41 protein-coding genes, 1 pseudogene and 2 riboswitches (1 of these 44 only partly in view) are annotated in these 57,671 nt (G+C 46.1%); of the genes and pseudogenes, 21 read left to right on the top strand and 21 right to left on the bottom strand.

The window, feature by feature from the left end:
- Together ASD40_RS18815 and gcvH are read right to left on the bottom strand one after the other, a co-directional pair.
- On the bottom strand, positions 1–170 hold the beginning of the coding sequence (locus ASD40_RS18815; RefSeq protein WP_057304703.1) for a sulfite oxidase-like oxidoreductase. It extends 424 nt beyond the left edge of the window; the window shows 170 of its 594 coding nt (coding positions 1–170); the start codon lies at positions 168–170; its stop codon lies off the left edge, out of view.
- Between the two features lie 25 nt (positions 171–195).
- Entirely contained in the window at positions 196–585 is a 390-nt protein-coding gene (gene gcvH / locus ASD40_RS18810) for a glycine cleavage system protein GcvH (RefSeq protein WP_057304702.1), read from the bottom strand.
- A gap of 195 nt (positions 586–780) precedes the next feature.
- Positions 781–878, top strand: a riboswitch (glycine riboswitch).
- 3 nt (positions 879–881) lie between these two features.
- Positions 882–989: riboswitch (glycine riboswitch) on the top strand.
- Positions 990–1,093: 104 nt separating this feature from the next.
- Here gcvH and gcvT point away from each other — a divergent pair.
- The 8 genes from gcvT (at position 1,094) to ASD40_RS18770 (ending at position 17,447) form a co-directional block, all read left to right on the top strand.
- Entirely contained in the window at positions 1,094–2,188 is a 1,095-nt protein-coding gene (gene gcvT, locus ASD40_RS18805) for a glycine cleavage system aminomethyltransferase GcvT (RefSeq protein WP_082562323.1), read from the top strand.
- A gap of 34 nt (positions 2,189–2,222) precedes the next feature.
- Positions 2,223–3,578: an aminomethyl-transferring glycine dehydrogenase subunit GcvPA gene (gcvPA, locus tag ASD40_RS18800; protein ID WP_057304701.1), complete on the top strand. Its 1,356-nt coding sequence runs from the start codon at positions 2,223–2,225 to the stop codon at positions 3,576–3,578.
- A complete protein-coding gene (gcvPB, locus tag ASD40_RS18795) occupies positions 3,575–5,056 on the top strand; it encodes an aminomethyl-transferring glycine dehydrogenase subunit GcvPB (RefSeq protein WP_057304700.1) in 1,482 nt (493 codons plus the stop codon). The genes gcvPA and gcvPB overlap by 4 nt, the downstream gene beginning before the upstream one ends.
- 1,155 nt (positions 5,057–6,211) lie before the next feature.
- On the top strand, positions 6,212–8,449 hold the full coding sequence (locus ASD40_RS18790; RefSeq protein ID WP_057304699.1) for a helix-turn-helix domain-containing protein: 2,238 nt from the start codon (positions 6,212–6,214) through the stop codon (positions 8,447–8,449).
- Between the two features lie 253 nt (positions 8,450–8,702).
- On the top strand, positions 8,703–9,644 hold the full coding sequence (locus ASD40_RS18785; protein ID WP_057305089.1) for an ABC transporter permease: 942 nt from the start codon (positions 8,703–8,705) through the stop codon (positions 9,642–9,644).
- A gap of 18 nt (positions 9,645–9,662) precedes the next feature.
- Complete coding sequence (locus tag ASD40_RS18780) at positions 9,663–10,538, top strand: carbohydrate ABC transporter permease (protein ID WP_057304698.1); 876 nt, start codon at positions 9,663–9,665, stop codon at positions 10,536–10,538.
- A gap of 67 nt (positions 10,539–10,605) precedes the next feature.
- Positions 10,606–12,279, top strand: coding sequence for an extracellular solute-binding protein (locus ASD40_RS18775; protein WP_057304697.1), 1,674 nt, complete (start codon positions 10,606–10,608; stop codon positions 12,277–12,279).
- Positions 12,280–12,395: 116 nt separating this feature from the next.
- Positions 12,396–17,447 carry an OmpL47-type beta-barrel domain-containing protein gene (locus ASD40_RS18770; protein ID WP_057304696.1) on the top strand — a complete coding sequence of 1,684 codons (5,052 nt, stop codon included), beginning with the start codon at positions 12,396–12,398 and terminating at the stop codon, positions 17,445–17,447.
- Positions 17,448–18,068: 621 nt separating this feature from the next.
- Here ASD40_RS18770 and ASD40_RS18765 read toward each other — a convergent pair.
- Positions 18,069–18,992 (bottom strand): Gfo/Idh/MocA family protein, encoded by a 924-nt coding sequence (locus ASD40_RS18765; RefSeq protein WP_057304695.1) that lies wholly within the window; start codon positions 18,990–18,992, stop codon positions 18,069–18,071.
- Positions 18,992–20,272, bottom strand: coding sequence for an MFS transporter (locus ASD40_RS18760; RefSeq protein ID WP_156390101.1), 1,281 nt, complete (start codon positions 20,270–20,272; stop codon positions 18,992–18,994). Before ASD40_RS18760 ends, ASD40_RS18765 begins: the two co-directional genes overlap by 1 nt.
- A gap of 125 nt (positions 20,273–20,397) precedes the next feature.
- Between ASD40_RS18760 and ASD40_RS18755 the strand changes: the two genes are divergently transcribed.
- Positions 20,398–20,955: a hypothetical protein gene (locus ASD40_RS18755; RefSeq protein WP_057304694.1), complete on the top strand. Its 558-nt coding sequence runs from the start codon at positions 20,398–20,400 to the stop codon at positions 20,953–20,955.
- Between the two features lie 347 nt (positions 20,956–21,302).
- Here the strand turns inward: ASD40_RS18755 and ASD40_RS18750 are convergent, their stop codons facing one another.
- Both ASD40_RS18750 and ASD40_RS18745 read right to left on the bottom strand, forming a co-directional pair.
- On the bottom strand, positions 21,303–22,811 hold the full coding sequence (locus tag ASD40_RS18750) for a leucyl aminopeptidase (protein WP_063860377.1): 1,509 nt from the start codon (positions 22,809–22,811) through the stop codon (positions 21,303–21,305).
- Between the two features lie 148 nt (positions 22,812–22,959).
- Positions 22,960–23,973, bottom strand: a complete 1,014-nt coding sequence (locus tag ASD40_RS18745) for an aldo/keto reductase (protein ID WP_057304693.1) — start codon at positions 23,971–23,973, stop codon at positions 22,960–22,962.
- Between the two features lie 235 nt (positions 23,974–24,208).
- Here ASD40_RS18745 and ASD40_RS18740 point away from each other — a divergent pair, with 235 nt between their 5' ends.
- Positions 24,209–25,366, top strand: coding sequence for a PepSY-associated TM helix domain-containing protein (locus ASD40_RS18740; RefSeq protein WP_057304692.1), 1,158 nt, complete (start codon positions 24,209–24,211; stop codon positions 25,364–25,366).
- A gap of 93 nt (positions 25,367–25,459) precedes the next feature.
- On the opposite strand, the gene ASD40_RS18735 is transcribed toward ASD40_RS18740, so the two are convergent.
- Positions 25,460–26,797 (bottom strand): anti-sigma factor domain-containing protein, encoded by a 1,338-nt coding sequence (locus ASD40_RS18735; protein WP_057304691.1) that lies wholly within the window; start codon positions 26,795–26,797, stop codon positions 25,460–25,462.
- A 29-nt stretch (positions 26,798–26,826) separates the two neighbouring features.
- The gene (gene sigI, locus ASD40_RS18730; protein WP_057304690.1) at positions 26,827–27,606 is read right to left on the bottom strand and encodes an RNA polymerase sigma factor SigI; all 780 of its coding nucleotides are present in this window, start codon (positions 27,604–27,606) and stop codon (positions 26,827–26,829) included.
- A gap of 197 nt (positions 27,607–27,803) precedes the next feature.
- Between sigI and ASD40_RS18725 the strand changes: the two genes are divergently transcribed.
- A complete protein-coding gene (locus ASD40_RS18725) occupies positions 27,804–28,445 on the top strand; it encodes a helix-turn-helix domain-containing protein (protein ID WP_057304689.1) in 642 nt (213 codons plus the stop codon).
- On the opposite strand, the gene ASD40_RS18720 is transcribed toward ASD40_RS18725, so the two are convergent.
- Positions 28,416–29,051 (bottom strand): hypothetical protein, encoded by a 636-nt coding sequence (locus ASD40_RS18720; protein ID WP_156390100.1) that lies wholly within the window; start codon positions 29,049–29,051, stop codon positions 28,416–28,418. The genes ASD40_RS18725 and ASD40_RS18720 overlap by 30 nt on opposite strands.
- 173 nt (positions 29,052–29,224) lie before the next feature.
- Between ASD40_RS18720 and ASD40_RS18715 the strand changes: the two genes are divergently transcribed.
- Positions 29,225–29,998, top strand: coding sequence for a LytR/AlgR family response regulator transcription factor (locus ASD40_RS18715; protein WP_057304687.1), 774 nt, complete (start codon positions 29,225–29,227; stop codon positions 29,996–29,998).
- A gap of 102 nt (positions 29,999–30,100) precedes the next feature.
- Here ASD40_RS18715 and ASD40_RS18710 read toward each other — a convergent pair whose 3' ends face one another.
- Positions 30,101–30,523, bottom strand: coding sequence for a hypothetical protein (locus ASD40_RS18710; protein WP_047680975.1), 423 nt, complete (start codon positions 30,521–30,523; stop codon positions 30,101–30,103).
- Between the two features lie 215 nt (positions 30,524–30,738).
- Here ASD40_RS18710 and ASD40_RS18705 point away from each other — a divergent pair, with 215 nt between their 5' ends.
- From ASD40_RS18705 to ASD40_RS18665, 9 genes are all read left to right on the top strand, one after another.
- Positions 30,739–31,245, top strand: coding sequence for a DUF4912 domain-containing protein (locus ASD40_RS18705; RefSeq protein ID WP_057304686.1), 507 nt, complete (start codon positions 30,739–30,741; stop codon positions 31,243–31,245).
- A 9-nt stretch (positions 31,246–31,254) separates the two neighbouring features.
- On the top strand, positions 31,255–34,086 hold the full coding sequence (locus ASD40_RS18700; RefSeq protein ID WP_057304685.1) for a 1,4-alpha-glucan branching protein domain-containing protein: 2,832 nt from the start codon (positions 31,255–31,257) through the stop codon (positions 34,084–34,086).
- A 525-nt stretch (positions 34,087–34,611) separates the two neighbouring features.
- Positions 34,612–37,020 carry a sugar phosphate nucleotidyltransferase gene (locus ASD40_RS18695; RefSeq protein WP_057304684.1) on the top strand — a complete coding sequence of 803 codons (2,409 nt, stop codon included), beginning with the start codon at positions 34,612–34,614 and terminating at the stop codon, positions 37,018–37,020.
- 72 nt (positions 37,021–37,092) lie between these two features.
- Positions 37,093–37,305 carry a hypothetical protein gene (locus ASD40_RS18690; RefSeq protein WP_052228876.1) on the top strand — a complete coding sequence of 71 codons (213 nt, stop codon included), beginning with the start codon at positions 37,093–37,095 and terminating at the stop codon, positions 37,303–37,305.
- 122 nt (positions 37,306–37,427) lie between these two features.
- On the top strand, positions 37,428–37,985 hold the full coding sequence (locus ASD40_RS18685) for a DUF4912 domain-containing protein (protein ID WP_082562289.1): 558 nt from the start codon (positions 37,428–37,430) through the stop codon (positions 37,983–37,985).
- The gene (locus ASD40_RS18680) at positions 37,982–41,065 is read left to right on the top strand and encodes a 1,4-alpha-glucan branching protein domain-containing protein (protein WP_057304682.1); all 3,084 of its coding nucleotides are present in this window, start codon (positions 37,982–37,984) and stop codon (positions 41,063–41,065) included. Before ASD40_RS18685 ends, ASD40_RS18680 begins: the two co-directional genes overlap by 4 nt.
- A gap of 222 nt (positions 41,066–41,287) precedes the next feature.
- Complete coding sequence (locus ASD40_RS18675) at positions 41,288–43,249, top strand: glycoside hydrolase family 15 protein (protein WP_057304681.1); 1,962 nt, start codon at positions 41,288–41,290, stop codon at positions 43,247–43,249.
- A 182-nt stretch (positions 43,250–43,431) separates the two neighbouring features.
- The gene (locus tag ASD40_RS18670; RefSeq protein ID WP_057304680.1) at positions 43,432–44,010 is read left to right on the top strand and encodes a TetR/AcrR family transcriptional regulator; all 579 of its coding nucleotides are present in this window, start codon (positions 43,432–43,434) and stop codon (positions 44,008–44,010) included.
- 59 nt (positions 44,011–44,069) lie between these two features.
- A complete protein-coding gene (locus tag ASD40_RS18665) occupies positions 44,070–45,209 on the top strand; it encodes a cytochrome P450 (RefSeq protein ID WP_057305086.1) in 1,140 nt (379 codons plus the stop codon).
- 495 nt (positions 45,210–45,704) lie between these two features.
- Here ASD40_RS18665 and ASD40_RS18660 read toward each other — a convergent pair whose 3' ends face one another.
- The 11 genes and pseudogenes from ASD40_RS18660 to ASD40_RS18615 form a co-directional block, all read right to left on the bottom strand.
- Complete coding sequence (locus ASD40_RS18660) at positions 45,705–46,685, bottom strand: metallophosphoesterase family protein (protein ID WP_057304679.1); 981 nt, start codon at positions 46,683–46,685, stop codon at positions 45,705–45,707.
- An 11-nt stretch (positions 46,686–46,696) separates the two neighbouring features.
- Positions 46,697–47,956 (bottom strand): Gfo/Idh/MocA family protein, encoded by a 1,260-nt coding sequence (locus tag ASD40_RS18655; RefSeq protein ID WP_057304678.1) that lies wholly within the window; start codon positions 47,954–47,956, stop codon positions 46,697–46,699.
- Positions 47,957–47,975: 19 nt separating this feature from the next.
- Positions 47,976–48,866: a carbohydrate ABC transporter permease gene (locus tag ASD40_RS18650; protein WP_057304677.1), complete on the bottom strand. Its 891-nt coding sequence runs from the start codon at positions 48,864–48,866 to the stop codon at positions 47,976–47,978.
- Between the two features lie 18 nt (positions 48,867–48,884).
- Positions 48,885–49,754: an ABC transporter permease gene (locus ASD40_RS18645; protein WP_057305085.1), complete on the bottom strand. Its 870-nt coding sequence runs from the start codon at positions 49,752–49,754 to the stop codon at positions 48,885–48,887.
- Between the two features lie 117 nt (positions 49,755–49,871).
- Positions 49,872–51,575, bottom strand: a complete 1,704-nt coding sequence (locus tag ASD40_RS18640; RefSeq protein ID WP_057304676.1) for an extracellular solute-binding protein — start codon at positions 51,573–51,575, stop codon at positions 49,872–49,874.
- Between the two features lie 140 nt (positions 51,576–51,715).
- Entirely contained in the window at positions 51,716–53,401 is a 1,686-nt protein-coding gene (locus tag ASD40_RS18635; RefSeq protein WP_057304675.1) for a response regulator, read from the bottom strand.
- Positions 53,394–55,139, bottom strand: a complete 1,746-nt coding sequence (locus tag ASD40_RS18630; protein WP_057304674.1) for a sensor histidine kinase — start codon at positions 55,137–55,139, stop codon at positions 53,394–53,396. The genes ASD40_RS18635 and ASD40_RS18630 overlap by 8 nt, the downstream gene beginning before the upstream one ends.
- A gap of 105 nt (positions 55,140–55,244) precedes the next feature.
- Positions 55,245–55,403 (bottom strand): hypothetical protein, encoded by a 159-nt coding sequence (locus ASD40_RS37285; protein WP_156390098.1) that lies wholly within the window; start codon positions 55,401–55,403, stop codon positions 55,245–55,247.
- 424 nt (positions 55,404–55,827) lie between these two features.
- A complete protein-coding gene (locus ASD40_RS18625) occupies positions 55,828–56,217 on the bottom strand; it encodes a glycine cleavage system protein H (RefSeq protein ID WP_057304673.1) in 390 nt (129 codons plus the stop codon).
- 82 nt (positions 56,218–56,299) lie between these two features.
- Positions 56,300–56,848: a peroxiredoxin gene (locus ASD40_RS18620; protein WP_057304672.1), complete on the bottom strand. Its 549-nt coding sequence runs from the start codon at positions 56,846–56,848 to the stop codon at positions 56,300–56,302.
- Positions 56,849–57,099: 251 nt separating this feature from the next.
- A pseudogene (locus ASD40_RS18615) lies at positions 57,100–57,462 on the bottom strand (ATP-binding cassette domain-containing protein); the annotation flags it as partial.
- Between the last annotated feature and the right edge of the window lie 209 nt (positions 57,463–57,671).

Genomic DNA, 57,671 nt, shown 5'->3' with positions numbered 1-57,671 from the left:
TATGAGATCTGAAACTCCTCCTCAACCAAGCCAAAGACACGCAGATTCCATTTGCTCATATCATTATAATAAGGCACAGACCCGTAATGAAGCACAGGCCAGCCTTGTGTCAGCGTTTGGCCAGGGGGAACACGGTCATTCGGCTCCTGTGGCTTTTGCCCAAATAACATGAGAAAACCTCCATCCTAAAAACTACTAGTCATTACCAATGTAAGATGCATATTCAGCTGGCGTAAGTAAGCCTTCCAAAGCTTCAGCACCTGTAACTTCGACTTCAACCATCCAACCCTCACTGAATGGCGCACTGTTTACCAACTCAGGTGAACCTTCCAGTGAACTATTTACTGCAGTTACTTTGCCCGAAACAGGTGAGAAAATATCCGAAACCGTTTTAACCGATTCCACACTGCCAATGCTTTCATTCGCGGTAACGGATGTTCCGACTTTAGGAAGCTCCACAAACACAATATCCCCCAATTGATCTTGGGCAAAATCAGTAATGCCTACGCGAACCACTGTATCCGACAGCTTCTCTACCCACTCGTGCTCTTTGGTGTATAACAAATTGGCTTGTACTTCACTCATCGTTTAACGCCTCGCTTACCAGCAAATTTTGCTTTTAGCTTAATCTAATGGGAACATCAAAGTCAAGGTGGTCGCAGTAAATTTTGCCAACACAGCCGGACTAAGGCGGCTAGTCTCACTTTTCAAAAGTTGCAGTTGACAATTCACACCAATTTGGGCACATAATAATACTATAAACTAATTAAATATTGGCGAATGATGGTATAGGGAGAGACCGCAAGGAAAGCTCGCGGCGCCGAAGGAGTAAGCCCTAGTGTGGTGAATCTCTCAGGCAAAAGGACCTGTATCGGACGCATCTCTGGAGAGCTTCGGATTTCCGCAAACAGCGGCAAAACGGACACCCAAGGGGAAACTTGACGGACATGAAGTTCGCGCAAGGTAACTCTCAGGTAAAAAGGACAGGGCAAAAGGTATGTTTGTGTTGCATACTTTTTGCTCTTTTTTGCATTTTCTGGCTTATATTTCGGGCAAAATAGTAATGTCAACAATCGAAGGTGAGGTTACGAGCATGCTAAAACGAACACCGCTCTTCCCGATTTATGCGGAGCATGGAGCGCGAGTCATTGATTTTGGAGGCTGGGAGCTGCCCGTGCAGTTCGCAGGTATTCAAAAAGAGCACGACGCCGTCAGACAGCAGGCCGGGCTTTTTGACGTGTCCCACATGGGGGAAGTCCGAGTAAGTGGAGAGGACGCCCTCCCTTTTCTGCAAAAAATAACAACAAATGATGTGTCCAAGCTGGAAGCAGGTCAATGCCAATATAGCCTTATGTGTTATCCGACTGGTGGCGTTGTAGACGATCTGCTCGTTTACAAACTTGGTGATAACAACTACATGCTGGTCATCAATGCATCCAATATCGATAAAGATGTGGAATGGATGCAGATGAACCTCACGGGTCGTGTGGAATTGACCAATGTCTCTGACGAAACGGCTATGCTAGCCCTCCAAGGTCCCCATGCGGAACAAATCCTTGCTAAAGTTACAGAAGCACCGATTCAATCCTTAAAATCGTTCCGCTTCCTTCAAGATGTGGAAGTATCGGGAATTCAGGCACTCGTTTCGCGCACAGGCTACACGGGGGAAGATGGATTTGAGCTGTATGTTGACAAAGATGATGCGATAAAGCTCTGGAATCTGCTGCTGAGTGCTGATCAAAATCTCAGTCTTGTACCAGTTGGCTTAGGCGCTCGCGATACGCTCCGTTTCGAAGCTCGTCTCCCCCTTTATGGGCAAGAGCTTTCCAAGGATATTACACCACTAGAGGCTGGACTTTCGTTTTTTGTGAAGCTGGATAAGGGAGATTTCATAGGCCGCGACGTGATCGCTGGTCAAAAGGCAAACGGTATACCTCGCAAGCTCGTAGGCATTGAAATGGTCGAACGCGGCATTCCCCGTCCGCATTATGCTGTTTTCAATATGGATGGGAAACAGATCGGTGAAGTCACAACAGGGACGCAATCTCCAACTTTCAAAACGAATGTGGGCTTGGCTTTAATCGATTCCGCTTACAGTGCGCTAGGTACGGAATTGAATGTGGAAATTAGAGGGGCTCAGGTCAAAGCAAAAGTCGTTGCCACCCCTTTTTATAAAAGAAAACCGTAAGCCATTCGTCTCAAGAGAGGAGCAAGCCGTCATCATGAAGCACCGCTATTTGCCTATTACGGAGCAGGATCAGAAAGAAATGCTGGAGACCATCGGCATCTCATCCATGGAGGAGATGTTTCAAGATATACCCCAGAAGGTTCGCTTTCAAGGCGAACTGAACGTATCGAAGGCGCTGGATGAGCAAGGACTTCTGCGCTATATGCGCGGTCTGGCGAGCCGCAACGCCGACTTTGACCGGTATGCCAGCTTCCTCGGCGCTGGCATCTACGATCATCACCTTCCGGTGGTGATCAATCATGTCATCTCGCGCTCAGAGTTCTACACAGCGTATACGCCCTACCAACCGGAAATCAGCCAAGGCGAGCTGCAGGCGATTTTCGAGTTTCAGTCGTACATCTGTGAGCTCACCGGCATGGCCGTAGCGAACGCCTCGATGTACGATGGCGCAACGGCGCTGGCCGAAGCCGGCGCCCTGGCTAGCGGAGCGACGAAGCGCAGCCGTCTGCTCGTCTCTCGCGCGGTGCACCCGGAGGCGCGTGCCATCCTGCGCACGACCGCCCGCGGGCTGAACTTGGAAGTGGTCGAGATCGGGCTTACGCCAGAGGGCGTGACCGACTTCGAGGACCTCACCTCCAAGCTTAGCGATGACGCGGCTGCGGTCATCCTCCAATCGCCGAATTTCTTCGGCTGCTTGGAGGATATCGGGACCGCTGAGCCCCTCGCGCACGGCGCGGGCGCACTGCTCGTCGTGAGCGCGAATCCGCTCACGCTCGGGCTGCTTGAGGCGCCGGGCAAGCTCGGCGCTGACATCGTCGTCGGCGACTGCCAGCCGCTCGGCATCCCAGCTGCGCTGGGCGGGCCGACGTGCGGCTACTTCGCCGTCGCCGAAAGCTGGATGCGCCGCATGCCTGGGCGCATCGTGGGCCAAACCGTTGACCGCGATGGCAAACGCGGCTTCGTCCTTACGCTCCAAGCGCGGGAGCAGCACATCCGACGTGAGAAAGCCACGTCGAATATCTGCTCCAACCAAGCGCTTCTCGCGCTTTGCGCATCCGTGTACTTGTCCACGATGGGCAAGCAGGGCATCCAAGACGTTGGCAAGCTCAACGTCCAGAAAGCCCATTACGCGGCAAACCGCTTAGCCGCATCTTCTAAATTCTCGCTGCCATTCGCAGGCAGCTTCTTCAATGAATTTGCCGTCAAACTGCCCGACGGCACGAACGTGCAGGAGCTGAACAGTAAGCTCCTGCAGCATAACATCATCGGCGGCTACGACCTCGGCCGCGACTACCCCGAGCTCGCCGGCCATATACTTATTGCCGTTACAGAGCAAAGAACGCGCGAAGATATCGATGCCTTCGCAGCTGCACTGGAGGAACTCGTATGAGCGAAAATAACGTGAACGTGAAATCAGACGCCAAAGCGCTTATCTTTGAAATGAGCCACCCAGGTCGTGTCGCCTATTCACTTCCTGATTCCGATGTGCCAGAAGTCAATTTGAACAATCTCCTGCCAGCCAAGTTTAGGCGTCAGACTGAACCCGACCTGCCAGAAGTGTATGAAGTAGACGTCATCCGTCACTATACGGCCCTTTCCCGTCGCAACTTCGGCATCGACAATGGCTTCTATCCACTTGGCTCGTGTACGATGAAATACAACCCAAAAATAAACGAAGATGTAGCCCGTTTCCCCGGCTTCGCCAAAATACATCCGTACCAACCGGAAGAATCGCTGCAAGGCGCAATGGAGCTGCTCTACAATCTCCAAAATGACCTTGAAGCGCTCACCGGTATGGACCGCGTAACCTTGCAGCCGGCGGCTGGCGCTCATGGTGAATGGACCGGACTTATGATGATCCGTTCCTACCACGAAAGCCGCGGCGAGAAGCGGACCAAAGTCATCTGTCCCGATTCCGCGCACGGCACTAACCCTGCCAGTGCGACTGTTGCAGGTTTCCAAACGATAACCATTAAATCGGGCGAGCGCGGCCTCGTGAATCTCGATGAGCTTCGCAAAGCCGTTGGTCCCGATACCGCGGCGTTAATGCTTACGAATCCGAACACACTCGGCTTGTTCGAAGAACAAATCGTCGAAATCGCCGAGATCGTACATGCAGCAGGCGGACTGCTTTACTATGACGGAGCTAATGCCAACGCCATTATGGGCATCACTCGCCCCGGCGACATGGGCTTCGACGTCGTGCATCTCAATCTGCACAAAACCATGAGTACTCCGCACGGCGGAGGCGGACCTGGAGCAGGCCCCGTTGGCGTCAAAGAAAAGCTGATCCCGTTCTTACCCACTCCACTCGTTGCGAAGCGCGAAGATGGCAGCTTTTATTTCGACTACAACTATCCGCAAACGATCGGTCGTGTCAAAAGCTTTTACGGCAACTTCGGCATCCTCGTCCGCGCGTACACCTATATTCGTACACTCGGTCCAGAAGGCTTACGCAAAGTATCCGAGTATGCCGTCTTGAATGCGAACTATATGCTGGCTAGATTGACACCCTACTTTGATGTGCCTCACCCTCGTTTCTGTAAGCACGAATTCGTGCTTTCCGGCAACCGCCAGAAGAAGCTCGGTGTACGCACACTTGACATTGCCAAAAGATTGCTTGATTTCGGCTACCACCCGCCAACAATCTACTTCCCGCTCAGCGTTGAAGAATGCATCATGATCGAGCCAACAGAAACCGAAAGCAAACAAACCTTAGACGAATTCATAGACACGATGATCGCCATCTCCAAAGAAGTCGAAGAAAACCCGGAGCTCGTCAAAAACGCTCCCTATACCACCGTCGTCAGCCGTATGGACGAAGCGCTCGCCGCCCGCAAGCCTGTCCTGAACTGTTCTTGCGGATAAATTAACCAAGATACAACAAACCCGCCATTCAAGCTGTTTCAGCTGAAGTGGCGGGTTTTATTTATCTTCCTATTTGCACTATCCCTTATACTCAGAAAGGAAGAGTAATTGGTTTAGCAGTGCTATATAATTGATGTATATAATTCGTTGTCGCCGTGGCGGGGCATTATCATATCTTTCTGGAATGGTTTTGGTTTACTTCAGTTCACATCAGGATAGTTCTATGTAGTTTGGATAGTTCTACGTAGATTAGTTAGTTCTATTTAGTTTGGTTAGTTCTATTTAATTTGATTAGTTCCGCACAGATGTAGGAATATCATTTTTATCCAGTTTATGATTCCATTGATTTCAATTAACTTTTTCTTGTCTCCTTTCTTCCCATTCAATCCTTTTCAAAAACCTTTTTCTGAGCAGTCTACAAAATTACCTCTTTAGCTTCTTTCGAACTTGAACCAAAGGGATAGTGCACAGAGAAACTCTATTAAGACTAAATCCCTTCACCCAGCTTTTCCTGAACCAAAGGGATAGTGCACAGAGAAACTCTCAATTAAGACTAACTCCCTTCACCAAGCTTATCCTGAACCAAAGGGATAGTGCATATAGAAACTCTCAATTAAGACTAACTCCCTTCACCAAGCTTTTCCTGAACCAAAGGGATAGTGCTCATAGAAACTCTCAATTAAGACTAACTCCCTTCACCAAGCTTTTCCTGAACCAAAGGGACAGTGCACATAGAAACTCTCAATTAAGACTAACTCTCTTCACCGAGCATATCCTGAACCAAAGGGATAGTGCACATAGAAACTCTGAATTAAGACTAACTCCCTTCACCAAGCTTTTCCTTAACCAAAGGGACAGTGCACATAGAAACTCTCAATTAAGACTAACTCTCTTCACCGAGCATATCCTGAACCAAAGGGATAGTGCACATAGAAACACTCAATTAAGACTAACTCCCTTCACCGAGCTTGTCCTGAACCAAGGGGATAATGCCTCAAGGTTAATTTTATAGCAATGCCAGTATCATGCGTATTCACTTATACAAGCATGATACCTGAATATTTTGCATATAACGTACGACAGTGAACAGTCGCAATAGGAATGCGGCGATACTGTTATTTCATAGCATTTGGAATAAGTTAGAGGAGCGTTTTTATGACAAAACCATGGTTTTATCGGCTTCTGTTTTCCTATTTGCCTGTATTTTTCATGATCACTTCTGTGCTCATTGTGCTTATTATTCTTTCGATCAGCCAACTGTCCAAAAAAGAAGCTGAAAATGCAAATAAAACGTATGCCTTGCATATCATGCAGTCGGTTGACTATGCCTTGAAGACGATAGACGAATATGTGATTAAGGAGCTGCAAACCAATAACCGAATTGACCAGTTTTTTGATAACAAATTTGAGGGAAATCCCTATTACTCCGCTTATGAAGTCACCGAATTGATTCGGGGGATGATGAATTACAACAAGTTTATTGATTCGGTTTATTTTTACCGTGTTTCTGATCAAATGGTCATTAGCCCAAACACGATGATAACGGCAGACCGTTTCGGCGATAAAATGTTCATAGAAGAGATGATGAAGAGCCCTTCTCAGTATCAGCTGACGAATCAGCGGGTCTTTAAAGAATTTGCTGAGATGGATCAGCGTAAAGTCGTCATTTCGTTAGTACGCAAAATTCCTCTGCTATCCGGGCAAAAGGGCATCGTCGTTGTCAACATCAGTATGGAATCTATTGTAAGAATGGTCGGAGATATGTCCAATTCAAAGATCAGCTTCATCGAAGTATACGACCCCGAAGGCAAACAGCTGATGGCATCCGGAAACGAAGATGGCGCAGCAGGATTTAAGAAAAGAGGGTCCGAGCTAACCCGAATCCATTCTAGCTATACGAATTGGGAATACCGAAGCGGCCTCAACGATGACTATTTATTTACATTCACCTCTGTATTCTCTTATGTATGGATCGGATTGGGACTAGTTATGGTTGTCCTTGGCGGGGTCTGGATGACCTATGTGACCCATCGCAATTATCGGCCAATTCAGTTAATTATGTCCCGTATCCATGCCTATTCCGAACTAAAATCGATGGGAGTCGAGGGCAAGAAACAAGACGAATTCCAGTATATTGATCGAGCCATCGGCAACCTCATGGAGTTATCCAGCCGCTATGAGAAGCAGCATGAGGAAGATATCGTATTCCGGCGGCGGCACTTTTTCAAAGAATGGCTGGAGGGCAGCCGGGCGGTCGATTATGCAGACTGGAAAGCCGAGATGAATCGGCTGCAATTGCCTTCCGGCTTCGGTCAGCTTGCTGCAGCGGTCATCGAGATGGATAAGTATATGGAAGTATGCAGAATGTTCTCTCAAAAGGATCAAGAGCTGCTGAAATTTGTACTAAGCCGTGTCGTTTATGAAACGGCTGAACCGCTTGGCCTTACTGTATGGGCGGAATGGACAGCTACACATAGGCTTAGTGTTGTGATATTTGCCGATGAGAATGCCAAAAACAGCGAGAAGCTCGCGGCCAATCTGTGCGAAAATGTTCGCTCCTGGGTCGAGCAGCATCTGCATTTCCGCATTACGCTTGGTGTCGGGCATGTGGTTGGACAAGTTCAAGAGCTAGTTCATTCCTACGAGGCTGCCGTCCATGTTCTTCGCTTTAAATCGACCTTAGGAACGAATCGTGTCCTCTATCATTGGGAATCCGAAGCGTCCTCGGAGAAGGAAATGTATAAGCATTTGCCCCTGGTCAAATCACTGGCTCAGTCATTTCGCTTGGGGGACAAGGGTTGGAAGCAAGCCTTGGAGCAAATTTTCACCGAATTAAAAGTCGGGTTATTCTCCTATGATGAGATCCGCAATCTCATGAATTATTTAATTTATCATTTACACCGGGAGATGATGGAGCTATCAGCCGAGCTGCAGGAGTTATGGCAAATCGCGCTGCCCCAGCTGAACGACGCCATTGAACAGTTCGATACAATCGAAGAATTATATGCAGCGTGGTTTCACATGTTAGAAGAAGTATCGCAACGGATGGCAGCTGTTCGTGAAGACAGAAGCACACATGCGGTCATGAACCAGATCCGCACCTACGTGGAGACCCATTATGCAGATCCGGAGTTGTCGCTTACTTCGCTAAGCGAGCAGTTTCAGCTTCATGCCTCGCATGTCAGCCGTGCATTCAAAGAAGAGTTTGGTGAAAAATTCGTCGATTATCTCGTTAAGATCCGGATGGAACAAGCGAAAAAGCTGCTCCAGAGCAGCCGTGACTCCGTCCAAGACATCGGGGGCATGGTTGGATACACGCATGCTATTTCGTTTATACGCGCTTTCAAGAAGTATACCGGCGTCACGCCAGGCGATTACCGAAAGCAAGAGTAATCATACCATTTTTCAAGAAAAGTATATTGTTAATTGTTGTTTATTCACCTCTGCATCAAATCCACTAAAGCCTTGTACAGCAAGGGGTTTCAAAAGAGTTTATTCGCTAATTCATGTATATTGTGAAGGATTGCACCTCTGAGTTACATTGATTCCATCGACGGCAAGGGAGCAAAAGATGGTTCAATTTTCACACTAAAGGAGGTGACACACGATGCCACATACACCGCTAGACAACATTCAATCAGCCCCCATGATTTCTACTCGAAGAATTGCCCAAACTACCGCCAAGTCGCTGCACCCCCGTCGTCGTTTCAAGCAAAATATGCCGCTGTTGATTATGTTTGTACCGGTTATTGCTTACTTTATTATCTTTCGATATTTTCCAATATTAGGGAATGTTATTGCCTTTAAGAACTATAACTTGATGGATGGCATATGGGGAAGTCCATGGGTTGGCCTAAAGCATTTCAAGGCACTTTTCACCCAACCCCAGACGCTGACTATCATCCGCAACACGGTCACATTGAGTTTATTAAGCATTGTCGCTGGATTTCCCTTTCCGATTATCATTGCCATCCTACTGAATGAAGTTCGCGCCATGCGGTTCAAAAAGGTTGTTCAAACGCTAATCTATGTTCCTCATTTTTTCTCATGGGTCATTGTCGGAGGCATTGTCGTTACGATATTTTCCCAGCAATCCGGTATCATTAACAAGCTGTTGGAGCTATGGACGGGTCACACTACTGCCTTCTTGTATCAGGAGCATAGTTGGATAGCCATCTTCCTCGAATCTGGAATTTGGAAGGAAGCTGGATGGGGAGCGATCATTTATCTGGCTGCTCTTACCTCGATCGATACGCACCTGTATGAAGCTGCCAGCATCGACGGTGCGTCCAAATGGAAGCAGATCTGGCATGTCACGCTGCCAGGTATTCGCAGCACAATAATTCTCATGCTGATTCTGAGTATGGGTACTGTCATGGAAGTGGGGTTTGACCATGTGTACACGCTCCAAAATGCAGCCGTTTCGGATGTCTCGAATGTCATCAGCACCTATATCTTTATCGTGGGTGTTCAAGGAGGACAGTTCAGTTTAACTACGGCGGTCGGGTTGTTTGAATCTCTGGTCGGCTTCTTCTTCGTCGTCCTTGCGAATCAGCTTGCCCGTAAATTCGATCAAGGACTGTGGTAAGAAAGGAGCCTCCCCATCATGAAACCAACATGGGATGAGAAAATCTTTTACACGATCAATTATATATTCCTTAGCCTTGCAGCTCTAAGCTGCGTTCTTCCCTTGATGCATATCGTATCCCTATCCTTGAGCAGCTATCAGGCAATTGTATCGGGACATGTAACCCTATGGCCGCAAGGCTGGACTGTAGAAGCGTACAAAGCCTTATATGTTGGCACGAATATGGTCAAAGCCTTTCGCAATAGTGTCGTGATTACTGTTGTCGGCGTTGTGATAAGCATGTGGTTTACGATCATGGCGGCTTATCCGTTAGCCAAGAAATTTTTCTATGCGCGTCGCTTTTTTACACTGGCTATCGTATTTACCATGCTGTTCGGAACACCGTTAATTCCTCTGTTTCTGATCGTGAAAAGTCTCGGCTTACTGGATACTTACGGTGCCATATGGATGCCGGGACTGATCAGCGCGTTCAATATGCTTGTGCTTCGGACCTTCTTTATGAATGTGCCTGAAGAGCTTGAAGAGGCAGCACGCATGGATGGCTGTGGAGAATGGAGACTTCTCACCCGGATTATTCTTCCGTTATCCCTGCCAGTACTGGCTACGTTGACTTTATTCTATGGCGTCGGGTATTGGAATTCATTCTTACACGTACTTATGTTTATCAATGACAGCACACGAATGAATTTGGCGGTTATGATTCAACAGATGGTCGCCAGCCAATCGATTCTTCAAGAGCTTAATTCCGTGAGACCGGATGATTTGCAGCAAATGACACCAGAATCCATCAAAGCGGCCGGAGTAATCGTACTCATTGTGCCTATGCTGATCGTCTATCCTTTTTTGCAGAAGTATTTTGTTAAAGGGGTCATGATCGGCGCGATTAAAGGATAAGACGAAGGACAACACAACCTAACTTAAGCTGTTTTAGGAAACGAATGATCTAAGGGGGGGTATATCCATGTTTATATTACGTATGGGTCATAAGAAAGCTCTACTGTCTACACTAGCTTGTATCGCGGTATTGGCAGGCTGCTCCACAGCCAAAGTCAATGATCCAGGGACATCGTCAAGCCCGAATACGACCCCAGCAGTCGAACCGGCTAAAAGAGGTGCCATTAACGTTTCCGTCTATGATCGGGGCAATATTCCTCCGGAGGAAGGCAACTGGGATAAAAACCGTTGGGTGGATTGGATCAACAAGAACGGTCCTGTCGATGTTAAATATACACCCGTTCCCCGCTGGGAATCGTTCCCGAAATTTAATGCCTTGCTTGCCTCGGGAAGCGCACCGGATTTGATTCTGGAGTATGATGCCAACTACAGGAACAGCTGGTATTCGCAGAAGCTGCTGATGCCGATCGATGAGATGATTGACAAATACAGCACAAACTACAAGCAAATTCTAGAGAAATACCCGCTGCTGCGCAAGATTGGAACGAAGGAAGACGGCAAATTGTATGAAATCGGACGTTTAAATGTTGTGGCCCCGCATCATCGTCTCTTAATCCGTGAGGATTGGCTCCAGAAGCTGAACCTGCAGGTTCCGACGACAACCGATGAATTGTACAACGTAGCCAAAGCGTTCGTGAACCAGGATCCGGACGGTAATGGTAAAAAGGATACGTTCGGTATCAACCTGAGCGGTGTCGGCTTCTCCGTGATCAGCCACATCTTCGGTCGTTCGATCGATTGGGCCGAGCAAAACGGTACATTTGTACATGATTGGGAACGTCTCCAGGCATCCGTAGAATTCCAGAAGCGTTTGTTTGACGACGGTTTAGTCGATAAAGATTTTCTCACAGATAAAAACGGACAAAAGGGCATTCAAGATTTTATGAATGGAAAATTAGGGATTTTCGCGATCGACAGTGCATGGTTTACCATTTCGAACTATGAAACTTTGAAGAAGAACAACCCTACGGCTAAGGTCATTCCGATGGCTTTACCGAAAAGCCAATTCGGGCAGTTCAGCCCGATTATTAGTACACCTGTGCAAATGGTCGGTGTCGTTAATGCCAAAGCGAAGGATCCGAAAGCGATTATGCAATATATTGACTGGATGGTGGATCCCCAAAATGCAAGCCTGTTGAAAAACGGTATTGAGGGTACACATTCGCAAAAAGGTTCAAATGGCTGTTTGCAGCCTATCGACACAGAGAAAAACAAGAAAGAACTGTACACCGATGATCTGAATATGATGAGATCCGATTTGCTGCTGGGCAAATGTGCGGAAGTGTATCTGGTGAACCTGCGTCCAGAAGTGCCAACCCAGAAAGAACTGCTCGACATCAACCTCAAATCCAAAGAAATCTATATTAATAAAGATCGTCCTATTCCTTCGCTTGGTTATGACTTCTTACCGGTACTGCCTGATGATCTGCAAGCGATTGTCAAAAGCACAAGCAAATCCAACAACATCGATAAAGGCGATATTTGGTTGAAAGCTCTGGTAGGTGGCACTGGCTACACCGCACAGCAAGCTGTGAAGGATGCTAAGGATGTATGGGAAAAAGCAGGCGGCAAACAAGTCGATGATTATTACGCCAAATGGTATGAGAACAACAAATCCAAGGTATTTAGTATTGATGATCTGTACAAATTCGCTGAACAGTCTCAGAAAGAGTTGAAATAGAACGAAGGAGGAGCGGCGCTTCAATGTTAGATGGATCGGAGCGCCGTCTACACATGACGTGGACCCCGGATAGGATTAGGGAATCCTATTGATAATCTCTTAACCTGGAGGTAATTATGAGATCCCTACACAAGTCAAAACTCCTTGTTTCAATCCTTCTGTCGGCAATCATTGTTTCACTGTTTCCTCTCCTTCCAGCGCATCGTGCAGCTGCGGCTGCAGCAGGTATTACCCAAGACTATTGGAATAACGTTCCTGGGGGGAAGGTGGAACAGATTCCTGTAAAGACCCCTCCATCGGGTTCGAGGTTACTCGCTAACTTCGAGACACCGAACAATACGGGGGATCTCTATGGTTCTCGTGTTTATGGTTTTCTGACGCCGCCAGTCAGCGGAGGCTACACCTTCTGGATCGCAGCGGATGACAGCTCCGAGCTATGGTTGAGTCCGGATGGCGATCCTGCGCACAAAGAGAAGATAGCGTCTAATACCGTCTTCGCCAAGCCCAGAGAGTGGGGTAAATCTCCCACTCAGAAATCGGTGATCATTCCGCTATCCAGCGGAAAAAGATACTATATCGAGGCGCTGCACAAAGAAAACACCTCGAATGACAATCTGGCTGTCGCCTGGCAAGGGCCGGGAATAGCCCAACAGGTTATTCCTGGCACTTACCTGACACCTTATGTGCTGCCTGATGCGCCAACAAATCCGGTGCAGGACGACACAGCGAATACATTCGGATGGACGCCCGTTCCCGGTTTTCCAGATGTGGCAGCCTATGAATACACCACAGATCGCGGTTACACGTGGCAAACCGTAACAACGAACCCGCTTCAACTGGACAATGTCAACTACACGACGGGACAAATACAGGTTCGGTTGAAAGAAACGACGGCGCAACCTGCCGGAAAAATTCTGTATTCAACCGCCTTTTACACGCTAACTTCCGTAGAACAACCTGCGCCGGTTTATACAACGCTTTGGAAGATCGGGCTTGATAATCAGCAGTCGACCGAATTTGGCGATTATAAATCAACACCCGTTGAGTCCTTCAGCCTTCCTTCCGACAGGGCTACTCGCACAGATTGGAGTTCGGTGTCTAAAGGACTGAAGCTTAGCCGCAACGGTTCTATGGTTATTACTTACAACTTGCCAGAGATCCCGGAGCATGGCGTGCAGTTCAGCTTCAGAAGCTTGGACGCGTATGTATCCGTTCCGCAATTAGCTGTATTTTCCAATGATACGATGGCCGGTTTAATCCAAATTGTAGGCTTGAACGGCGGAAATACGACTCGAAAATTCAAAGAAACTTACGAGCTTTATATTCCGAAGGAAATGCTGAAGGTTGGATCTAATGAACTGAAGCTGTCTTTGGATCGAGGCTTGTATGCGGGAACTGAAGGCGATGAATATCATTGGTTTGAATGGGATTATGCCAAACTTGAGGCATTAGGAGCTCCAGCCGTGGAACCGATTCACGGGCGTTATACCCATCTTGGAACAGCACTTGTCTCTCATGTATTGAAAGACCGCGATCTGCAAACGATGGAAGTAACGAAGTGGCTGGGACTCGCCTACAGCGGGAACGTCATTCGTTCCAGTCAATTTTCGCGGGAATGGTTGACCGCTTTGCGCGATTTGAATTTGGCACCCGTGCTGCTGCCATTCGGAACCTATATCAAGGATCCAGAGCTTTCATCGGGGGTCGTCCCTGAGAAGCTCAAAGAGTATTACAACAATCTCATTGCAGAAAATGGGGATTTGTTCGAGTACTTGGAGCTTGATAATGAACCCGGCGTGTTTAACAATGCATTTGCCGCCGATTTGGCTCTTGCTAAATATGTTAGTGAGCAGAAGCCTTTGCTAAACCCTTGGTTGAAAGCGGTTTCCCCAGGCTGGGCATACTGGCCCTCCAAAGGAATTCCCGATGGCTGGGAGCGTGATCCTGCCTACCGCAGGCAGATTGAAGACTATACCGATATGACGAACGGACACAGCTATACCTTAAGCGGGATTTCGAGTGGTGATGGAGGCGCTGTCGTTGAGACGTTAAAGACCTTTCCTGAGTATCAGGGTGACGGAATGGCAAAGCCGATGATGATGAGTGAAACGGGAGCTAATGATTTTCATACCGACAATAACCGTTACGATACGTTCACGCACCGTTTTGCCTCCATCTTTGATCGAGAAACGCGCAGTACCATCGGCTATCTCGATTACATCATGCAGCATGCGGCTTACTTCCGAGAGTACAGCTTGCTCAAAGAGGACATCGAAATGAAGTCCGCAGACGATGCCGAAGCATGGATCAATACGAGCGATCCCGATGAAACGCGTTTGAAGGTTTTCCGCCGTTTAGCGCTAGCCTACAGTACGCATGGCAAACCACTCCCTTATGTGTATACAAATCAGAATGAGCTTGCCGGGAAAAAAGCTTATTTCCGCGCGGTGGATTCGTCAAGTCTTGGTGTGAGCAGCACCGGCGCGAAGTCCAATAAAATTCTGCTCAATTTTGTTAATTTTGAAACGACACCGGTTACAATGAACGTCAATGTTACGCTGCCTACTAACGCCCAGTATGCGGCAGAACGCTTTGGCGCAGGCAACACGTATGCGGCTGCACGCAGTTTTACGACCATTGACGCCGCTTTGGGCGCGCAATTATCAGAAACACTTCAACCGGGCGAAGCCGTCGAATACATTTTGACCCCGTTGGAACATTCAGCACCAAGCAAGCCTACGCTGCAAGCACGGGCCGTTTCGTACAAACAAATCAAGCTAACTTGGCAGCCTTCTACAGATAATGCGGAAGTCACCGGATATAAGCTCTATGATAACGGCGTACTGCTCGCTAAGCTGCCGAAAGCCGTAACCCGTTATTCGCACCAAGACGTTAGACCGGAAAGCGCACACTCATACACGCTCATCGCTTATGACGACTCTGGCAACGAATCCGTGCCGAGCGACCCTTTGGCCATATCCTCCTTATCGTTGCCGGCATCTCCTTTTACCACAACGTCTACGGGAGCTTTGCATGTTGAAGCGGAGCAAACAGAGCTGGAAGGAGTGACCCATCATGGTACATTCGTCGGTATGTACTTTACACAAGGACGGATGAACATGCTGAAACCTCCTGTCAAAGCAAATACCAATTACATTCTTAAGCTTAAATATAGTGCGGCCGCGAACAAAAAGGTGAATCTCGTTATCGACAATCAGCTGATACGGACGCTGGATTTGCCTGGAACGGAGCCGAACGTCTATACAACAGTCGAATATAACGTCATGATGCCTGCGGACATAAGCAACCTTGTGCTGTCCATCGTCAAGAGCAGCGATAATGTGTTCGCCTACTTTGATTGGTTCGAGTTGAAAGAAGGCATCTTGGATGAAACGCCTCAAGCACTCTGGACGAACGTCATTCATTCCAGTACAAATATGTATTATTCCGCCCCTACCTTCGCTCTTGGCGCCAATGGAGCAAATCTCCATGAAACGACAACCCCGGGCGATTACACAGCTATGGGCTTTAAGGGTACGGGAATCCGTTGGTATTCCGATATTGAGTCATCTTTAGGTGAGGCAGATGTTTATATCGATGATGTCCTGCAAGCAACTGTGGATTTGAAAACAGCAAACACACAAGGCGCGAAGAAGGTTGTTTTCGAAAAGACGGGTCTCCCTATGGCAAACCATATCATCAAAGTTGTCGCTAAGAACGGCCGGATCATCCATCAATCGTTCGAGTTTTTGAGTTTGGAACGCCAGCCCCTAACGCCAGGTCCTGATCTTATCGTAACAGATCTTGGAACGGATCCAGCAGATCCGTATGCCGGGCAAACGGGAATTCGATTCTATGTTACGGTGAAAAATGTCGGTATTCTCCCAACCCCAGACGGCAAAATAACCGGAGCCGTGTTTGGTTTGAACGGCGGTTCGTTTGGTTATACGGATACGTATAATCAATCCATCCCTGTAGGCGGCAGCGCAACACTCTACACAAACGCAGGCGGTGAGAACGGATATTGGGAAGTTCCTAATGGAGAAGCCACCTACCAGTTAAGCGTCAATATCAATGATATCGGACGATTCACTGAAATGGATCGCACGAACAACACCAACGAGATGACTTTCCAGGTGAAGAAGCGAGATGTCACCCCTCCTGTGACAACAGCGACAGCGGACGGTGCAACGGGGTCAGGCACATTCAATAAGCAAGATGTGCATGTTACGTTTACAGCCGTGCATCCGACTGTTGGCGTTGGAATCCGGCAAACGGAATACCGAATTCAGGGTGGAACATGGCATCCTGTCACAGCTCAGCCGGTCACCTTCAGTGATGAAGGGGTATATCAAATCCAATACCATTCGATTGATGTGTTTAATAATGAAGAAGTGCCTAAAGATTTGATTATAGGCATCGATAAAACAGCTCCAGCAACCACGGACACATCAATAGCGGGGTGGCAGCGAACACCGCAAACCGTCACATTAGCGGCTTATGATTCTTTGAGCGGTGTACAACAGACCTTTTACATCCTAAATGGGGGAACTGCCACTGCCGGAACTTCGGTTACGGTAAACACCTACGGTGTAAACACGATAAACTATTATAGCGTTGATTTGGCAGGTAATCAGGAAGCTAGTCACTCTGCGGAAGTACGCTTCGATCCGCAAGCACCTGAAATCAACATACCCGGTCCTTTAACTGTATTTTTGACGGATCCGATTGTATGGAATGTTGGTATCACGGATGCCTTAAGCGGAGTGGCCTCATCTGTGGTTAAACTGGATGGTGCCGTTGTTAGTCCTAACATTAACCTCCAACCTCTAAGCTTGTGGATTGGTCAGCACACGATTGAAGTAACGGCTACAGATAACGCGGGCAATACGATCGTACGTACCTTTGTATTGAAAGTGATCATGGATCTCGATCATTTGGACGATTTACTCCGTTTGTTATGGAATTTAGGATATTTCCCAAATCAAAGCACTTATAACAGCTTGCAGAACAAGGTGACTCAGCTTCAGAAGCTGCTAAACCAAAGTCAGCTTAAAGATCCGACTATCTTCGATGCTGTCATCAAAGATGGCAAGTATACGGATAGTACGACCGCCAAGCTGCTTCGGGATGCCATTCTATATCTGCAGCAAAAGTCAGGGAAGTGAATAGTAAAGAAGGGGCCTGTCATCCAAAGTCACTTTTGGATGATTGGCCCCTTATCCTTTTCTTTAACGATGCTACAGTAACCAAAATTTCCCGAATATAGAGGGAAAGTCGATCCTCTATTTGAACGAAACGCCACGAAATCATGAGGTAGAGGAACAAGTGCGATATTTCACTGTTTTTGCCTCTGAATCGCTCATTCCGCTCAAATAGCGCACTGATGGAGCCTCTCGATGAATGATCGATAGGCTCTTTCTTCGTACCTCCAAAAATAATACCTTCCTTAGAGCCTCTAAAGTACATTCTTAGGATTGAAATATATGTTCCAAAAGCGGCGCTTGAGCTTGAGCAATTAATAAGATTAAAACCATTGGAGCAAATACAATGAAATCCAACATGCTATTCGTGAATACATGATTCCATTGGACACTATGCAATGGAATTTTCCATCAAGCCTACTCACAAGCCATTTTCGGAAAAAACATTGTATTTACTCCAATGGAAATGCTTATAAACACTTTATTTCGGCAATTCCATTGGATATTGTGCAACAGAATTGCGGCGGTGCTACAACGCGCGTCCAGGATTCATGGCGCGTTGAGAAATGATGCTTGCCGTCCTGTCTATACGGACAATCGTTCCACTAATTGATGTGACGCAAGAACAAGGTCTCCACGGATGCTGCAGGCATTCGGATTGTCCAAGCTGTCGAGGAAATGCTGTACAACGCCAGCAAAGCCCCTTCTTTCAAGCACCGTGTCCCAGCTGCCGAAGGAGCGTACGCGTGGTGCGGCGCCTTTTTCATAAAAAACGGCTGACTCTAGGTTCGTTACTTCTACCGATCGGCCGCTCCCGTGCAGCTCAACTTTTTCTAAATCAACACCAGCAAGTCTAACCATACTGTAATTGCCTAACGAAGAGCCGAATGCTAGCGTCCCTGATGCGTGGAGCAGTTTGCCTGCTTCATCGACTTGTTGGTTGTATGTACTCACTTCATACGGGCCGTCTCCTAACCATAGTAAAAGGTCCAGCATGTGAATCAGGTCATCATACAATGTCTCTTTGGCGCTATGACCTTGCTGCTTGATGCGATGCTTGACTGCTGAACACCAGTCGAAGCCGCCTGCCTCCTGCAGCCATCGCTTAGCCTCCATATAAAGAGGAGCAAACCTGCGGTTAAACCCCGCTGCCAGCAAAACGCCTTTTCGCTCCGCATATGAAGCCATCTCAGCGGACTGTGCCCAATTGTAAGACAACGGTTTATCCACATAAACAGCTACACCCCGTTCTATACTTTTCATCGCAATATCGTAATGGGTAGATGTCGGACTATGGACGAAAACTGCATCCAACTCATGTGCAAGAAGCTCATCTAAGCTTGTTGTCCCGTAAGGAATGCGATACTTTGCCCTCATCCGTTCTACCGTCGCCGGGGTGGAGCTCATAATCCCTGCAATTTCCACTTGCTCGTTGACCGATAAAAGAGGCAGATACACTTTTTGTGCGATATCACCTAGACCAATTAATCCGATTCTTTTCTTCGTCATTATGCTTCACTCCTTATTTGTTTTCCCAGCACCATACGTCCAACCAACAGTCCAAGTACAAGTAAAACAGCGCCAACCACCGTAGAAACACCATATATTTGCACCCACATCGGGGCATCCGTAATCAGGGCATATACTTTTCCGCCAAAAATCGGACCCAAGAAAGCGGCAAAGCCAGTGATAGCCGAATAAGTAGCAATATACATCGGACGTTCGCTCTTCGGTGTGTCGCCAATCGTAAACGTGAACACCATCTGATTAAACCCACCCAGGCCAACGCCAAGAACGATATGAACGGCATATAGAACAACAATGGCTGGAATGAAAGCAATTGCTCCCCATAATAAACAAGCTAGCGCAATGATCGGTAAAGACCATAGCAGCAAGGTTTGAGCCGTATAACGCACATTCAGATTGCCCCATACATAGTAGCTGGCCATCATGACCACGGTATGAACGACCGTAATTAACGAGACCGTTTCATAATTAATTTTCATCAGCTTGAGCATGACATAAGAGAAGAGCGGCACGGTTACCCCTTGCACGAATAAAAACACAGCCAAAAAAAGAATCGCTTTAAGAAAAGCGCGATCCTTCAACGGCTTCCCAATCATCCCAACCGGATTCGATGCCGTAGATGGCTCGAAGGGTGGATTCGGATATAAACCGAAGGCCAGAATATTTAAGACCACACAAACACTGCATATAATAAATAAATAGTTAAAACCTTGCCCGCCTGGATACCGATCCAATATTTGTCCGCCAATGAAAAGAGCTAGTGAACTTACCCCGCCTAAAATCGTATTGCGAAGTCCAAAATATCGTCCTCGAACCGGACCCGGCACCGCATCGCTAATTAGTGAGGTCCAAACGATTCCACCCGCGGCATTTCCCAAATGAGCAGCCGTATAAAGCACAATATACATCACAACCCACAGATCTTTGGGAAATAAAAAAGGAATCAAGCCAACAGAGGTCCAAAGTAATCGGTGTGAGGAAGCAAATATAAGCAGCATTCGTTTGCGGTTTCTGAATTTTTGCATGACCACAGCCATCCCAATTTGAATAATATTGACGACGGTGGTAATGGCCAACACTAAACCAATTTCAGTTGAAGTTGCTCCTAAATAAAGCAAATAACCCGTTAGAAACGGACCGCCAAGGAGCTGGAAAATAATAACCGCCGGAAACCCCTCCAACGTTGCGATGAGCAAGCTTCTTCGGTAGGAGGATACTTTTTTTCTGGGTTTTCGTACATAATCCGCAATTTTCATTGCCATACTCGCCTCCTGATGTAATTCTTATGATGAATGACTGATCTTAAAGTTTACAAACTATAGGGCGCTTATGGTAAAATAGGACTGACTACCTAATCTATCATGTCAGGCGGGATCACCCAAATACTATGAAACCAAACCATTTTGGTCTTATCACAAGCTCATTACTCTTTTTGATTTTCATTGTACTCTCTCTCATGTTCCAGTCAACCATTTATTTGTATATCGCCAGCGTATGTCCGCTGCTCATTGTTCCTTTTCTTCCCGATATTCGATCCAATCAATTCATTAAGCCGAATCAAGCTAAAGGTGCTGTAAGATTGATTACCATGGAGAACAAGGACAAGGCTGATTCCGATTTTCTTGTTATCTTGTTTGAACCAGGGTATGTAAGATGGAAGCGTGGGAAACTTTTTTTCAAAATGGAAGATATCATGAAAGATGTCTACATCAAGCCAGATCCCCTCGCCGCCACAATGACGGTGTTAAAATATGATCTATTTCTACATCGACGCAAGAAAAATTGGATCGGCATTTCCTTAACGCAGCTTGAACAGCGCACCGAGCATCTCTCTTATACGACAAATGAAATCAACCGTCTGGTCATTCGGATGTCCGATGTGAATGAATTGCTTCAAAGGCCGGTAAATCAGCCAGCTGCAGCTGGGCAAAGTATTGGCGCCTAGGAAGATTAAAAAAATCACCCTGCCTTCAGTTAAAGACCTGCCGATCATTTGGCTGGCGATAACTCGATGACGGGTGATTTTTTTGTGTTCATGTTGGATAAACCCAAAGATGAAGTCTTTTGAGACTTCTATTTGCTGCATGCAAGCTTTTTTTGGGCAAATAAGAGCTCTTAAAGGCTGCTATTTATAGAAAAGTGCTTACAAACCGCCAAATAAGAGGCCTTTGAGACTTCTATTTTCATCAAATGATGCCGATTTCTGCAATTCTTCTGTATATTAGAGCCTTTAGGGACTTCTATTTTCTGCTTGCAAGCTTTTTTTTGGCAAATAAGAGCTCTTAAAGGCTGCTATTTAAGTTCGTCCCCACACAAATAAGCCGCTAAAGTACGAACCATGACACCTGTTGCACCTTTAGGCTCGATGCCTTTGGCCGACCATAACCAAGCCGTGCCGCCGGTATCCAGATGGATCCAAGGTGTTTCTTCGGCGAAGAAGCCGATGAACAGGCCTGCTGTAATGGCTCCTGCCCAGCGATCAGATGAAGTCGCATTCTTAACATCGGCGACATCACTCTTTAGCATAGCGCGATACTCCGGATAGTTTGGCAGCTGCCATACTTTTTCACCGGCTGCTGAGGCTGCCTGAAGCAGCGGCTTCAGAAACTCGTCATCATTCGTAACTGCGCCAGTCGCGACATCGGCGAAGCAGATTAATATGGCCCCTGTTAATGTTGCAACATCAATCAGGCGATTCGCTCCCAACTGCTTGGCGTAGGTCAAGCCATCGGCCAAGATAATACGACCTTCCGCATCCGTATTCAACACTTCCACCGAATGTCCACTGAGCATTGTCACGATATCGCCAGGGCGATAGGCAGAACCAGACGTCATGTTCTCCGCCGCCGGGATAACCACAACCAAGTTCACCTTCGGCTTCAGTTGACCGACGACGTGCAGGGCACCGAGCAGTGTAGCGGCTCCGCCCATATCACTGATCATTTCTTCCATGCCGTCGGGTTTCTTCATCGAGATCCCGCCGGTATCGAAGGTCACGCCCTTGCCGACGAGGCCCAGCACATCGGCGGAATCTGGATCACCCTTATACTGAAGGGTGATCATGCGCGGCGGGTTGACGCTGCCCGCGCCAACCGCGGTAAGCCCGCCCATCCCGCGGGCGGCTATCTCGTGCTCGTCCAGCACTTCGCAGGCGAAGCCGTAGTGCTGGGCGAGCCTAACGGCTTCCTCTGCGATGGAAGCCGGAATGAGCTTATTGCCCGGGAGGTTCGTGAGATCCCGGGCATAGTTCGTGCCCTCCGCAACCGCCTCAGCGGCTGCGATCGCCCCCTCCAGAAGCGCTGCATCCGCAGCCGCTTCTGTGAGGAGCACCGCCTGGCGCAGCTCCGCGCGCGCAGGCTCGTTCTTACGGTACGCCGCGATGCGGTACGTACCGAGGAGCAGCCCTTCGGTCAGCGCCGAGGCGGCTGACCGGCTGTCGAACCCGCTTGGCAGCTTCAGCGCCAAGCGTTCGAACTGCAGCGCGAGTGCCTTGCGCGCTGCAAACACCGCGGCTGCGCGCAGCGTATCGCGTGATGCTGCGGGGCCGAGCCCCGCAACGAATACGTACGCGTACGGCAGCAGCCCGTGGGTCGGCAGCGCCTCGAGCTCGCCTGAGGCGCCAGTGAATAGGCCCTTTGCGCGCATGCGCTCAAGGACCTGATCGAGCTGCGGCAGTCCGAGGACATCGTCCTGGCGCAGCTCAGCTTCACTTAGGCAGACGAGGATTGCGTCTGCCCCGGCTTCATTATCCATCAACGACGTAAATACACCCGTCGTTACATCCGTAATTTTATCAAACATAAGTACTTCTCCTTAGGTTCAAGTAGTTTCTGTGTTTCTGTAATTTTTGTAATTTCTGCAGTTTCTGTAGTTTCTGTGTTTCTTTGTTTCTTTGTTTCTGTGCTTCTGCAATTTCTTGCAGTTTCAGTAGTTTCTATAGTCTTTCAAATTAATAAAAAGATGCGGCCTTCTGCACCACTGACTGCATGGGCAGCTGGTAAGGGCACTTCTCTTCGCAAAGCGGTTTCTCTTTGCATGGATCATGGTCTGCACAGCCTACTATTCTATCCTTTTGTCTTTGGAAAAATCCGTCACCCTTCGGCAGCAATCCGAATTTCTCTCTAAATCTACTCGCAATCATCACATCCGGAATGGAGATTTCGAGCGGACATGAACAATAATTGCAGCGTCTGCAATCGTGTTGACCCAGCTCTATAGCCAATTGCTCCAGCTCCTGGCGCTCCTCCGCTCCTACTTCCTGCTCCTGCGCAGCCAAGTTTTCTTGCACTTCCTTGATGCTCACCATCCCAGAAATCGTTACGTGCACGTCTTGACTATAAGGATAGCGGATCGCACGGTCAACCGGTTGAATGAACCCGCCGGACAAAGGCTTCATCGCCACTTTCATTAAATCCATCTCTGTCGCTTTTGGGATCAGCTCATCAAGTGCAAACGGCTGTGCCAAATTGAGATGAAACAAAATCTGCGAAAATTGCCCTTTGGCGATCCATTTCGCAAGTAAATCTGGACGGTGGCCGGAAATGCCGATAAATCGCACTTTCCCTTCCCGCTGAGCCTCAAGAGCAGCTTCATAGGCGCCGCCGATATCCATCGCTTTCTTAAACTCGCTAACATAGTTCACATAATGAATTTGCAATAAATCTACATGGTCTGTTTTCATACGAACTAAGCTTCGCTCAATCTCCGCTTTCGCCGTCTCGTAATCACGTGCTCCTGTCTTCGTCGCTAAGAAATACTCACTTCTGCGATGGGAGATGCACTCGCCGATAATTTCCTCGCTGTTCCGGTATGCTGCTGCCGTATCGATATAATTAATGCCGTGATCCAAGGCGTAGTTTAATGCTTCTCTTGCTTGTTCTAAAGGTACACCTGGAAGATTCATAGCCCCAAATCCAAGTGATGAAACGTTGTAGCCGGATTTACCGAAAGTCGAATACCTCAAGCTAAAATCTCCCTTCCAACTTAGAAAAATCAATCATAATTGCGCTTGCAACTATTGTAATACAACTCAGTCCTACTTTCCATGAAGTAGGCGATTGTAAACGCTATCATCTCGTTCGATGACTGTAATCGCAAATGATTAGCCATAAATGTATTGACAATGAAAGTGATAATCATTATCATTCTAAACAGATTCATGATTTTGATAATCATTCTCAGTTATGGAAGGGGCCATTATGCGTAAATTAATGTTACAAATTCATCTTTGGGTAAGTTTACTTCTAGGCTTATTCATTGTTTCCATCTGTACAACAGGCAGTCTGCTTGTTATTGAAAATGATGTAGAGAAATGGATACATCCACAGTTTTATCAGCCTACGCCAGGTTATGCCTCACTACTCGACGTTCAGCAAGGTGCGGAGCAAGCTTTTCCAGGGTTCAAAATGGATCGAATCGAGCTTTCGACAGAAGATGGTCTTTATCAGGTAAGACTATCCAAGGACGTGAATGGCAAAGCTTCGACTCAAAATGTTTACATTGATCCAGGCTCCGCCCATGTGCTTGGGCCTGTTGGACCTAATCGAAATGTTTTCTTTACGAAGGTTCTGCAATTACACCGTTATTTACTTGCCCAGGATGTACTTGGTAAAGCAAATGCTTCCATTGTCGTTGGCTTTATGGGTATCGGTCTCATCATCATTCTAATCACAGGTGCTTATCTATGGTGGCCCGGCCTTCGCAAATTTGCTCGTGGCTTCCGAATTATTCGAAACAAAGGTAAGCTTGCCCTAAATTTAGGTCTACATAAAACGGTAGGTATAGTAACCATTCCTTTTCTTCTCGTATTCGCCCTCACAGGAACAGCTTATCAACTTGATAAATATGTGTTTGGATGGTTCGGACTGTCGACCAAAACGGAAGCAGCTGCCTCTTGGAGCAAAGCAACAAACATGAACGGTTCACCGCTTTCTCTTGACACCATCGTTCAAAATGCGCAAGAACGATTTCCCAACCATAAACTGGTCCGAGTCCAACTACCCACGAAGCCTGATCAAACTTATCAGTTAGCTATGAAAGAAGGTTACAGTCCGGCTGGTTCCAGCAATGTTACCGTCTTTGAAGACCCCTATACGGGTGAAATTTTAGGTAAAACAAACCCAAATGCTCCAATGGCGTTTTACAGTGCTTGGAAAAAAGGTTTGCATTTCGCAACTTGGGGTGGTGAACCTGTAAAAATCGCGAGCTTTCTCATGGGGATGATGCCCCTTTTCCTGATGATTACAGGTCTAGTTATTTGGCAATTCAAAGCTAGAGCGCGTCGCAGAAGTAAAAGCTCTTCCCGCATCAAAGAATCTCCTCCAACAATGGTTCCTTCGATGAGCTCTGCCGAATAAAACATACAGAAACACCCCAGGCAAAGCTTCACATAAAAGTGAAGTATGCCAAGGGTGTTTCTTTATGTATATATTCTATTCTTTTAACTCTTACTAATCTCTATTATCATCGTGGTTTTTTGAATCTTTGTTCCGATCGCTCCAGCTCCAAGGAAAAATGGTGCTTCTATCATTTTCTGATTTTGATTTTTGCGTTGGCTTGTCAGATGGCTTATCCGTCGGTTTGCTTGAGCTTGTAGGCTTACTCGAAGGTTTTACAGTAGGCTTAGGCGTTGAAGTCGCTCTAGGTTTTGAGGATGATTCTTTCTTAGAATCATCCTCATTGCCATCACCCGAGCGGTTCGACTTCGGCGTTGATTGGCTGTCATTATCATTATTACGATCATTGCTGTTTCTATCGTTTTTGTTGTCGTTCTTGTTGTCATTCTTATTATTATTGTCGTTCCTGTCGTTCTTGCCATTTTTCGAAGATGGTGTCGGTGTTGGTTTCACCGTAGCCTTGCCGTTCTTACTATTGTTATTTTTATCGTTCTTATCATTTTTATCGTTGTTCTTGTCTTTGTTCGATTTCTCGTCCTGAATTTGTTGAATTTTCTCGCTGAGCTTTCCGGATTTTTCATCTGCGATAAGCTTCTGCAGAGACGATTTATCGATCGGCTTATCCGGCTTTACCAATTTGTCAATCCCGCCGTTATCCTTCGCGAGCTGATGAATCGACACCGTTTTGATGTCGTCGAGAGATACTTTCGCACCATTGTCTACCGCATTCAAATATATCGCGTACTTCCCGGCCGATACACCGCTTGCCTTCGCCTCTTGTCTTACTTCTTGCGGGGCAGCGAACGCGGTCACTTCATAATTTTTCACTTGATCCGGATGGGCTTGCTCTATATGCTTACTGACCTGAGCTTTCAACTTCGTTGCAATTGCCTGATCATCCACATCCGTTTTTTGTTCTACAATCGTAGAACTGATGATGATATCTCCTTCACCTCTAGCAAGTGCTCCCTGTTCGGCTTTGTCTAAAATATCAGATGTGACAGCTTCTAACGACTTACCCTTATAGACTAACGTTTGAATTAGGTCAACTCCATCTGAATTTAACCCAATTAGATCCTGTACAACTTCATCATTATCAATTCCTATTTCTACACTAGGATTGATATCTATGGTTACATAGGCAACCACTTGGCCCCCAGGAATGGTTCCTGTCAACGTTGATACTAAGACAAAGCATAGGACGATTGCGGCCGCCAGTCCCGATGCAATAGCCATTTGCGGTACACGCATACGCCGCTTCGCAGGTGTGTACAGTATCTCTTCCCCAACTTCACAATTCCGCGTTCCCCTCGGAAGCTTATCAAACCGACCCTCTGGATTCATGACAATAATGGAGCTGTCGCTTAATTCCATTACGATTCCCTTGTTCATGCGCTGTTCTTCCTTTCTTTATGCTTTCCTCATTCTCGAATATGTAAATAATCTCGCAAGTAAGGGTAGGGTCCGTTAAAGATGAGAGCTATCGCAATCAAATACTTACGGTTTCGCTCCAATGTTTTTCTCGAAACCTGTACTTGTTCCAGCAGCTCTTTAATCGGCAGCTGCCGTTTCGTCAGAAGAGTACGCATAAGCTCTGCATCCTGTGCTAGCGTGCGGCCGATACCGAATAGCATTTGCCTGGAATCGTCGTGTTTAGGGGATGCTTCTGTCAGTTCAGAGAAATCGATATCAAAATCACTTAAACATCGGCTAAAATCCATAATTTCACTTCGCCGTTCTTCAAGTCCCTTTTGCTTTTCATAAGCTTCGATAGCTTGATGAACCTCAATTGGATTGAGTAGGTTATCTTCATCATCTTCTTGATCGAACGAGCTGTAAGGAATCTGTCCTTTGAAACGTTGTTCTTTGCGTAAGAAATCAATTAATCTCCTCCGCATGACCGTTTCTGCAAAGCCTAGGAAAGACCTTCCCATAACGGAAGAATATTGATTAATAGCTTCATTAAACGCTGCTAAAGCGATACTGAATTCGTCATCTCGTGCCGGGTCGATATATCGCTTGCAGAACCTACTTGTAACTTTAGCCACATAAGGCTGGTAGTCAGCAATAAATTGATTCCTAAGTCGTAGGTCTCCTGCTTGAATTTGATGTATGGTTACCTCAAGGGAAGAGGCATGCGGTTCACTTTGTCCCTGGGATTCCTTCTTTCCAAGGAATTTTTTGAATAGTACCAGTAGCACCGTTCCACCTCACAGTATAGTAGTTTCGTCCCTATGTATAACAATTCGGGGGGTACAATTATATGGAATCAGAAATAAAAAGTAAATTTATTATACCATAGATGTTCAATCGGGCACCTAATGGCAAATAAAACCTAACGTACGGTTTCATTTTAACCTTGAATCCTTTACAATTAAAGGCATGGGAGGTGTTTCATTTGGAACCCGGCAATCACTTTGGTAAGTTTCTCGAGACGTTACGAGGTAAATTGTCCTTGCGTAAAGTTGCAAGTAAAAGCGGCTTGTCTCATGCCTATATTAGGGATCTAGAGCTCGGACGTAATCGTACCACGAATGATGTCATCAAGCCATCCCCTGACACCTTGAGAAAGCTATCACAAGCATACCAATACCCTTACACAGATTTACTAATAAAAGCAGGATATTTAGAAGAAGCCTCATCTTCGCAAACTTCTTCTCAAGTCCATTTAGATAACGTCTGGTATGTTGAGTTTGGTATCAAAACCATACAATATGTTTCGTCTGACGGCATCATGGAAGAGAACGTAGAATCTCTTGTGGCGTTCACGAGTTTCATAGAAGCATTAACTGATCACCATTTTGTGAAATTGGACATGCATCTTTTCGTCAATCTGAACAAAATAAAAAAGTATGCCCCCGCAGAAGGCAAACTTTATTTTAATGATTATGAAGAAGGTCCTAGTGTAACCATCGCCGCTATGCCGCAAAAGAAATATCACCAGATTCTTCTCGAGTATGAAGCTCGCAATAAAGGATTTGTTGTGGAAGCTGATTCTAGCTCCCGGCATTCATCTTTGAAAGCCAAGTTCCTTACCTAGCATGACATAGATGAAGAGAACCGTTGCCATACCTAGCATTTGGATCGGCATTAGCGCGCTTAGCACGCTATCCGGATAGGAATGACGGTATGCAATTCCAATAATTACAACAATAATGAAGAGATAAAAGCCTGCATTTTCTCTAGTCAGCGGTATTCTCGTATAATTCGAGAGAAAAGTAAAGCCGAGCCGAAGCTTATGAATAGTAAGAAGAACACCGCACTTAGCCATAATGGTCAAAAGTAATATCAAATTAGTCGTTAAGGAATCATCCTTGATATCTGTATATGCAGCGAGATCGGTTAAATCACAACATAAGAGAACAATCGTAGATACGATGACCGACAGAATATACCCTGATAATGCTATGATTAATGTAGGTACAAAGCTAAATTTCCAAACCATCATAAGCAGTGTACAAATGATACAAACGTATAATAAAGGCCAATTGTCGAAATAAGCGACCATCGTTCCTGCGAGTGCAGCGAGCGTTATTTGTATCCAATACGGTTTCACTCTTTGTCTGAATAGTAGTAATGCGAATAAAATCATAGGTACAAAATCAATACAGGTTAGGATAAATTTCACCCATGTAAACAACTGCACGTTCCCTCATTTCTATGCTTGCTCTTAAGCAGCCTACCTATTTGAATCCACACCTAGAACTATACAAGATAACCGTACTTTTGCCTTCAAAGTGGACTAAGTTGGCTGTTTCTGAGCATAAGTTGACAGGATGCAAGGGCCCATGGGTGAGAGGATTGGAGTGCGATGAACATATGGGACACCGTTTCACAGTGGCCATCGTGGAAGATAACTATTGGGCAGGCAAATTACTCGAAAGTTATTGCCAACAATGCGGGTTAAGAGTCATATCTATCGTTTCTGAAGGTGAACAATTTATACAATTATACGATCAGCTTCAGCCTGACATTATGCTAGTGGACATAGGACTGGAAGGAAATTTAGATGGCATCACGATGGTTCAATCCTTGAGAAGAGCTGGATATCAACAGAAAGTCATTATGGTTAGCGGAACCACGAATATTGACCATGTTTTGACGAGCTTTCATGATCTAGGTTCCCTCTACTTTCTGTCCAAGCCAGTGATGCTGCCAAAGTTTCAAGCGGCTATTCGGAAGGCCATTGCGGAGATTCAACTAGAACGCAGTCAGCAGGTACAAGCCCCAAAGCCTAGATCTACAACATGGATTACTGTCAAAAATCAAAAATCAGAGCTGCCTATCTCCGAAGACTCCATCCTCTTCATTGAGAAAGAAGATAAACGTTTGACCAGAATCCATCTCATGAATGGAGCACATATGGAATCCAGCACGAATTTAACGGATATACTGGCGCAGAGCTCTCCTCATATGTTCAGTCCATTTAAAGGTTTTCTGGTCAATTTGCGCCATGTGGTATCGTATGTGAAAGAAAGTGGATTTCCCACTTCGAGAAGATTTCTAATTCATTTGAACCATACGCCTGTGAAAGTTCCACTAAGCAGAAATCTACAAAAGGATTTTGCGAAGCTTCTGCAGGAACTTCAATAAGCACCAAGTACTTACCATATACATGAGTTAGGGATGTGTGTAACAAAAAAAGAAGACGTTATGGGCAAAATAGACCCGAACCGTCTTCTTTTCAACAAACCTCTACGTGTGCTTGGAGGTTTTTTTGTTTTTTAGTTTATCTCGGCGTACACTCAGCATTTTCAATCGTTTCTTAAGCTGATCTTCCCATTCATTATCGCCAATAGATTTCGCGACCCCAAGCAAATCAAGAGCCATATCAATTTGACAGCGTACTATATCTAAAGGCTCTTCACCCTCATGGTTGACACAATTATCATGCAATAGATGATCCTTACCATCTACATATTCCGTAAAATCAACCTCAGGAGCACCGTCTCCGTGAGCATACTCCGCTAATATCTCGTATTCGTTCTCCACCAGATAGTGAACTTCAATGCGATGACATACCGGGCAAAAAAGAATGGGCACATTGTGAATTTGTGTACGAATGTGCTTCAAGGTACCTTTCGTTCCAATCATACTGGCTCCACAACAAAAACTCATGAAAAACCCTCCCTTAGAGCTTTCCGTTAGGAAAGCTTGCATCGTAAGCATAAACTTCTTAACCCGGATTAGTCCAATATATTCGCCAGAAAAGTTTGAAATTCCTTTTTTTTAGGACAGTTAGATTTTAGCAATCTACGCATATTTTTCTTTGGAAAAGCGAATGCTTTTACAGTGAAAAGGTAGTCATTAGTATTAGAAAAGAGGAATTCACCTTGAAGGCATTACCTACCGCAGGGTTTGAGGTTCCCGATCGGTATAACAAGGACATACTCCATCTTATGATCGTGGATGCACATTCGCTCTATGTTTATTGGGAAATTAGTGATAGGCGGAGATGGCTTGTTTCTCAGCATTTTGAATGCGACTATGCGTTAATGCCCAAAGTGATACGTTTGTACGATGTAACCAGCCTATATTTCAATGGCAGTAATGCACATGGATTCTGGGATGTAACAACGACGTCTGAAGCTAACAATTGGTATCTTCACCATCTAGGTGCAGCCCGTACCTATCTTGTAGATATTGGTACTTACACTTGGGAGCGCGAGTTCGTTCCTCTTCTTCGTTCCAATTGTGTCGCAACACCTAAAGATACCGAAACTAAATGGGGAGAACCGATACAAACGGTTGTTCCAGAAGCCCAAGCCGAACGTGTCTATAATCGAATCAAGCCATCTTTTTTTGAAAATATACAAGCCTACTCTCCCTATGTGAGGTGACGTTATCTCTTGATCAATCGCATCAAACCGAAGCCAGAGCTCAAGGGATATTTCGTTCTCATGCTGCATGCTCATCTTCCCTATATTCGTCATCAGGATCAGAACGACAATTTGGAAGAACAATGGTTCTATGAAGCCATGACTGAAACGTATTTACCCCTAATTGAAGTCATGAATCGTCTAACAAGTGATAAGATAGATTTCCGCTTGACCTTCTCCATAACTCCGACTATCTTGTCCCTGTTCAGCAATCCATACTTCCAAGACAACTATCACGCTTACCTAAGTAAGCTTATTGAGCACGCAGTTAAGGAACAAGTCCGGTTACAAAAAAAGCCTTCTCTTCTTCCTCTGGCCAAACGTTATGCCAAACGATTCCGTGAGCTTCTTACACTATTTGAGAGCTGCAAAGGAAATGTTATTGCGACATTCAAACACTATCAAGATTTAGGCTGTATTGAAATTGTTACATCAGCCGCTACGCATGGATTTCTTCCACTAATGAAAACAGAAGAGGCAATAAAAGCACAGATTATGACGTCTGTTCGGGATTATGAACGTTATTTCGATCAAAAGCCACGCGGCATCTGGTTGCCTGAATGTGGCTATACGCCGGGTATTGACCGCATTTTGAAGCAGGCTGGGATCCAATATTTCTTCACTGATTCCACAGCAGTCGCTTTCGCTTCACCGCAGCCGGCTCGAGAATTGGCTTCTCCGCTAATGACCCCCTATGGGGTAACTGCCTTTCCTCTGGATCCGGAATCCACCAGTCAAGTAAGTGCCGAGAACGGCTACACAGGAGACTTCAACTATCGAGAATACTACAGTGATATCGACTCGGCAACAGGGTTTAAATATTACCGCAACACAAGCAAAGGCAGCCACAAGGAGCCTTATCAACCAGAGCAGGCCCTAGAAAAAGCAGCTGAACATGCCGATCATTTCTTGGCAAATTGCCAGAAGCAGGCCGCTCATTGGGAATGCTGGCTGGATCGCAAACCCCTCATCGTTTCGCCCTATGATGCGGAGCTATTTGGACATTGGTGGTATGAAGGCCCGCACTTTCTTGAGCTGCTCTGCCGTAAAATGTTTCTCGATCAGCAAACGATTAAAATGATTACACCTAGTGAATATCTAGAGGAATATCCAATAGCTGCTGTCGGAAATTTAAACGAATCTAGTTGGGGCCGTAACCATTCCGCCGAAATATGGCTGCAGGGACGTAACGACTGGATTTATCGTCATCTGCATCAAGCCGAAGAACGAATGATCGAGCTTGCAACGAAACATAAGCATCTCTCTGGCCATGGTAAATTAAGCGCCAGCGTCCTGAAACGGGCTTTGAATCAAGCTGCAAGGGAACTTATGCTAGCTCAAAGCAGTGATTGGGCGTTCATGATGGAGGCACAGAGCGACGTCGACCATGCCGTTCGCCGTACGAAGGATCATCTAGGCTGCTTCTACCATCTCTGCGATCAGGTGGATCGGGAACAGGTTGACGAGGTACTCCTTACCGATTTAGAGGAGAAAGACAACTGCTTTCCAGCTATCCAATTTCATGATTACGTAAGCTTAGAGCAGCTTTCCCCTATCCCGATCATTCCAAACTTGAAGGAATGGGAAACATTGCTGGAGGAAACCAAACACCGTCCGAACGTATTCATGCTAGCTTGGGAATACCCGCCCAAACATGTCGGCGGCTTATCGAGAGCAGTCCATGAACTATCGGAAGCTCTTGTCGCTCGCGAAGAAATTGTGCACATCATCACAACCTCCTACGATGGTGCGCCAAGTTTTGAGAACATGAATGGCGTTTACGTACATAGGCTCCCTGTTAACCATTCCGGTGATACTCACTTTTACCACTGGACGTTCGAAATGAATCTTGCCATGACTGATCATCTTGTCAGATGGAAAGAAAATGGCGGACGAATCGACCTTTTACATGCGCATGATTGGATGGTTGCTCATGCGGCAAGAGAAATAAAAACCAGCTACGGCATCCCTTTAGTAGCCACGATTCACGCAACGGAATGGGGACGAAATCAAGGAAATCTATATTCCGACCTGCAGCGAAAGATTCATCATTTGGAGTGGCAGCTGACATATGAGGCTGATCGTGTCTTTGTGTGCAGCTCCTATATGAAAGAGGAAGTAGGACGTATCTTTAATCTTCCTTTCGATAAAGTGAGTGTACATCCGAATGGAATTCGGACTCAAAAACCAAACACAAAGACAATAAATCGACCCGATTTCGTGGCAAAACAAGATAAGGTCATTTTCTTCATTGGAAGACTTGTTTATGAAAAAGGCATTCAAATTCTGCTGGCAGCTTTGCCGAAAATCATTTCACAAGTCCCGCAAGCTAAGCTCATTATCGCCGGTTCTGGGCCTATGGAAGGTGAGCTTCGCTCCCAGGCTGCTTTTTTGGGAGATCGCGTCTTGTTTACTGGCTTTGTTGATGATGCTTATCGCACACAGCTTTATCAATCTACGGATGTTTGTGTGATTCCGAGCTTGTACGAGCCTTTCGGTATCGTAGCGCTGGAAGCCATGGCCCACCGGAAGCCTCTGGTCCTCTCCGATACAGGCGGTTTAGCTGAAATCATTAGGCATGGTGTGGACGGCTATAAGGCTCTCCCAGGTCATGTCGATTCATTAGCTTGGCACATTACGGATATGCTGCTGCAGCCAAAGCAAGCCGCCAAGATGGCTGATAGCGCCTACCAGCTGCTGCAACAGCACTACCAATGGAGCCATATCGCTCAAAATATCCAGAATGAGTACCAGAAGCTTACCCACTTTCAACCTGCCATTCAGGTCAAAGCAACATTTTAGCCTTAGCTGCTTTTAACCAGCCATTCAGGTCAAAGCAACAAGCTGAGCCTTTGCCACTCATTAATGAGAGGGAACTAGAGGACGCTATTTCTTTAAAAATGCCCATTTTTCTTTCGTTAAGGGAACTACGATTCGCTATTTAGCCCAAATTGGAGAAAATTAGCTCTATTTATAAGGAATAGCGGAACGACGTTCCTCAAGGTGCAGCATTTGGGGGGAAATCACACAAATAGCTGATTGACGTTCCCTTTGCCTACACAATTACGGGAAAACGATCTTACTATGCCAGTTTGCTCAAGCAAAACTCTAAAGTTAATGCTTACGATGCTAGTTTTCTACGAAAACTCTAAAGTTAATGCTTACGATGCTAGTTTTCTACGAAAACTCTAAGGTTAATGCTCACGATGCTAGTTTTCTACGAAAACTCTAAGGTTAATGCTTACGATTCAAGTTTTCTATGAAAACTCTAAGGTTAATGCTTACGATGCTAGTTTTGCTAAAGCAAAACTCTAAGGAGGTACCACAATGAAGGCTGTTATTATGGCCGGAGGCAAAGGAACTCGACTTCGTCCCCTTACTTGTCATCTCCCCAAGCCCATGGTGCCTCTTCTCGGTAGGCCCTGCATGGCCTATATCATTGAATTGCTCCAAAATCACGGCATTCAGGACATAGCAATTACTATGCAATATAAACCTGAAGTGATACGCAACTTTTTTGGCAGCGGACAAGCTTTTGGCGTCAATCTCCATTATTTTGAAGAAACAAGTCCCCTAGGTACAGCTGGGAGTGTCAAGCATGCGCACGAGTTTCTTGACGATACTTTTATTGTCATAAGCGGGGATGCATTAACTGATTTCGATTTGAAGCAAGCACTCGCTTTTCATAAAGAAAAGCAAGCCAAAGCTACGTTAATCCTGACTCGTGTCAGCCATCCTTTGGAATATGGTGTTGTTATCACGAATGAAGAAGGACAAATTACTCGTTTTCTGGAAAAACCAAGCTGGGGTGAAGTTTTCAGTGACACGGTAAATACAGGTATTTATATTTTGGAGCCCGAGCTGCTAGAACGCATACCGCTGGGGCAAGAATTTGATTTCAGCCAGCAGCTTTTCCCTGCCTTGCTCGAAGAAAACAAAGGGCTCTATGGTTATATCAGCTCTGGATATTGGACGGATATCGGCAACCTGCAGCAGTATCGTCAAACCCAGTTTGACATGCTCGATGGGAAAGTGAAGCTCGACATTCACGGAACACAGATCCGCCCCGGTGTCTACATCGCAGATGATGTTGAAACCAGCGCTACCGCACGTGTGATCGGACCAGCTTTCATTGGGAAAGGGAGCAGGCTGGAAGATGAAGTAGAGATCGGTGAATACTGCATCATCGGGCAAAATAATCGACTCTCCAAAGGGAGCAAATTAACGCGAAGCGTGCTGTGGGATCATAACCATATTGCTGAGCACAACGAATTGGCCGGTTCCACACTGACTAGTCGGATTATTTGTAAAGAAGCCTCCTATTTGGGGGATGGTTCTGTTGTTGGCAACCATGTGGTCATCGGCGCGAAAAGCCGCATTGAACCCAACGTGAAAATTTGGCCCCATAAACAAATTCGTGATAAGACCCTACTTCATACCTCCTATATTTGGGGAGATCATGCAACCAAAACGCTATTCAAGACAAGCGGTGTAAGTGGTATTCCTAATCTAGATTTAACACCGGAATTAGTCGCTAAATTCGCCACAGCCTATGGAGCAACCTTAGCCCCCGGCAAAACGCTCATGGTAAGCTGTGCTCCCCATACGTTCACTCGTTTATTAAAGCGTACACTTACAGCGAGCCTACAATCTGTAGGTACGCATGTTATTGATTTAGGGGATTGCTTTGCACCTGCGTCTACCTTTGCTATTCGTCATTTAGGTGCTGCTGGGGGAATTCACCTCGAGTGGTCCGGCAAAGAAAACGATGTATGCAGCCTACTCTGTTTGGACGCTGAAGGAATGCCTATTCCGAAATCAGCAGAGCGTAAAGTGGAAAACAGCTTTTGGCAAGAAGATTATGGACGGGCCACTATGAAGCAGATTGGCAGTTACAAAGAAGAAGTGCACTGGTTACAAACTTATATAAATGCTTTGGCCCAAGAAATCGCATATGAACGCGATCATCCGTTTGTATCCCCTCTTCGCATCGTCATTGAAGCGAGTTCTTGGCTGCAGCCTTTCATGGTTCCATTTTTCGAAAAACTGGGGCTTGAAGCTATCCATGTTACTTCTACAAGTATGCAGGATCCGCTTCACGTCTTTATTCCGCTATCTGGCGCAAGTCTCGGTTTACGTGTTCACGATGATGGACGAACCATACAGTTAATAACAGAAAAAGGTGAGCTTGTAGACAGCGATTTACAAACCGTTTTCCTCTATCTTTGTTACCTGCACAGCCGTCCAGGAGCAACCATTGGTGCTCCCGTCAGTGCCCCCCAGCTTCTAGAAAGCATGGCGGAGGGACTTGGCGGGAAGATCGTTCGTACGAAGGAATGGTCACGGGCCATCATGGAAGCTACACAAGAAGCGAGGATACATCCCTTGTTCGATTCTCTCTTTGCCATTGGACTGGTGATTCTCCATTTGGAAAGAACCGGCATTCCGCTCTCGGATCTGCTCTCCTTGTTTCCTAGCTTTCATCTTCTACGTGAACGTGTCGATTGTCCTTGGGATTCCAAAGGAGAGGTTATGCGGAGCATGATGGAGCGGACGAAAGATGTACCCGTTGATCTAATCGATGGCATTAAGTTTTACCATGAGAATGGGTCTGTCCTGCTGCTGCCTGATGCCGATGATCCTGTCTTTCAGCTCGTAGCCCAATCGGCGGATCCTGAGCTTGCTGAGCAACTTGTCCATTCCTACCGTGGACACATTCTAAACGCACTTGTGTAAGCATAATTATAGTATAGATATATCCGATACGTGGTTCCGAAGTCTTATGATGAAGGGGAGAGCGGCGTGAATATGATTCCAAGCGTTTCTAGACAGATCGCTTTTGTGCAGTATGACGATCAATCCTCAAGTATGACCGTGCAATATCATACCGGTTTCAAAGCATCGTATACCAATGTCAAACAGGATGAATACCTTTTGATATTTTCTTCGGTGAATCGGTACGATTCCTTAATGAGACTTACGGAAAACCGGTACATGGAAGGGCAAAATCCAACCAAGTAAAGGATATACATGTGATCTCCCCCTTTTACATAAGGGTGGAGATTTTTCGTTTGTATAGTGCATATGCTACAATGTTGCTCAAGATCTTTGCAGCTTATTTTCACTAACTACCCTGAGAAAAGGTGAGTCCGATACCTACCCAAGCTCTCTCTGTTGATCCTATAGATCGGGATACCTTTCACTTACTAATCCAGTCTCCGACTGTTCTTTTTGCCTACTGGCAGCTCTCTGTCCGAAAAAAGAACATGGTACAGGAACATTTCGATAAAGACTGGAAAGAGCTTCAGCCTACTTTGCGATTTTATCATGCAACCAATCTACCTATAGATAGCTACCAAGCTGACAGCGTCTCAGAACTTCATCTCCCCTCAGGAGAATCATGCTTTCTGAGCGGGTTCCACCCAGGCCAAATTTACTTTGCGGATCTTGGCATTGTGAATGAACAGGGGCAGTTTCTCCCGCTTCTGCGTTCCAATACGATTCAGACTCCCCCTATAGAAACGAATCAAGATATTCCTTATCACCAAATAACGAATGATCAACTAGATACGTACCGGCCTATTGCCGTTTCCTTTCAGCTACTGACGCCTGAAGCTAATGAGCATTTCTCTGCCTATTCGGTGTATTCACCGAAGACCGCATACTCAGCAGATACGGAATCTGGAGGCGATACTGATTGAGCACAAACCTAAATGCCAACGTGAGCACCAGCTCTAATGTACAAGGTTTCGTTGCCTTGCTTTTACATGCCCACATCCCCTATGTTCGACATGAAGAGGAGAGCATCACCCTAGAAGAGCGATGGTTCTTCGAAGCCGTTGTCGATAGCTATCTTCCTTTGATCGAAATGATGGACCGGCTTCTTGAAGATGAAGTGCCTTTCCATCTCACTTTGTCTTTGTCCCCTACGCTGCTTGCCATGCTCGAGGATTCACGTTTAAAGATGAGGCTTCGCAAGCATCTGACCTCGTTGTGCGAACTGGCTCAGCGTGAAGTTATTCGTCTATGGGGCCATCCCGACTTCGGTCCTACGGCAAAGCTCTATGCCGACCAGTATCATCGGCTTATGGCTTTGTACGATCGCCTTCGGGGCGATCTGATTGGTAAGTTCCGCAGCCTAAGAAGCACTGGCTGCTTAGAATTAATCACGTGCGCCGCGACGCATGCGTTCTTGCCGCTAGTCAAGAACGACGCCGCGTTGCGCGCGCAGCTCGAAGCCGCCGTAACGGAATTCCGGCGGCATTTTGGGTCCGCTCCGGCTGGTATCTGGCTGCCGGAGTGCGGCTATACGCCTGCGTTGGAGCCCCACCTGCAGGCACTTGGTCTTCGCTACTTCGTAGCGGACGCCCATGCGCATGCGCAGGCTGTGATAACGCCGCAGGAGGACGTGACCATAACGAGGGGCCCGGTAGTTGAGGGCACCACGAAAGCGAAGGACGCGGCGGGGACACCGCTGCGCACGCAGAGCGGCGCCTGCGCCTTTGCTCGGGACCTCGAAGCCGGCGCCCAGGTATGGAGCGCCGAAGTCGGGTACCCGAGCGATGCCAATTATCGCGAGTATTATCGCGATATCGGCTACGACCTCGGCCAAGACGGCGGGGCCGAGTGGGAGTACTTGAAGCCCTATGTGCTGCCGGACGGCGCACGCATACACACGGGCTTCAAGTACTACAGCGTCACCGGCGCAGCCTCAGGTGACGCCAAAGCGCCCTACCACCCGGCGCGGGCCGCTCAGAAAGCTCAGCAGGATGCTGAGCATTTCGTCGCCAGCCGGGTGGCGCAGCTTCGCCGCCTCGCTGAGGAGCGCGAGGCGTTAGCTTTGGCCGCCGGCGACCGCGAAGCGCGGCCGGCGGAACCGCCGGTCATCGTATGTCCATACGATGCCGAGCTGTTCGGGCACTGGTGGTACGAAGGCCACCAGTGGCTTGAGGCTGTGCTGCGCGGGCTCGCTGCCGCGCGCAGCCTAGAGGGCGTAGTCGTGGACACGACTACGTTAGGCGGCTACGCCGCCGCCCATGCGCCGACCACGGAAGCTGTGCTTCCCGTGTCGAGCTGGGGCCGAGGCGGCTACGCCGAGGTCTGGCTGCAGCCGCGCAGCCAGTGGGTACATCCGCTGCTGCACGCGGCGGAGGATCGTATGGTGCTTGCTGCGCAAAAGCACCCGAACCCCGAGCTGCTCACGAAGATGCAGCAGCGCGCACTGGATCAAGCCGCGAGAGAGCTTATGCTCGCGCAAAGCAGCGACTGGACATTCATCCTAGATGCGGAAACGGTAACCACCTATGCGGCTAACCGCATAGAAACGCATTTATCCCATTTCCATAAATTACTTAACGGGCTAGAAACAGCAGCCTCAGACAAAGAGCTATCCGAATTTGTGATTCCCTTAGAACGGAGGTCCCCTTTTCTGCCGGAGCTCCATTACCATCTTTTCCAAACTAGCACTTCCATAAGTTTGAATAGCTCTTTGAACAGCTCTTTGAATAGTACTTCATTAAAACTCTCATCCAATGCCAAGTCCACACCTCTGCGTATTCTTATGCTCGCATGGGAATATCCGCCGCGTGTCATCGGTGGTCTCGCGAGAGCTGTTTGCGACTTATCTAAGCATCTTGCTGCCTTCGGCCATGAAGTTCATGTCATTACGTGCCTTGCACCCGATTGTCTTCCCTATGAGCGGTCTGATGGGGTGCATATTCATCGTGTAGAAGTTCTCCAGTCCACTGGAGCCATTCACTTTCTGGATTGGGTATTTCAAATGAATATGGCTTTCACCGATGCTATCCACCGCTTAACTTTGCAAGGCATGCAATTTGATCTCATTCATGCTCACGATTGGCTTGTCTTTTACGCTGCCAAAGAATCCAAAAATGCGCTTCATCTCCCGCTCCTTGCAACGATCCATGCCACCGAGTATGGCCGAAATGAAGGGAAGCTGGATACCCCGGTGCAGCAACGGATCCATGCCTTAGAAAATAAGTTAGCCGACGAAGCCGATCAGCTCGTTGTCTGCAGCCTATATATGCAGGAAGAAGTCATTCGCCTATTTCATGTACCTATCCATAAAACGACTCATATACCTAATGGTGTTATTCCTTTTCGCGCAACTCCTGTTTCCCTTGAGACTGTTAATCCGCTTCTTTCTAATGCTCTTTTTAGCGGTGAAGAGCAGAATCGAATTATCGCTTTCCTTGGGAGGCTTGTTTATGAAAAAGGCGTGCATATCCTCATATCTGCCATGCGGCTTGTACTCAAACGTTACCCTGAAGCTAAGCTGATTATCGCGGGTACAGGACCTGAGCTTGAAGGATTAGAGAGACTGGCCGCTCCGTTAAGTGACCGGGTCAGCTTTACAGGATTTCTAGATGAGGCCGACAAAAGTCAGCTTTTGTTATCCGCGGAGCTTTGTGTAATTCCAAGCCTCTATGAGCCATTTGGTCTTGTAGCCTTGGAAGCAATGGCAAGCGGTACGCCACTCATCGCATCGGATACGGGAGGTCTTGCTGAGATTGTCGATCATGGCATTAACGGCTGCAAAGTGCCCCCGGGGGATGCAAATGCACTAGCTTTTCAGATTGCCCAATTTTTAGAAAAGCCTGATGACGCAAACGAACTCGCTGCGGCTGCTTTGAGCAAAGTCAGCGAGACCTTTCACTGGGAGCAAATCAGCGCGTTGACAACAGAAACTTACGAAAAATTGATTCTCCTTCACCCACAGCGGTCAGGTATATTCCCCAACCAGAAGGAAATAATGAAATAATATGGATAACTATGCCAGTTTGTAAGCGTGACCAGTGGGAATTTTCAGAATTTTTTCAAACAATCATTGATTCCTTGGTAATAATTAGGTAACCTATTGGCAAGCCCTGTGCTAACTATGTCCTAGTCACTATCGAAACGAGGACGCGATATCCCAAGCTGGATACCTCAAGGACGGGTTCTGAATCGCGCGATCAAACAAACGAGTGGGGAAGTGATTTTATTGCCTAGACATCTGGTCATCGGAAACGGAAAATTTCTTATTAACCTCGATCAGCATTCCTACATGCGAGATCTGTATTATCCTTTCGTAGGCCAGCTTAACCATATTGGCGGTTATCAATGCCGTGTTGGTATATGGGTGGATGGTTCCTTCGCCTGGCTGAATGCCCCTGAATGGCAATTTAAACTTGCCTATGTCGAGGATTCACTCGTCACCGAAGTGACAGCTACGCATCCCGGTCTTGGTGTCACTCTGCTTATGAATGACGGGGTTCATCAGCGCGAGGATATTTATCTCAAACGTATCCAAATTACGAATCACAATAGTACCGTTCGCGAAATACGTATGTTCTTCAATCAAGACTTGCTCATTAATGAGACAGAAGTTGGGGATACAGCCGCTTACTATCCAGCGAATAATACGGTATTCCATTATAAGAAAGACAGATATTTTATGTTTAACGGCAGTACAGGAACCGAGGGCATTTATCAATACTCTACAGGTGTCAAAAGATTTTATAATGCCGAGGGAACATGGCGCGACGCGGAAGATGGGCATTTGATGGGCAATGCCATTGCTCAAGGATCTGTCGATAGCACCATTTCTTTTCGACTCTTCGTACCGCCGAACGCCAACCAAACGCTCTATTATTGGATGGGTGCAGGCAAAACGTTGGAGGAAGTCAAGAAGCTCGATGCCTATGTCAAAGACAGCCACCCTGGTAAACTCCTTGACCGTGTAACCGTGTACTGGCAAAGATGGGCAAACAAAATTGAACGCGATTACGGCGATCTGCCGCTCGAAGTCCAACGGCTTTTCAAACAAAGTCTACTGCTAGTCAGGACCCAAACGGATGTAAACGGTGCGATCATCGCAGCGAACGATTCCGATATTATGCAAAGCAACCGCGATCATTACAGTTATATGTGGCCTCGAGACGGTGCTTTAATTGCTTATTCCATGTCCATGGCCGGTTACCAAGGTATGATTATTCCTTTCTTTAACTTCTGTGCGAACGTGCTGTCACCCGAAGGTTACTTGCATCATAAATACAATCCGGACGGCACCGTAGGCTCCAGTTGGCATCCATACATTCATTCCGGACGGGTACAGCTCCCTATTCAAGAAGATGAGACTGCCCTTGTGCTATATGCCCTTTGGCAGGATTTCCAGAAAAATGGAAGTCTTGAATTCGCCCAATCCCTCTATCGCAATCTCATTCGCAGAGCGGCCAGATTCATGTCCACTTACATTGATCAGGAATTGAACTTGCCGAAGCCAAGTTATGATCTGTGGGAAGAACGCTACGGTATATTTACGTTTACAGCATCAGCGGTTTATGGCGGACTAATTGCCGCTTCCAACTTCAGTAATCTGTTCGGGGATGAAGAGCGAAGCAATCGTTACAAGCATACAGCGGAGAAAATCAAATCCGGTATCCTCAAGCATCTGTGGGACGAAGGAGAACAACGATTCGTTCGCGGCTTGTATATGGAAGATGGCGAATGGGTAAAGGATATGACGCTCGAAAGCTCCGTTTACGGCATCTTTGAATTCGGCGTTCTGCCTGCTGATGATGATCGTGTGGTGAGCACGATGAAAGCCAACAAAGCTGGACTCATGATCAAAACCGAAGTAGGGGGGGTCGCTCGTTATCATCACGACTATTACTTCCAACGCTCTACGGATATTGAGAACGTACCAGGTAACCCATGGATTATTTGTACACTATGGATTGCCGAATGGGAAATTGAGTACGCCAAGTCACTGGCGGATCTCGAAGCACCGCGTCAAACGCTTGAATGGGTTGTCAAACACGCAATGGAAAGCGGCGTTCTGTCGGAACAATTAGACCCTTTCACAGGTGAACCGGTATCCGTTGCTCCACTCACTTGGTCACACGCCACTTATGTGCTGACCGTCGTAAAGTACTTGAACAAATATAAACAGCTTACCAAGTAAAAAAGCTTTAACGTATTTTACCTCCTATGGATTTGAACACTTGTTCATTCTGGGAGGTTTTTTCATTTCATTTTGAAAGCAAAATCTCCTCGCGGTGCAGTTGACATCTCTTTTTCCAATATGTTACACTTTTGTTGTACTGACCAGTCAGTTCTACCTTGCGTATCGAAAGGCGGATATCCTTGAGTAAAGAGAAAATTATCCAGACAGCGGTTGAAGTATTTTCAGAAAACGGTTACCATCGGGCGAGTATGGATGAAATTGCCTTGAGAGCAAATGTCGCCAAAGGTACGCTTTATTATCACTTTCCAGGTAAAGCCCAATTGTTTAAGACGCTTGTTAAGGATGGTTTTCAGGAGATTATTGATAAAGTACAGGCCGATCTTAAAGCCAATCTTACTTTGGAAGAACAAATCAAAAGGATCATCAGGCACAATCTCGATTTGTTTTTGGAATCAAGCAGTTTAGCGCATATCGTTTTCAATGAGCTATCCAATGGTATCGATCAGGAAGTACTGGAAGAACTGAAGAAACTTAGGAACGACTACATTCATTTTCTTGCCGACGTTTTGGAAGAAGGGAAACATGAAGGCGTGCTTCGTGATGTTAACTGCAATTTGGCCGCGGCGGGGATCGTTGGGATGCTCGACAGCGCATCTAATTATTTTTTGAACAACAACAACGAATTGTCTCGTGATCATATTGAACAATTCTTTTATACGATCATTACGTCAGGTTTGTTTATGACTAGCGGTGAGTAACCACCCCTTTTTTTGGAGTTATTATACTGACTAGTCAGTTCAAATATAAGATGGAAGCGATGGTGAAACATTTGGATTGGAGAACGGTTAATGAATTGATCCCTTTGTCTTATTTTAAAGAAATGCGTGCCTCCTCCCCCGTATCGTTTAAAAAGGAGACCGATTCCTGGGACGTTTTCAAATACGAAGACGTCAAAGCGATTTTTTCCGACCATGAGCATTTTTCTTCGCAAGGTGTAGGAACGATGAAAGATCCGATTGAGGCGAGTGTTCTAAGACAGGATCCGCCTATACATCGGCAATTGCGGATGCTTGTTTCTCAAGCTTTTGTTCCTCGGGTCATCGAAGGATTGACGCCAAAGATTGAGGCGATAGCGAATGCGTTGTGTGACCAAATGGAAGCAAACGGTAAGATGGATGGGCTTCATGATTTTGCAAGTCCGCTGCCGATTATCGTCATTGCCGAAATGCTAGGTATTCCTCAGGAAGATCGAGAGCGTTTCAAAGAATGGTCAGATGCGCTGGTCGGAAACAACTCCGAGCGATATTATCAATGCCAACAAGAGATGAGTGACTATTTTACCGCTATAGCAGATCAGAGACGGCTTGAACCGCAGGATGATCTGATTAGTCGTCTCGTCCGCGCAAAGGCAGATGGTGAACAATTAAGCGATCTGGAAGTGATCGGCTTCTGCATCCTGCTGCTTGTAGCGGGAAATGAAACCACAACCAACCTCATTTCCTCCGCACTGCTCCTCATCGATAGCCATGCAGAAGTAAAAGAGCAGCTTTTGACGGATCGCTCCTTAGTTCCACAAGCTCTTGAGGAAGTTCTTCGTTATTGTTCACCTGTTCAAACGATGATTCGAACGGTAAAAAAGACCACAGCTCTACGCGGGCAAACACTAACTCCCGGACAAATGGTCAATATCTGGATTGGCTCGGCCAACCATGACGAAGACATATTCGATCGCCCGGACATCTTCGACATCCACCGGAATCCTAATCCCCATCTTGCTTTTGGTCACGGAATTCACTTCTGCTTAGGAGCACAATTAGCTCGTTTGGAAAGTAAAATTGCTATTCAAACGCTGCTTACTCGATTCCCTGAGTTCCACCTTGATCGCTCCCATGTGTTGGAGCGGATCGACAGTTGGATGATGTTTGGAATCAAACAGCTGCCTATTATTTTGCGGTAATCATTGAAGTTGTGTTCAGAGTACTGGTTTTAGTTCGACTGATTGATTAACATAACTCTAAAATGCGATGGTCATTCAGTTTTTGTGAGTGAAGATAGGCTATATTGATTACCAATGTTGTATGTTGTACAACAATTCACACGTCAAAGGCTATATTACAGCTTGAAGTTGCATTTCGTACAACATTTTGAGCATATTTGTTGCGAAATGATCTATTGGGGGCCAAATTGTTGTACATTATGCAACATCAGGGATGAGCGGCTGGATCTAGGCAGCAATTGTTGCACTTTTTACAACATCAATCTACCGTGAAATCAGGGAAATTGGCCACAAACTTGATACGCTTTTTACAACAACATTGCGTTAAACAGCCCGATAGAGGAGTGAAGAAAAAGGCTGCCTCGCGGCAGCCCTTCCAATGTTTAACTATCGTTTTCCTTTTTGAATTTTTCAACCGTGGGAGCCGAAGGGGACTCACTACTCACTACTCACTTCTCACTCCACTTTCCTACCTTCCGGCCGATGCTCCGGCTGCTCCTCCACGACGCTTCCGTCATTCTGGCGAATCCACGTATCGAACCGGCGCTCCCCCTCCTTCAGTCGAATGACTCTCGCTCCTGTAGGCAGCAGATCGTGACGCACGCCATCCACGTAGCTTACATATCTCGTCGAACGTCCGTAGCAAAGACGAATACCATGTAGCGTTCCCCAAAAATCGTTACCATGGTCGTGACCGACAAACGTCCCCATCACATCACCCATCTCCACCATTGCCGCAAACATACCTGAATTAATCGCTGGAGCAGAGCAGCAAGAGTCATAACGATGCCCATAGCATACGTGGAAATCCCATACGTCATTGTACTCTGGTAGAGGAATGTGGAAGAAGGCAAGCGCAGGCAGCGGTTGTTCACCGATTCCCCTTGTCAGCTCTTGCGACTTGCCCACATACCAATTGATTTGATCTCTGCGAATCCAGTCATATCCGCCTACCCGATCACCGATTATTGAGTAGTCGCCGCTATCCAAAAAATACAGCGCCGCCGCCGTTTCGCCGGACTTACCGGCTACAGTTACGACAAAGTTCCCGGCCCCATTAACGCCTTCTGGATCCGGTTCCGCTACACAATATTCATGCTGCAATTGCAGCTCATGCATCGTTTTCCTCGGCACTTCACCCTCCGAGTCGTGATTGCCGAACACGGCCGCCCATGGAATGCAGCTCTGCTCTGCTGCATCAACGGCTCGGCGGAACGATTGAATCGGATCTCTCGCCCGGTTACTTGCGATTACATCGCCCGCAAACACAATGAGATCAGGCTTCTCGGCCTCGATGATTCGTTCCATAAGAGCTCTTGTCTCTGAATCATACTTCGGTGTTTCCGGGTCATAATCAAATTCGTCGAGAAATTCCACATCGGAAAATTGTACGATGACAAACGTACCATCGTCTCGGTATTTTAGTCGTTTTTTCATAACTCCACCGCCTATGCTCCATCGAATCTAAATTCTCTCATATTAACCACTCTTCGATCTACCCTTGACCGCTCCGCTGCAAATGCCATCAGGTGACTCTGTACCGAATGAGCTGCAGAAGTTAACCCCTTTCCTTGCCCGCCCTGCTGAACCAGCTTCACAAAATCGCGGATCAAGCCGAAGTCACCGCCTCCGTGACCAATATGCCCTCCCGGTGTTTCAAGTGAGATTTGCTTGGTCGTGCCTGTTTCGAAATCAATCACTTCAATTTCATTTTTCTCCATGGCAGCGCGAATTTCGCCTTTTGTTCCCATCAGTTTAAGGGTTCGACTGCAGTCATTCGTAAATGCACTCATCGTAAAGGCAGCCGTCGCTTCATTGGCAAACTCCATATTAACGACTTGATGGTCAACTACATCATTGTCGCAATGATACACGCATTTGCCGTACGGCCCCTCTTGCAGCGCTTTCGTGCGGGCTTCCAAGCTAAGATCATCACTGATCGCTGAAGTAGGCCAGTGTATATTGTCCGTAAGGTACACTTTAGGCGCATAATATGGACATGTATCCGAGACAGGGCATCCGTCCAAGCATCGCTGCGGCGCTCCCTCCGGGGCATTCTCCTTTTTGAAATGAGACAACGATCCAAATGATGAAACATGGGTGCAATCCGCCCCAGCTAACCAAAGAATAATATCCAGGTCATGACAGGATTTGGCCAAAATCATCGGACTCGATTCGGCGGTTTTGCGCCAATTGCCTCTGACAAAGCTGTGCGCCTGATGCCAATACGCTACATTCTCATTATGCTGAATGGACATGAGCTGGCCAATCGCCCCCTCGTCCAACAACGTTTTGATTGTTCCAAAGAAATCCGTATAGCGGAGAACATGACAAATCGAAAATACTCGCCCATATTGCTCCGAACGCTCACCCATACGGATACATTCCAGCGGATCGGGGGACATCGGTTTTTCGAGCAGTACGTGATATCCCGCTTCCAACGCTTTCATCGTCGGTTCATAGTGCATGTTGTCCTGCGTACAAATAAGCACGGCATCTGCCAGTTTAGGTCTGGCCAATAAATCCTCCCAGTTCTCAAAACACATCTCATCAGGCAATCCATGCAGCAATTTAAACTTATGGCTTCTCTGTTGGTTCGGTTCCGCAACGGCAACGACCTGCAGCTCATCCGGATGTTCAAGCGCATATCCCGTATAATTGACTCCTCTTTGTCCAGCTCCGATTAATGCAATTGTTATTTTCCCCATTGTCTATCCCGCCTTATTTTTATTCCTTCACACTGCCTACTGTCATACCTTTGATAAAATATCTTTGCATGAATGGGTAAACCATGAGAATCGGCAGCGCGCCCATGAAAATCTGCGCAGTTCGGAGCGTTTTCTCGCTGAGATTCTCCAGCTGTTTGAGCTGCTCGACGTTAACGGACTGCATTTGTGCATTCATAGCTGTTATTAACGTGGAAAGGTACGTTTGCAGCGGATATTTGTCCGGTGAGTTCATGTAGAGAATGCCGTCAAACCAAGAATTCCAGTGTCCTATTATGGTAAAAAGCCCAATGGTTGCAATCGCTGGCAACGATACAGGCAAGTATATTTTCCACAGCAGCGTCCAGTGATTGGCTCCGTCGATTGTAGCCGCCTCTTCCATTTCCTTCGGAATGCCTCGGAAGAAGTTCAGCATCATAATCATATTCCATACATTCAGTGCTCCAGGTAAAATAAGCGCCCAAATCGTATTAATCAACCCGGTCGATTTCACGATCATGTAGGTCGGAATAAGTCCTCCGCCCAAAAAAATCGTAATCGCAAAAAACCATACATACACGGTTCGGGAGCGAAACTGCTCCGTTTCTTTGGCAAGCGGATAGGCCGTAATAAAAACTAGAAACATGTTGATTACCGTTCCGAGCACGACCCTTTCCACCGAAACACGTAGTGACCTAATAAATTCCACCTTATGTCCGAGATACACGTAAGCATCGAGTGTAAAACCGATCGGCAGCAGCTTAACTTCGCCGGCCATCGCCGCCGTGTTGGAACTTAACGATACAGCCAAAAGGTGAATGAAAGGCACAATACCTATAATAGTAATGAATGTCAGTACCAAGGCATTCATCACGACAAATAGCTTTCTGCTAAACGATGGTTTATAAACCATAAGAAGTCCCCCAGCCGTCTAAAATATTCGGTAATTGCTGAATTTATATGCAAGGTAGTACGATAACGATACCAATCCGACGGATATGCCCGACTTAAATAAACCCACTGCCGCCGCAGGCGCAAACTGTTGGCTGAATAGACCGAGCCTGTAAGTGAACGTGTCAATAATATCAGCACCCTGATAAACGGTTGGATTATACATGATCAAGATTTGATCAAACCCTGCGTTCAATATATTGCCCAGACTTAATGTGCTCATTAAAATAATGATGGGCATCATTCCCGGCAATGTGATATGAATCATTTGTTTCCATTTACCAGCACCATCTACTTCTGCAGCCTCGTATAGACTTGAGTTAATGCCTGTGATGGCAGCCAGAAAAATGATCATATTGTAGCCCATACCTTTCCAAACATCCGAACCGACCATGATGGCTCGAAACCAATTGTTGCTGCCCATGAACATAATCGGTTCCAGACCGAAGCTTGAGATCAGGTCGTTAACCGGGCCTCTCAATGAAAATAACTCGAGAATAACCCCGCCCAGCACGGTCCACGCGAGAAAAAACGGTAAAAAAATGCTCGTCTGGATCATTCGCTGAAACCATTTTTTTGTAATCTCATTCAGTAAAAGTGCCAATACGAGTGGAACGAGCAAGGAAAAGGCAATTTTCAAAGATGAAATGAGTATCGTATTCCACATGACCTGATGAAAGTCCGGCAGATTGAATACATATTTAAAGTTTTTGAACCCGACCCATTTCGATTTAAAAAAACCAAGCACCGGTTCAAATTTTTGAAAAGCCATCACGACTCCAAGTATAGGGCCATAAGCATATACAAGTGTAACCAACACGCCGGGCAAAAGCATCAGATGCAGCGGCATTTCTGTTTTTATTCTCAACTGTGAAGCCTCCAATCGCACACAAATTCAAACGTCCCATTTTAATGAAATGGGGGAGAGATTGTAAGTAACTCCTCTCCCCCCGTTCTATGGTTCACCTTATTTTACGGCATTCTTCGTGTACCACTCGTTTACTTCCTTCGTGATATCGTCTCCGCCAAGCTTCTTCCAGCTCTCAACGTACTTATCGAATTCGCTTATCGATGCGCCCATAATGATTTTGGTATAGGTTTCGTCGAGAAGCTTATCCAGCTGCGCTCCCTTTTCGACCTGTGTTTCCGTCGGAACACCGTAAAACTCGTTAAAGAACACTTGCTTGCTGTCACGAATTTGGCGCGTTATGCCCCAACCGCCATTTTTAGCTGCACGGCTATAGTATTGGCCCCAATTTGAACCTTTGGTTGCGTTCGTCGTGTCGCCTGCAAGGAACTCCTTGGTTGCCTTAAACACGTCTGCGACATTTTTGTAGTTATCATCATCAAGCGTAATCGCCTCTTGCTTGGCATCCAATGCCTTGTTGACCTCTGTGTAAATGGTTTCAATTTGAGCAGGGTTGTAGATTCTAGGCACGAACCAATTGTAAACATACCCGTTTTCCGCTTTGTTTTTCTCCAGATATTGTTTTTTACCCATTTCGAGATAGAAATTAATCATCTTAATCGCAGCTTCTGGGTTTTTCGCTTTTTTGTTTACTGCAATAATGTGGCTCATCCGCACCTTGCCCACCATCGATTTCCCTGGCTGACCATCCAGCGATGGAATTTGATAAGCTTCCCACTCTGCATTTGGATCCTTATCCTTGTTAATATTGAGCGGCCAGTTCGGGTACCACCATTCACCGTACGAAATGCCAACCCTGCCGGCAACAATATCTTCCACAACCTTGTTCTCATCTTTCAGCGCAAATTCCTTATCAATAAGCCCCTTTTGATACCAGGACTGCAGCTTGGCCAAAGCGTTTTTCGTTTCAGGCTGGATTTCACCCGCTGCAAGCTTGCCGTCTTTCCCTTTAATCCAAGCTTTTGGAGCCGTACCATAGCCATTGAAAACACCCCTCGCGTCAAATCCCCAACCAATGAGGGCTTTCTGCATCGCAATGCCATATCGATCATTTTTACCGGTTTTGCCAGGGTCATTTTTGACAAAGGCATCAGCTATTTTTTCCAAATCGTCAATGGTTTTCGGAGGCTGCAGGTTGAGGTTGTTCAGCCAATCCTTCCGAATCCACAATAGCTGTGTCGATAAATACGGATCCTCGAAACCAGGAATACCCAAAAGTTTGCCATCGGTTGTTGTGGTCTTCATAGCAAACCCGCCATCCACCTGCATATAATTCTTCAAAGCGGGTGATGCGTATTTATTGTAAGCATCCGTCAGATCTGCAAGCATGCCCTGACTTTTCAATTTCTCAAATTGCAGCGAGTCCAGATCCAAGATGTCAGGCAAATCTGCGGAAGCAACAGCAAGAGAAAACTTTTGCTCGTATTGTTCGGTCGGTACGCTCCACAAGTATTTCAGATCAATATTCAGCATTTCTTTCAAATCTTTCAGATAGGCATTCTGATCGGGCGTAATTCCCTTTGGCGTTTTCGGGTCTTCCGGAGGGCGGTAACCTAGCACTTCGGTAACGGTGATCGGTTGAGCGTATTTCCCCAATGGATCTACGGTTTCGTTTTTTTGGGTATTGGTAGTTTGCTGCGGTGTACTCGTCGAGCTTGAAGCGCTTTCATTATTGCTGCAAGCTGCTAACGATGCAACCATCAGTGTAGTCACTAGAACAGAACTGACATGCTTTCTTTTCATGTTTTACCCCCCATATTTTCGTAAATTGAGAACTAACAGTGTTAACGATCTATGGTAAAGGCTCGAGCTTTACACTATTTATTGTAATGCTGGGGGGCGAATGATCGCTATAATAAACTATTTACATCGTTCTGTTTTGTTTACTTCCTCGTTTTGTGAATGATTGAGTCCCGATATTCCTGCGGTGACACTTCTTTCATTTTCCGAAAAAATGCCGTGAAGTAAGAAGGAGATTCAAATCCCAGCTTCAAAGCAATTTCATTGATCTTCACCTGCATGTCCTCTAGCATATTCACCGCCGCTTCCGCTTTGGCTGTATTGATATAGTCAGAAAGATTGCGCCCTGTAAGCTGCTTATAAAAACGTGAAAGATACGAAGGATTAAAATAAACCACTTCAGCGATTCTCGCAAGAGAAAGATCTCCACCCAAGTTTTCGTTTATAAACCTATGAATTCGCTCAACTAACAAATTTTCGCCCTTGTCAACTTGCTCTTTTTTCTCCATGCATATCTGTTTGCCAAGCTCTATATAAAAGGCTTCCGTAGTTAGCCAATCACCGGGAATGTCCATCATGGCAAAATTCTCGAAATGTCTATGTTCCTTGATTCTTTCCGTAATGTTTTGCCCATTGATATAGGCTAGGAAGACGAGTACAAACATATAGTACCTTTCTAGACCGACAAGGTAATTTTGAGCCATATCATGTTTCAAACTGCCGATCAGATCCCTGCAGACGATTTCAGCTTGCTGCTCGTCCCCTTCATCCAGCCTTTTTTCAAGCAATCGCAGTTTCTTGTTGAATTCATCCGAGTAAGCGGAAACCTTCGCAGGTTCTACTTTGAAAAATTCGTTCGTCATGCCGAGGTCCATGATCGTCATTTTGAGCCCAGCAGCGGATCTTTTCTTCATCATCGCTTTCATAAGTTCGAATTCCTTATGGATGCTGTCCCATTCGACTGCTCCCCTAGAAATGATGAAAGATACGTCCATTTGAAGCAGATCGCGGCACGCATTTTGAACCGATTCCAGTATTCCTTTCAAATAGGTGACTAGGCTACCCCAATCGATGGCATCGTCTTCATTTCGAAACCTGTCCGTATCGGAACTCAGCTGGATGAACCAAACAATTGTCGAATTTTCATATACAATGTCTTCGTTTATCATCGAGGAAGGCAAGTATTGCTCAACTAAGTTCCTAACGGAATAAAGCGCGTTTCGTTTATTGGCATACGACATGCCTTCTGGCCAACAGTCCATTTTGCCAACAAGGATCAATACAGGGGAATCCCCCTTCAGCTTTAAATCTTGTCCCGCAAATAGGTCTTCGGCTAGAAGATCGGCTACATTTTCGCCTAAAAGTAAAGCCTCGAACATTTCCTTATTCAATAGCGGTGCCATGACCAGCATTTGCTTCCGGGCCTTATCAACAAGATCATTGTTCTTTAGCTCATCCTCTATTTTCATTAACGCATTTGTAACCGCACCGATGACAACCTTATCTTCTTCGGTTTTCAGAATATAGCTTTCCACATTTTTTTGAATAGCGGTGTACACATAATCAAATTCGTTGTGCCCCGTCAAAAAAATAATTTTACAGGAAGGCCAGTAAAATAAGATCTCATCCATCAATTGCAAACCATTTTTCTCCGGCATGCGAATATCGCTGAGAACGACATCAATCTTCGTTTTTTTGATAATTTCAATCGCCTCAAACGCGGAGTAAGCCTTGCAGATGTCGAGATCTAGCTCCTCTCTTTCCTGAAATATCTGTACAAGTCCCTCGACAATTGCCGGCTCGTCGTCCACAATTAAAAGTCTATACATCGCTGCCGCCCCCATAATTGAATTGAATGATGATTTCTGCTTTAAGCCCCCCATAGTCACTTCGGGATACAAATAACCCGCTCTCCTCGCCATACTTCAGCCGGATTCGATTACAAACATTGATGATGCCTGTCTTTTCAAGCACATTGAAGGAATTCGCGAGTTTCGCATCCAGGGAATGAATGAACTCATCCGTGATTTTATTTCCATCATCTTCCACACATATGCACAACCTATGATTCTCACACGTAACTTTGATATGGATACTGCCGCCTTTGCGTTCGTTCTCAAAAGCATGCTCAAATGTGTTTTCGATGATGGGCTGCAGGATTAGTCTCGGAACCATGAGATGTTTGCACGCATCGGGAATTTCTTCCGCTACGACTTGAATCCGATTGGAGAACCTAATACGTTGGATTTCCACGTAATCCATGGCATGTCGATATTCCTTGGCAAACGGTACTTCATCCTCTCCGCTTCTTGTAACAAACTGATAATAGCTGCCCAGCTTCTGAGCAAATGTGGCAACCGTTTCGTAATCTTTGGCCTTGCACATCATGTAAATATTGAAAAATCCATTGTAGAGAAAGTGTGGATTGATCTGCGACTGCAGCTGTTTTAATTCAGAATGCTGCAGCGCTATTTTCTGTTCATAATTTTGTTGAATCGATTGCTTTAGCTTGTCTATCATCTTGTCAAAGCTTCTATAGAGGTAACCAAACTCAATGTCATTTTTCGGCCTTATCGAAATGTTCAGGTTATCCGTTTCCAGCGTTTTGAACGCGGCAATCAACTCTTTTAGCGGATTGTGAATCATCATTTTGACTGAAAATGAAAAAACAAGAATGATCGCCATCGAGACCACAGACATAATGATTAACCAAACATTGAATTTCTTGAGAGACCCGGTAAGTTCATTTTGATTTACATAGGAGAAAAGGGTTAGTCCTAGTGTACTTATACGGGTGGAGGTGACCCAGTAACTTTGATCTCTGACTTTAAGGATATGACTATCCAACGTTTTGTTACTCTGCTCTTTTGAAACGATATTGAATATACTTTGGACAATGGCATCTTCATGCTTAGGTGATATATCAAAACTAAACGATTCATTGGTGAGAACAGCACCGGCATCGCCATAATTTCCTACTAGCTGGTTCAGTGTTTTTTCCAATTTTTGGACGGATAGCTCCAAATAGACGATGACACTTGAATTGTTTGCAAACTCGATAAAAAACAATCGGCCATTGCTGTAGTATAAGGATGGTTTTGGCGAATAATTAAAGAACTTTTCAATCACCTCATACTCCTGATTCGGCAGCTCAGTGATTCCGCTTTGCGTGGAGATCGTCCTTCCAAATGATTTCAAATATACCCCAGTATTGAGCAAATACTCACTGGAGTTCTGGATGGTGGCCAATCGTTCCTTTACCCTTTTTACGAGTTGGATTTCTTCAAAGTCATCAAGTGTGCCTGATAGAAAGTTTAGCTTCTGAAGATCGGAATCGTTGATAACCTGCAGCTGCTGGTTTCGGATGAAAGAGATTTGATCATCTAACTGGTTCGAGTAAAATTGCACTTTGGACTGGATTGAATTCGAAAATTCCTGTTTGATAAAGGATTGCCCCATCATATTCATCAATAGATTTACCAGATAGACAGGAATAATCAATGCCGTGAACACGATAATGACTTTTTGAAAAACGTACAATTTGGGCAGCTTTGTTAGTCTTTTCACATTTCCTCCCTGTTGGACCGTTCATAGTTCAATCACCTCCCATCATACCAAAAATTTTTATGGAAGCGTCTACCTTTTCACCATCGCTTACTTCCCAGCACATTTTCATTTCGGTTCATCGTACTCCCCAATCCTTTCACGCTGCGCTTCCAAATTTGAACTATAGTGATTTTCAAAATAAACAGCAGGGACAGGCAACCGCGGCTTCGTATATTCGTCTGTTGATCCGGTACCCGCTACCCTCAAAACCGTCGATTCATTCATCCAATCTCGCTCTACATGGAGGTGGCTTAAATCGGGATCAATCGTCACATGAAGGGTGCTAGATGAATGAATTTATATGCGCGGTTGAATGATGTTGTAGATAGTGCAACAATTGCTGCCTAAATCTCGCTCCTCTCTCTTCGTTGTTGCATAATGTACAACATTTCCGCCCAATACGGGCGATTTTGCAAAAATAGGCTCGAAATGTTGTACAAACTGCAACTTCAAGTGGCAAAATAGCCTTTAGGCGTGTGAATTGTTGTAGGAAATACAACATTGTTAGACACTATAGCCCATCTTCTCTCACGAAAGCTGAATGACTCTAAAATCGGAAACTTGCACTTCTAATTTGCTTATATACAAAAAAAGAATGCTGGACCCCAATGAAGTGGTCTTGCATTCTTTACTTTTTATGGCGCAGCACTCAGTCTTCCAGCGAAAAATCCCGCAAATATGTTTCCTCTTCCCATAGCTGCTCAAGCTCAGACCCTTGACTCCACTGAATCGTAAATAGCCAGCCCTTGTCATAAGGAGATTCGTGAATCAGCATCACCGCTCTTTCCAGCAGCCGATTGACTGATGTTATTTGGCCGGATAATGGGGCTAGCAGATCGTGTTCGTCATCCGCAACAGTCTCAACAGAACCCATGAATTCCCCTTTTCTCACATGAGTATCCAGATCAGGGAGCTCGATAAAAACAAGCATACCCAGCTCGCTGATCCCATACTCTGTTAACCCGACAACAGCTTTTTCCCCTTCGAGTCGAATCCAGTAGTGATCTCTTGTATATTTCAAATTCGTCGGAACCGTCATGTCCGCTCTCCTTCATGAAGAAAAGCTCCCCTGCTCGCATTCGCATGCTAACCAGAGGAGCTTCTCTATGTATTCAAAAAGCTTATTTTACAACCAGGTTTTTGTCGCCTGGTTTCCAGTTCATTGGGCACAATCCGCCGGATTGAAGCGCTTGAAGCACACGAAGTGTTTCTTCTACGCTGCGGCCTACGTCGTTGTGGTTAACAACTTCGTATTTCATTTCGCCTTCTGGATCAATGATGAACAGACCGCGAAGCGCGATACCTTCTTCTTCGATCAGAACGCCGTAGTCACGTGCTACGGATTTCGTGATGTCAGCAGCAAGTGGGAATTCCAATTTGCCAAGACCATTATCGTTGATTGGCGTATTGATCCAAGCTTTGTGCGTGTGGATACTGTCGATGGAAACACCAAGGATCTCAGTGTCCAGTTCTTTGAACTGACTAGCAGCATAACTCAAAGCTGTGATTTCTGTAGGACATACGAATGTGAAGTCCAATGGGTAGAAGAATAATACTAACCATTTTCCTTTGTAATCAGACAAAGAAACTTTACCAAATTCTTTACCGTCACCTGTAGCGGTCTCCATTGTAAAATCTGGAGCTTGTTTACCAACTAAACGCTCTGCCATGGCTATGATTCCTCCTCAAATCTATCTTATTCGTATAAAATGGTACCATCCGACTAGATGAAAGTCAATAATTAGATCAGATACTACATAATAATTATTATAATATATGAAGAGCTGATGAACATGAATAAAAATCGATTTACGAGCAGTAGGGGCTGTCCCAAATGTCATAAATAGATGACTTTTGGGACAGCCCCTGCTAATACTTGAAATAAACCATTCCTACGAACCGGCGCTGCCAAATAATAGGCTTAATGTGCGCCTAGGTAAGCTTTGACGATGTTGTCGTTGCTGCGAAGCGCTTCCGAGCTTTCTTCCATTGTAATGTTGCCTGTTTCCAACACATAACCCCGGTGGGCCAGTTTGAGCGCAGCTTTGGCATTTTGTTCTACCAGCAAGATCGTTGTCTTGTTCTGTTCGTTAATGTTTTTAATGATCTTCATGATTTCTATGACGATAATGAGAGCGAGCCCCATGGACGGCTCGTCGAGCATCAGCAGCTTCGGCTCCGCCATCAGCGCCTACCGATCGCAAGCATCTGCTGCTCGCCTCCGCTTAACGTACCCGCCATTTGCTTGTGACGCTCCGCCTAAGCGGGGGAACATATCGAAAACCATAATCCCCATCCGCGGCAGATTGATGTTGTAAAAAGTGCAACAATTGCTGCCTAGATCCAGCCGCTCACCCCTGATGTTGCATAATGGAGTCAATTTCATAATAAAAGTCCGATTTTTCCAAGTATGGTTTCGGAAGAAATGCAGTTGGATAAGAGCCTTTAGAGACTGCTATTTCTTCATTTCCAGCGTATTTTGTAAAAATAGGA

This window comes from Paenibacillus sp. Root444D2 (assembly GCF_001426375.1).
Lineage (GTDB): Bacteria > Bacillota > Bacilli > Paenibacillales > NBRC-103111 > Paenibacillus_E.
Note: the sequence above shows the minus strand (reverse complement) of the source record. Positions and strands in the feature narration are given on the sequence as shown.

Coding starts and splice junctions, on each gene's coding strand:
- ASD40_RS37285 (WP_156390098.1), bottom strand. CDS start 55,403: ATGAATGAATCGACGGTTTTGAGGGTAGCGGGTACCGGATCAACAGAC.
- ASD40_RS18655 (WP_057304678.1), bottom strand. CDS start 47,956: ATGGGGAAAATAACAATTGCATTAATCGGAGCTGGACAAAGAGGAGTC.
- ASD40_RS18765 (WP_057304695.1), bottom strand. CDS start 18,992: ATGACGAAGAAAAGAATCGGATTAATTGGTCTAGGTGATATCGCACAA.
- ASD40_RS18620 (WP_057304672.1), bottom strand. CDS start 56,848: ATGGCAGAGCGTTTAGTTGGTAAACAAGCTCCAGATTTTACAATGGAG.
- ASD40_RS18760 (WP_156390101.1), bottom strand. CDS start 20,272: ATGGCAATGAAAATTGCGGATTATGTACGAAAACCCAGAAAAAAAGTA.
- ASD40_RS18650 (WP_057304677.1), bottom strand. CDS start 48,866: ATGGTTTATAAACCATCGTTTAGCAGAAAGCTATTTGTCGTGATGAAT.
- gcvPB (WP_057304700.1), top strand. CDS start 3,575: ATGAGCGAAAATAACGTGAACGTGAAATCAGACGCCAAAGCGCTTATC.
- ASD40_RS18770 (WP_057304696.1), top strand. CDS start 12,396: ATGAGATCCCTACACAAGTCAAAACTCCTTGTTTCAATCCTTCTGTCG.
- ASD40_RS18735 (WP_057304691.1), bottom strand. CDS start 26,797: ATGAACAAGGGAATCGTAATGGAATTAAGCGACAGCTCCATTATTGTC.
- ASD40_RS18640 (WP_057304676.1), bottom strand. CDS start 51,575: ATGAAAAGAAAGCATGTCAGTTCTGTTCTAGTGACTACACTGATGGTT.
- ASD40_RS18780 (WP_057304698.1), top strand. CDS start 9,663: ATGAAACCAACATGGGATGAGAAAATCTTTTACACGATCAATTATATA.
- ASD40_RS18625 (WP_057304673.1), bottom strand. CDS start 56,217: ATGACGGTTCCGACGAATTTGAAATATACAAGAGATCACTACTGGATT.
- ASD40_RS18750 (WP_063860377.1), bottom strand. CDS start 22,811: ATGTTTGATAAAATTACGGATGTAACGACGGGTGTATTTACGTCGTTG.
- ASD40_RS18715 (WP_057304687.1), top strand. CDS start 29,225: ATGGGACACCGTTTCACAGTGGCCATCGTGGAAGATAACTATTGGGCA.
- ASD40_RS18645 (WP_057305085.1), bottom strand. CDS start 49,754: ATGCCGCTGCATCTGATGCTTTTGCCCGGCGTGTTGGTTACACTTGTA.
- ASD40_RS18695 (WP_057304684.1), top strand. CDS start 34,612: ATGAAGGCTGTTATTATGGCCGGAGGCAAAGGAACTCGACTTCGTCCC.
- gcvPA (WP_057304701.1), top strand. CDS start 2,223: ATGAAGCACCGCTATTTGCCTATTACGGAGCAGGATCAGAAAGAAATG.
- ASD40_RS18755 (WP_057304694.1), top strand. CDS start 20,398: ATGAAACCAAACCATTTTGGTCTTATCACAAGCTCATTACTCTTTTTG.
- ASD40_RS18710 (WP_047680975.1), bottom strand. CDS start 30,523: ATGAGTTTTTGTTGTGGAGCCAGTATGATTGGAACGAAAGGTACCTTG.
- ASD40_RS18690 (WP_052228876.1), top strand. CDS start 37,093: ATGATTCCAAGCGTTTCTAGACAGATCGCTTTTGTGCAGTATGACGAT.
- ASD40_RS18635 (WP_057304675.1), bottom strand. CDS start 53,401: ATGTATAGACTTTTAATTGTGGACGACGAGCCGGCAATTGTCGAGGGA.
- gcvH (WP_057304702.1), bottom strand. CDS start 585: ATGAGTGAAGTACAAGCCAATTTGTTATACACCAAAGAGCACGAGTGG.
- gcvT (WP_082562323.1), top strand. CDS start 1,094: ATGCTAAAACGAACACCGCTCTTCCCGATTTATGCGGAGCATGGAGCG.
- ASD40_RS18740 (WP_057304692.1), top strand. CDS start 24,209: ATGCGTAAATTAATGTTACAAATTCATCTTTGGGTAAGTTTACTTCTA.
- ASD40_RS18790 (WP_057304699.1), top strand. CDS start 6,212: ATGACAAAACCATGGTTTTATCGGCTTCTGTTTTCCTATTTGCCTGTA.
- ASD40_RS18775 (WP_057304697.1), top strand. CDS start 10,606: ATGTTTATATTACGTATGGGTCATAAGAAAGCTCTACTGTCTACACTA.
- ASD40_RS18785 (WP_057305089.1), top strand. CDS start 8,703: ATGATTTCTACTCGAAGAATTGCCCAAACTACCGCCAAGTCGCTGCAC.
- ASD40_RS18665 (WP_057305086.1), top strand. CDS start 44,070: ATGGTGAAACATTTGGATTGGAGAACGGTTAATGAATTGATCCCTTTG.
- ASD40_RS18660 (WP_057304679.1), bottom strand. CDS start 46,685: ATGAAAAAACGACTAAAATACCGAGACGATGGTACGTTTGTCATCGTA.